This is a genomic window from Escherichia sp. KTE52 (assembly GCF_000408325.1).
Classification (GTDB): domain Bacteria; phylum Pseudomonadota; class Gammaproteobacteria; order Enterobacterales; family Enterobacteriaceae; genus Escherichia; species Escherichia marmotae.
Genome location: NZ_KE138680.1, coordinates 185,190 through 242,860 on the forward strand (window position 1 = coordinate 185,190; position 57,671 = coordinate 242,860).

The window sequence follows — 57,671 nt, forward strand, 5'->3', positions numbered from 1 at the left end:
CTTATCCGACCTACGTCAAGTCGAAGACGTTGATGGCGGATTTAGGGTAAGTGGTTGAAATCGCCAGATGCGATATGCGCAATGCCCGGGGGCATAATAAGACGCGCATGCGTCGCATCAGGCATTCGCGTTTATCCCCGCGAACTAAATAACGCTGCCAGTCCGCTACGCCGCTCGGTACGTGTGGCGATTGCCGCACTTAATATGCGCTCATCGGCATACAACGATAAACGGCGACGCGCACGGGTCACTGCGGTGTAAACCAGCTCTCGCGTCACGACCGGCGTGCGCTGGCTCGGCAAAATCAACGCCGCATGGTCGAACTCAGACCCCTGCGATTTATGTACCGTCATCGCCCACGTGGTTTCGTGTTCCGGTAAACGACTTGGTTGCACTGACTTGATATTACCGTCCGGCATTGCAAACCAGACGCGCGTTCCTTGCCCGCGATCCAGTGCAATACCAATATCACCATTAAACAACCCAAGGGCGCTGTCATTGCGGGCAATCATCACCGGCCTGCCTTCGTACCAGCGCGAGTGTGAATGGCGATGGATTTTGCGCTTCTGTTGCATAAACTGCTCAATTCGCTCATTCAGCCCGGCTACGCCAAACGGCCCTTCCCGCAGGGCGCACAAAAGCTGGTATTCATTGAATGCCTGAATAATTAAATCCGGCTCGGCACGCGCTTGCAGCAGATCCAGATAGCGTCCGTAACCCGCAAGAGCTTCCTCAAGCATCGCAATATAATCTTCGCCACTCTGTAAAATCCGTTTTTCGATATCAGTAAAATCCTGCTGAAAAACGGTTTTTACTGCCGTTTTATCGCCGCGATTGATAGCCGCCGCGAGCTGACCAATGCCAGAATCGCTGCCGAAACGGTAACTTTTTTGCAAAAGGCAGAGACTATCGCGCAAAGATGCCGCCTCTGTGCCACAGCCCGCAGGAACGTAGCTCCCCGTCAGGCGACTTAGCTGCTCCGCTCGTTCTGCGGTAAAGCCCGCATTGGCATAAGCGCAAATATCGCCAAGAACAGCCCCAGCCTCAACAGAGGCCAGTTGATCACGATCGCCAAGAAAGATCACTCTGGCATGATCGGGCAATGCGTCGATCAATCGTGACATCATGGGCAGATCGATCATTGACGCTTCATCGACCACCAACACATCAAGATGCAATGGGTTACCCGCATGATGGCGTAAACGCTGACTGCCCGGCTGCGCGCCCAGCAAGCGGTGCAGAGTGCTGGCATCTTCCGGAATACGTTTCTTTTGTTCATCCGTCAGCGGTAACTGGCGCAAAGCTTTGCCAAGTGATTCGGTTAAGCGCGCGGCGGCTTTCCCCGTCGGCGCAGCCAAACGGATGCGACAACGTTCACCGTCGGCCATCTGAATTAACGCTGCCAGCAACTTCGCCACGGTGGTCGTTTTACCGGTGCCGGGGCCACCGGAAATCACCGAGATCCGCCTCGTCAGCGCCACCGCTGCCGCCACTTTTTGCCAGTTAATGTCATCGCTTACTGGAAAAAGTTGGTCCAGGGTTTGCGCCAGTAGAGCTTCATCAACCTCAATGGCATGATTCACTTCATTGAAAAAGCGCGCCACCGTGCGCTCGTTACACCACATGCGGTTGAGATAGAGACGATCGCCACAAAGGATCATTGGTGTAGGTTCATCTCCCCGGCTGACCGCATGTGAAGCCAGCAGACACTCTTCCCAGTTTTGTAGCTCACCGATTTCACTGACGCAGGTCGCCAGGAGCGGGTGCGAGGCTTCGTTGTTCTCCAGCCGTGAAAGCGGCAAACAGACATGTCCTTCCCCGGCATCATAACTTAACAGTGCCGCCGCAAGGGTGACGGCGGGATGTTCATCACCCGCCACGGTCAGGGCAAACTGCACGTCCAGCGGGCGTAGCTGTTTGTGCTCCACAGCTTCCAGTAATTGCTTTTGCAATTTCATTACGCCTCCTCCAGGGTCATACCAGCAAACATCTCATCCATCAGGGCAATCAACCCGGCATCGGGGCGGGTCGCGTAAATCCCTTGTTGCGGATGCTCTTTATCAACGCCGCGCAGGAACAGATAGATAACGCCGCCAAAGTGGCGCTCATAGTCGTAATCAGCAATGCGATGGCGCAGATAACGATGCAATGCCAGGGTATAAAGCTGATATTGCAGATCATAGCGGTGTGCTTGCATCGCCGCTGCCATAGCCTGTTGGGTGTATGCTGAGCTGTTTTCACCCAGCCAGTTGGATTTATAGTCGAGCAGGTAATAACGCCCTTCGTGGCGAAACACCAGGTCGATAAAGCCTTTTAACATGCCACGCACCTGCATGAACTCCAGCGACGGGCAGCCAGCAGAAAGCGGGTCAAACTGGCGGATTAGCGCATCAAGTTGGCTGGCGACGAGCGGTTCACTAATTGGCAGATAAAATTCCATCTCCACCTGTTTATCACGGGCGGAAAGCTGACTCAGGCTGACTCCCGTTTCATTGAGCGGTGCCTGGAGAACAGCCATGATCCACTCGGTCAACACCGGTTCCCAATGCGCTTCAAAACCGCCAAGTTCCAGTTTTTCCCGCACCCAGTCAGGCTCAACCGGCTGGGTAAAATCCAGATCCTCAAACAAACTGTGCAAGAACGTCCCCGGTGACGCTCCGCGCGGAAACTGATGCGGTGTTAACGTCGGTTCTTCAACGACGCTGACCACACCTGCGGCGTCAACATCCAGCCGTGGCATCAAATCCTGAGCGATACCGTGACCACGCTGCTGCAAACCAGAGTAGCTGGTGACCCGCCAGTTATCGCCAGGTAAACGTTGTAACGTCTTCGCATTCAGTTCTGCTGTAGAAACATCATTAACCTGCCAGGGCTGATTATCACCGGTTTGTGCCGTTTGCCAGGCAATATCCTCATCGCACAATGCTTCAATACAGGCGCGAAGTCCTGCCGCATCCTTTGGTTCCCCTTTTTGCAGCAAGCGTCCGAGCGCACTTTGATGGACGTCGGTGTCACCTTTTTTATCGCCTCGACGGCGCACCAGTGGCGCGACGCCAAGACTGCAATGCCAGACCGAACGCGTCAGCGCCACATAAAGCAAACGCAGATCTTCCGCCAGACGTTCGGCCTCAGCGAGATCGACGCTTTCTGGCGCAGCGTTAAGATCCAGAACAGCCTCAAATGAGTGACGATCGTGATAGAACGCCTGATCCTGGACGCGGAAATTGGTAATAAATGGCAACCAGACTAGCGGATACTCCAGTCCTTTCGACTTGTGGATCGTAACAATCTGCACCAGATGTTTGTCACTTTCGAGGCGCATTTGCTGGCTGGACGCGTTACTGTCTGGCTCGAGGATATGCTGTGATAACCAGCGTACCAGCGCATGTTCACTTTCAAGCTGCGTTCCCGCTTCCTGAAGTAATTCACTGATATGTAAAATATCTGTAAGACGCCGCTCACCACCCGCCGTTGCCAGCAGGTTTTCTGCAATGTTGCGCGCCGACATCAGCGCCCGCAGCATTGGCATAACGCCGCGTTTTCGCCAGATTTGTCGATAACCATCGAACTCTTCAACGACTGCATCCCAGGCATGTTCGTCATTATTCAGCATTTCGATATCCAGCGCGTTCAGCCCCATCATTGACGTTGCCAGCGCGCTACGCAGAGTATTTTCACGTTCAGGCGTCATCACTGCCTGCAACAGCCAAAGCATCTCCTGCGCTTCCAGAGTTTCAAAAACACTGTCGCGGTTCGAAAGGTAAACGGAAGGGATTTCCAGCAGCGTTAAGGCATCACGTATCTGGGCGGCCTCCTGGCGGCTGCGCACCAACACACTGATGTCTGAAGCACGCACCGGACGCGCGTCATCGCCATTCATCAACAACGCGTCTCCGCGCTGCCCGGCCTGCAGCCAGTCGCGGATTTGCGCGGCGCATACCTGCGCCATGGTACTTTGATAATCGCCAACGCCGCAGCTTTCGCCTTCCATCAGCCACATTTTCATCGAAGGCTGCGTTTCACCTTTAAATACGAAACGCAGCGCCTGATTTTTCCCGGCTGATTTCACAGGAATAAACGGTATTTCGCGAAACATAAAAGCGTCATCAGTCTGGCTAAAAAGCGTGTTCACACTGTTCACCATTCCTGGTGCGGAACGCCAGTTGGTATCCAACGTGTAATGAGCGTGAACTTCGCTACGCGCCTTCATGTAGGTGAAGATATCCGCACCACGGAACGCATAAATAGCCTGTTTCGGATCACCAATCAGTAACAATGCGGTTTCCGGCTGATGGTGCCAGATGTGGCGGAAAATCCGGTACTGCTGAGGGTCGGTATCCTGAAACTCGTCGATCATTGCCACCGGGAATCGCGTGCGGATCGCCGTCGCCAGCGCCTCTCCGCTTTCGCTACACAACGCGGAATCCAGCCGACTTAACATGTCGTCAAAACCCAGTTCGCCACGGCGGCGTTTTTCACGCGCTACCGTTTCACGGATCTCAGCTAATGCGCGAGTGATCACCAGATCGCGGATCGATAATGGTTCGGCAAGTAATTGATCGATCGCCTCAAACAGCGGATGGCGCGGTGTCTCGCCCCCTGCTTTTGTGCGATCTTCTAAGAAACGCTGAGAGAATTTTTCCAGCGACTCCGGCAACTGATAACTGTTGGTCTCTTCTTCTGCCCAGGCGCTAATCTTGTCAATCCATTTAGCCTGATTGCTACGGTTAAACTTGCGTCGATCAATACCTGAAGATTCGATTAGCGCATCCAGTTCACCTACCGCATCACGCCACTGCTGTTTTACGGTATCGATACGCGCCACAATTTGCGCGTGGCGGGAAGCCAGCGTTTCATCATCGGGCGGCGGCGCTTTAATAACTGGCGCTTCCCCTTGCAGATATCGATTAATATCGCGCAGCAACGCCTGCGGCCCTTTCCATGTTTCAAAGACCACCTGAGCAATTTCACGCGGCAGAGGATAGCAGTGGCGACGCCAGAAATCGGCGCAGGCCTGGTAGCGCAGTAGCGATTCATCTTCAATCAGTTGCTGCTCAAACAACATACCGGATTCAAAAGCATTCAGGTTGAGCATTCGCTGACAAAAACCGTGAATGGTAAAAACTGCCGCTTCATCCATCTGTCGTTCGGCTAACAGCAGCCACTGCGCGGCCTGCGCTTTATCGTCAATCTCTTCCAGCAGGCGCGCATACAGAGGGTTGTCGGTGGTTTCACGTAGACAGGCGATGCGCAACTCATGAATATTGCTACGGATACGACCGCGCAACTCTGCGGTGGCAGCCTCGGTAAAGGTCACCACCAGCAGTTCTTCAACGGTCAACGGGCGGGGAAAGGCAGCAGAACCACCTAGTCCAAGTAACAGGCGCAAATAGAGCGCTGCTATCGTAAAGGTTTTGCCTGTGCCGGCAGAGGCTTCAATCAGGCGCTCACCCAGTAAGGGCAAGCGCAAAGGATCTAGTGTCTCAGCGACATCACTCATTCTTTTCACTCATCAGGGGCATTGTTTGCTGCAACGCGCTGACGTTCTCCCACACTTTCCAGCCTTCAGGATGCACATATTCAGCTTTCCCATTCTGGCTGCCGGAAATCTGCGACAGGATAGCCATGCCTTGCGGCTCGACCACTGCCTGATGGAAGAAATCGGCAAGTTTTTGCGGCGTCAGCAGTTTTATCTGTGCCACGATTTTATCACGCGAATCAAAGCGCATATTGCCGCGATCGAAATCTTTACTTAACTTCGATGCTTCTTCGCCCAGCGTTTGCGGTGCCTGTAGCATCTGGCTGATAACCGCCTGCTGGATTTGCGCGAACTCTTCTGGCTTCATCGCGCGCAGTTTCGCCTCAGCCGTTGGGAAAAAGGCCTTGTAACGATCCCACAGGTACGAAGGCTGTTTATCATTACTTTGCAGTAAGAAGCCCATGCCCCACTGACGTCCCACGCTCATTGGGAACGCGAACACGGCGTACCCCAACTGCTCTTCAGTACGCAACTGATTGTAGAACCACGGTTGTACAATCTGCGCCAACAGAGAACTGTAGGCTGAACTGGTGTATTCATCATAGCCAGTCGGTACAAATACTGCTGCCAGTGCGGAGTCGGTACTGTTACCGGCTTTTTCAAAAATGACGGACTGTTTTTTATCGACCAGGACATCTTTGTTACGACACCACTCTGAGCCATCAGCCCCTAACTGTTTTTGTACATCGCGCGCCAGCGTTGTTGCCTGGGCTTCGGTCATGTTGCCGATAACCATGAACTCTGGTCGTGCCCCGGATTTTAAGGCGTCGCGATAGGCCATCACCTCTTTCAGGGTGATAGTGGGCAAAATTTTACGTCGCTCATCTCGCGAGAAGTACGGCACCTGCGAGAGCATCTGAGCGGGCATAATCGCCTGCTCAAACGCTTTGCCTTTTTCTGCGGAATCCATCATCTGGTTATACCAGGATTTCGCCTGTTCAAGCTGCTCTGGTGTAGCGGTATAGCTAAAGTAGCCCTCCAGCAGAGCCTGAAAAAGTTGCGGCAGACGCTGAGTGTAACCATTAGCATTAACCATAAGGCCGTTGTTAGCATTGGTGGAAAAACTAATGCCGCCAACCGACGCCTGGTTGCTTAACTGATCAAGCGCCAACCCTGCGAGATAATCATTGAGCGCAAACATCACCTGGTTACGGGCGCTGTCCATCGCTTTCGGGTTACGCAAAATCAGGCTGACATCGGCTTTTGGTTCGCTGACAAAATAGCGACTCGGCGCATACACCACACGCAAATTGGATTCATCAACAATCAGCTCTGGATGGTCGTATTTCTTCTCTGATTTAATCAGCGAGAAATCGTCAGGAATATAGGGATTAAGCTCCGGCAGGGAGAGCGCTATGTCGGCAGCTTTTTTCTGCCAGTCAGCGAAAGTTTGCTCGCTGATTTTATCGACCTGATACGGCGCATCGACAAAGTAAGCCATTTTATTGTGTGGCTCTTTCGGGCTGATATACCAGATACGCGCGTTTTGCGGCGTCATCATCGCCAGACGTTCTTTTACTGCTTTAGCATCATACTGATCGGCTATATTGACCGCGTCCAGCGTATGCTCAACGGGAACGCGAATCATGGTATCTGCCAGCCACTCGACGTAATCCATATCACGAGTGATTGACGGATAACGGAAATCGATATCCAGCACATTCGCCAGTTCATCGAAATACTGTTTATCAATCCCTTTTTCGCGTAACAGATTGAGGTAGCTGAAAATAGCCGCTACAACCTGATCGCGATTAGCCAGACCTTTATCGGTTAAGGACGCAGAGATCGCTAACACGCCACTGTTGCCATTGACGATAGGATCGGAGTTGGCGCTAATGCCCTCAACTAATCCCTGTTTTTGCAACCAGTCAGAAAGCGTTCCTGGGCTGCGATTGCCAATCAGATAGGTAATTAACTCATCAGTTTTACTACGGAACTCCGCCGAATTGTTATCGATGCGAAACTCGACACGCAGCACTTTACGCGGCAACGCCGGGACGTAATGAATGATAATGCCCTTTTGTGCATCGGTGACTACCGGCACGGTGATTTCCGGTTTTTTGCTCTCTTTGTTCGGCACTCGACCGAAGGTGTCCGCCGCCATCTTCGCCAGCTCCTGCAGCGGTTTGTTACTGTAGATAACAGCCTTCATCAGATTGGCGGAGTAATATTTCTCATGGAAATTTTTCAGCGCCTGCTGCACCGGATTACCGGGTTTGTCGCTTAAGGTTTCCAGGTTGCCACCAGAAAACTTTGCACCAGGGTGGGCCGGGTTAATGGTTTCTGCGCTGACCTGCGCCATACGCATCCCGTCACGCGTGCGCGCCATAGTTAATTCGGCGTTCACTGCATTACGCTCACGTTCGGCATATTTCTTGTCGAGTAAAGGTTCCGCAATGGCGTCCGCCAGGCGGTCTACCGCCCCTGGTAAGGCGTCATTTTCCACTTCCAGATAGAAAGCGGTGCGATACGGTGCCGTGCTGGCGTTATGACTGCCACCGTGCATTTTGAGGTATTCGGCCAGACTGTCAGCCTGCGGGTACTTTTTCGACCCCATCAGGCTCATATGTTCAAGATAATGTGCCAGCCCCTGATAAGCCTCGGGATCTTCCAGCGATCCAACGGGCACCACCAGTGCAGAAAGGGATTTTACCGCCTGCGGGTCAGAAACCAACAATACCACCATGCCGTTATCCAGACGCACAGCCTGATACTGACGGTTATCTTTATCACTTTTACGGATGGTTTCCTGAATCGGCTGCCATCCCGTTTCTGCCTGACTTAAGGGTGCCCAAAGGGCAACAAACAACAGTACTGCTTTGAACCAGGTGCTGCGGGGCATTCACGGACCTCATTATCAACTTTATTTTTCAGCCAGATTCAACACGTTAACGTAAATCATCCGGCAGAATTTAATCTCGCGCTGAACAAGTCAGCCTATGTCTATATAACCATCAGTCCGTGACTGGTGCGCATCATAAAGTAAGCAAATGGATTGCGCAATTTTTATACAACACTCATGACTGATTAAAACGAAACAGCGGTAACAGGAAACGTTGCGACTGCTCAACGATGGCTTCCATTGTCTCTGGCGTTAATTGCCGCCAGAGCCTCTGATACCAGATATCGTCACCTTCTCCACGCACCATCATGTTGCCTTCGTAAGCCTGAAGGAATTTCGTACGGGCTTTTTGCACAGTGGACTCGTCATCCAGCATGACATCGTGTTCAGCGTCATAACAGGTTTTTAGCCACGCGCCGCCACTTTCAGGTAACACCAGTAACGGCGCGGACATTCCTTCACGATACCCTTCGATCAGTTGTGAGAGGTAATGTAAAGCCTGTTCGGCTGCAAGCGGCGGAAAACGCCACTCACCGTCTTTACGCAGGAAAAGGCGACTCTCACCGTTACCACCGCTGGCACAGTAGACAAGGTGTTCCAGCCAAAGTTGCATTCCCTGTGCCACACTGAGCAAAGAGGGACGCCAGCGCAACAGACCATCCGGCTGGACCTGCGGCAACCAGCCCGTAATTTGCACGCCATTGCAGGTGAGATCGATTTCTAAACTCTGCCCCGGTTGCCGACAGGCAATGACTCTGTCGGCAAGTTGCTGCATCTCCTGGCACTGCGTTTCCCAGAAAATTTCACCAAATGCGCCATACGGCAAATCACCTGCCGCCCGGAACCGGCGGAACAAACGTTCGGCATCATCCTGCTCGACCAATGCATTTAATAGCTGCTGGTTGATCTGATAACGGCTAAGTCCCTCCAGAATAAATGGCTCGGTGTCGGGGATTTCTCTGTCTTCGGTGCGGAAGTTCACCTGCAAGCGCATCTGGAAAAATGCTCGCACCGGATGTGACCAGAATCGTTGTAGCGTCTCCAGCGGCACAGTTTCCGGCAAGGTAAACGGCAGTGGCTGAACAAATTCAGAGTGCGCCTTGCCTGCCTGGCTGGCTGCCGGTAGCCACTCGCGCGCATAGCTTTGTCGCTCACCGGGTTGGTAGTTTTGCGGATCAAACGGCATCCGGGTATGGAGGCAAGTAAGATGCGCTTTCACCCTCGCCTCACTTTCATCGCAGTTAAGCGCTTCATCGCCCGGCAGATAATGGCTTTGCCCGATGTAGTCGATCAGTTCCTGCACCAAAACCGACGGGAAACGTTCGCTGTTATCCTGAATGGAGCGCCCAATATAGCTGATATAGAGTTTTTGCTGCGCGGAAATTAACGCCTCCAGGAACAGATAGCGGTCGTCATCGCGACGACTGCGGTCGCCACGCTTTGGTTTCTGGCTCATTAAATCAAAACCCAGCGGCGCGAGCTGGCGCGGGTAAACACCATCGTTCATTCCCAGCAGGCAAACTACTTTGAACGGGATGGAACGCATTGGCATCAGGGTACAAATATTGACCGGACCGGCAAGAAAACGCTGACTGATACGTTCTTGATCCAGACGTTGTGCCAGTTCATCACGTAACAGTGACAGCGGCACCACGTCGCCATACTGCGCTCCCAGCCCTTCTGCGATAATAGCCAGCCACTGTTGCTCAATAAGCGTCATCGCCGCTTCGGTTTCCGCATCCGGCAGGAAGAAAGCATTGAGCATGTCGCGGCATACCGGCAGCCACTCTTCCAGCGGTCGCTCCTGTGCCAACCCGCGACGCCAGATGTTGAGCTGCATCAGCAGTGACGCCAGATGCCCCACCAGCTCTGCAATTAAGCCGCTCGACTCATCATAAGGAAGAACAGATTGCCATTCTCCCTGAGCACTCTCCATCGCGTAGCCCAGCAACATACGCGTCAGGCCAAATTGCCAGGTGTGTTGCCCGGTGGCGGGAAGTTCCAGCTCGCGAACGTTGTCGTCATCAATCCCCCAGCGAATGCCGGATTCATTGACCCACTGGCGTAAATAACGCAGCCCTTCTTCGGTGATATCAAACCGCGCCGCCAGCACCGGTACGTCCAGCAGCGCCAAAACGTCCTCCGATACAAAGCGGCTGTCAGGCAACGATAACAGGCTGATAAATGCTTCCAGTACCGGATGCGACTGTCGCGCCCGACGGTCGGAAATGGCGTAAGGCAGATAACGATCCGCCGGAGCACTACCAAACACCGCCTGAATAAACGGACTGTAGCTATCGATGTCAGCCACCATCACGATGATATCGCGCGGAGTGAGTGTCGGATCTTCTTCCAGCATCGCCAGCAATCGATCGTGCAAGACTTCAACTTCGCGCTGCGGGCTATGGCAAACATGGAAGGTGACGCTGTTATCCTGCGGATCGAGCTGCCGTTTGTTATCGCTGCGGGAAAACTCTTCAAGGTTCACGCCTGCGACGGCGCGGTTTTCCAGTTCCAGAATGTCGGACTGAATGTTATGCAGCAGGCTGTCTGGAGTAACATCGACAAAGGCATCCAGTTCCTGACTGCTCTGGAGATCAGCAAGCAGATAGATGTAGTCTCGCCCCAGCTTGCCCCATGAGGCCAGCAGAGGGTTGCCAATATCCTGTTCGCCGTCGCTGTTAAACAACTGCCCGGCATTTTCGCTATCGCGAAATAGCGGCAATTCGCGATCTTCAAAGCTGTGCCGACGCTGGCGGGTTAGCAGTTTCGCCAGATACGCAGGATCTTTAATATCGCCCCAGTAATAACGGCAAGGGTTGGTAAACAGAAGATGGATTTCAATATGTTTACCCAGCGCCTGTAACGCCTGTAGATAAACTGGCGGTAATGCGGAAATACCGCAGATAAATACGCGCGAAGGTAGCCCTGGCGGGCAGGTCGTTGCAGACTCCAGCGTTTCGATAAAGCGTTGATAGAGATTGGCACGGTGCCAACGAGGTTGCCCCAGCTCGTCAGTATATTCTACCAGCGCCTTCCACAATGGAGCTTGCCAGGCCTGCGCTTCTCCCAGCCCTTCAACCAGATGTCCCGCTTCCCACTGAGCCAGCCAGTCCGGGCGATAGACCAGATACTGGTCAAACAGGTCCGCCGCTTTTGAGGAAAGCTGAAACAGTTTCCGCTTGTCACTATCGTCAGTCAGGTAATGGCGCAACAGGGTAAAATCTTCGCAATCCAACAGTTGCGGCAGCAGAGTCATCAGTTTCCAGCTCATGCTCTGCTTGTTAAAGGCACTCTCTTTGGGGATCTCCGGCAATACGCGGACGAACATATCCCAGATAAAACTCGCAGGGAGCGGGAAATCAATGTTTGCCGCAATACCGAACTTCTGCGACAGGGTCATTTGCAGCCACTGTGCCATACCGGTACTTTGCACCAGAATCATCTCTGGCTCGAAAGGATCGTCCAGCCGCTCGCGTTCGACGATAAACTCCATCAACGCTTCCAGCACGTCCAGACGATTGGAATGGTAGACCCTTAACATAGCGGCTCCTGACTACTGACGATTCGGGCAATGCAGGCGGGTCATCTCGCCTTCTCTGCCCCCGGGTGAAACTAACGTAACGCTGATGCTGACACATCCCGCCTGCGATGTCTGCATTCGGTTGACCTGCCAGTTGGCAGGTGGCGAAATCGCGCGCAGTTGCGTTTGCTGCCAGCCATGCCGCCAGAGCTGTTGGTACTGGCCTCTGCTGGTAAGACTGTTCATTAATGTTCGCTGGAAACCGGATAACGCAGTGACAATCATCACCATCAGCACCATCGCCAGCATCACTTCCGGTAGACTAAAGCCTTGTTGATTCTTCAGGGAAGCTGACATAACGCCACCTCTTTCTGCGGACAAAAATCACTCCAGCCGTGTGGCGAAAAAGCAATATTTCCATCGTTCACTTCGCCTGTTCGCCATAATGAAACGCCTTCATAACTGGCAATCAGCAAGATTTCACTATCAGCCAGTAAACGCAGACAAACTCGGGCACCGGTTGCAGCGAACTGTGAGCACTGAACTACGGGTTGCGTCTGCCAGGTGTGCATTTTTCCCCATTCCAGCGCCGACTGTACAATTGCCTGACGACGCAATGACTGGCTTTCCATAGTCACCCGAGAAGCAAAACTGCGCTCCTGTTGGCTCATTCCTTGTAGCAGCAAGCTGCCCAATACCAGCAACATCAGGACCAGTGCCAGCGATGAAACGCCCCGTTCACGGTTCACAGGTTGAATCCTGTTACGCTATAGCTGGCATCCACCACGGTTTGTGGTTCAGCCTTACTGGCACCGCGCATACTAACCGTTAATACCGGCGAGAATCCGCTGACATCCTGACGCAGGACCTGAAAAGTGTCGATAATGACGGCGTCCGGGTTGGTGACTTTATCCCAGCCTTTACCTTCACAGGATGCGGCACCACGTAACGTTTCCAGCACATGCTCTTTCAAACGAAATCCAATCTGGTCGGACTCTTTTACCGGTTCACGATCCCAGATACCGTTACTGTTCGCGTCCCACTGCACAATGATGCAGTCACCCTGCCCGACAATTTCCAGCCCTTCACCAGTGCAGTTACCATGACAATAACCAGCCCTTTGAAGATGCTTCGCAACGGTGTAGACCCGCAGCCAGATCTCATCTTCCAGTGCCAGCTTGCGCGTTGTAATCAAGCTTTCCCGCTGTAATGCTGGCAGAAACCGCGCAGCCCCCAGCAGCAATACGCTACTGATAGCCATAGCAATCAGCACTTCCAGCAGCGAAAATCCTTGTTCTTTTACAGACATCCTTGTGTTTCTCCTTGCTGACAAAGCCGGAGTCTTCCCCACGGTGAAATCACCAGCCACCACTCGCCCGCTGAGTTTTTGAAGTGAATATGCCCGGCCCATGCGGTATTGCGCAGGCCAAAGAACGTAAGCGAAGGGGTCAGGTCACTCATTTCGACTTCGGGCCAGCGTGGCACAAAGACCAACGGTGAATGGCCATGACAGGTATTCGTCCCTGCGGCGGCACTTACAAGACACCATGACGTTCCCTCCCTGATGACGCTGATACTGTGGTCGCGGTTATGCCAGTTGGCATCCTCACGTAAATAGAGCAAATAATCCCGCGCCTGGCTGGCGGTTTGCCATAGCCGTTGCGACTGCTGCCAGTATTGCCAGCCATAGAGTCCAGTTGCGCTTAACATGACTAAAATCAGCATCGCAACCAGTGTTTCAATCAGCGTATAACCACGTTGTGTTTTCATGTCGGCAGTATGCGACGAGGAGAAAAAAAGGCGAGGCCCTGTTTCTATTTTCTCGGCGCGTCTTCCGCACTATTTACGTTGTTGCAGGGCGTTGCAAAATTTCGGGAAGGCGTCTCGAAGAATTTAACAGAGGGTAAAAAAAACCGACGCACACTGGCGTCGGCTCTGGCAGGATGTTTCGTAAATCAGATAGCAACCGGAGCCTTAATGCCCGGATGCGGATCGTAGCCTTCAATCTCAAAATCTTCGAAACGGTAGTCGAAGATGGATTCTGGTTTACGTTTGATAATCAGCTTCGGCAGCGGACGCGGCTCGCGGCTTAATTGTAGATGGGTTTGATCCATATGGTTGCTGTACAGGTGCGTGTCGCCACCGGTCCAGACAAAATCACCCACTTCCAGATCGCACTGCTGCGCCATCATATGCACCAGTAGTGCGTAGCTGGCGATGTTAAACGGCAGGCCGAGGAAGACGTCACAGGAGCGTTGATAAAGCTGGCAAGAAAGCTTGCCGTCTGCCACATAAAACTGGAAGAACGCATGGCACGGAGCCAGCGCCATTTTATCCAGTTCGCCCACGTTCCACGCCGAAACAATAATGCGGCGGGAGTCCGGGTCGTTTTTCAATTGATTCAATACCGTGGTGATTTGATCAATATGACGACCATCTGGCGTTGGCCATGCGCGCCACTGTTTGCCATACACCGGGCCGAGATCGCCATTTTCATCGGCCCATTCGTCCCAGATAGTGACATTGTTTTCATGCAGATAAGCAATGTTGGTATCGCCCTGCAGGAACCATAGCAGCTCATGGATGATGGAACGCAGGTGGCAACGCTTGGTTGTCACCAGTGGGAATCCATCCTGCAGGTTAAAACGCATCTGATGACCAAAAATGGAAAGCGTTCCGGTTCCGGTACGGTCGTTTTTCTGTGTGCCTTCGTCGAGCACTTTTTGCATCAGTTCTAAATACTGTTTCATGGTTCCTCAGGAAACGTGTTGCTGTGGGCTGCGACGATATGCCCAGACCATCATGATCACACCCGCGACAATCATCGGGATGGAAAGAATTTGCCCCATGCTGATGTACTGCACCCAGGCACCGGTAAACTGCGCGTCGGGCTGGCGGAAAAACTCAACAATGATGCGAAACGCGCCATAGCCAATCAGGAACAAGCCTGAGACAGCCCCCATTGGGCGCGGTTTACGAATGTAGAGGTTAAGGATGATAAACAGCACCACACCTTCCAGCAGCAGTTCGTACAACTGTGACGGGTGGCGCGGCAGCACACCGTAAGTGTCGAAAATGGATTGCCACTGTGGGTTGTTTTGCAGCAGCAGAATGTCTTCGGTACGGGAGCCAGGGAACAGCATGGCAAACGGGAAGTTCGGGTCAACGCGGCCCCACAGTTCACCGTTAATAAAGTTGCCCAGACGCCCGGCACCAAGACCAAACGGAATGAGCGGTGCAATAAAATCAGAGACCTGGAAGAAGGAGCGTTTGGTACGGCGGGCGAAGATAATCATCACCACGATAACGCCAATCAGGCCGCCGTGGAAGGACATGCCGCCGTCCCAGACGCGGAACAGATACAGCGGATCGGCCATAAACTGCGGGAAGTTGTAGAACAGAACATAACCAATACGTCCGCCCAGGAAGACACCGAGGAAGCCCGCATAGAGTAAGTTTTCAACTTCATTTTTGGTCCAGCCACTGCCCGGACGATTCGCCCGACGCCCCGCCAGCCACATTGCAAAAATGAACCCCACCAGATACATCAGGCCGTACCAGTGAAGCGCAACGGGTCCTATTGAGAAAATGACCGGATCAAATTCCGGAAAATGCAGATAGCTACTGGTCATCTGTCACCACAAGTTCTTGTTATTTCGCTGAAAGAGAACAGCGATTGAAATGCGCGCCGCAGGTTTCAGGCGCTCCAAAGGTGCGAATAATAGCACAAGGGGACCTGGCTGGTTGCCGGATACCGTTAAAAGATATGTATAGGAACCGCGCTATAATCCTCCGCGAATCAGCCCACCCATGCCGCGACGCTCCATAAATGCCGCAACCTGATGACGAACTTCAGTCGCCAGTTGCGCTTCCAGACTGCGCTGAGCAAGATTTTCTGCTTCGGCAAAATCAATGCGCCGCAGCAAGTATTTTACGCGCGCGACAGAGCGTCCGTTCATAGATAGATGGCGATACCCAAGCCCAATGAGGATCGCCACACACATGGGATCGCCCGCCATTTCACCGCACAAACGTAAGTCGATCCCCTGCGCTTCCGCTTCCCGGGCGATCATCGCCAGGGCTCGAAGCATTGCAGGATGAAGACTGTCATAAATGTTTGCCACCCGCGTGTTGTTGCGATCGACAGCCAGAATGTACTGGGTCAGATCATTGGTGCCTACCGAGATAAAATCGACCCGGTTTGCCAGATGCGGCAACATAAATACCATCGATGGCACTTCCAGCATGATACCGATACGCGGTTTAGGGATTGCGTAACCAATCATTTCTTCGACTTCACGTCCGGCACGCTCGATCAGGCGGCGTGCTTCGTCAACTTCATCGAGACTTGTGACCATCGGCAACAGGATGTTCAGGTTGCCCGTGGCGGCGTTAGCACGCAACATCGCCCGTACCTGAATCAAAAAGATCTCCGGCTGATCGAGCGTAATGCGGATCCCACGCCAACCAAGACATGGATTCTCTTCGCTGATAGGCATGTAAGGCAGTTGCTTATCAGCACCGACATCCAGCGTGCGCAGCGTGACGGGCTTATCATTAAACATTTGCAACATGCCCTGATACTGCGCCACCTGTTCTTCTTCCGACGGGAAGCCGCTTTGCAGCATAAAGGGAATTTCAGTGCGATAGAGTCCGATGCCATCAATGCGGCTGCCTAATTTTTCTTCATGTTCCGGACTTAACCCCGCATTGAGCATAACTTTTATGCGCTCGCCGCTTTTTAGCTGCGCGGGTAAATTGACATCATCTTCTGCCAGACGGCTAAGCTCAATCTCTTCGCTAATCAGCCGCTGATATTCATGTAGCAGCACCGGCTCCGGGTCGACCAGCAATTCCCCACGATAACCGTCAACGATCAACGTCCGACGATGCAGCACCGAAGGCTGAATGTCCGCGCCCATCACGGTGGGGATCCCCAGTGCACGCACCATGATCGCGGCGTGGGAGTTGGCAGCACCATCGCGCACGACAACGCCGACTAAGCGATCCTGAGGCAGTTCCGCAAGGGTAGTCGCTGACAGTTCATCTGCCACCAGAATGAAACGTTCCGGCCAGGCGTTCGCCCCCTGATTGGCATCATCAAGATGAAACAGTAATCGCTGACCCAGCGCGCGTAGATCGCCCGCTCGTTCTTTGAGATAGCTATCGCTTAGTGTGGCGAACTGTTCGGCAAATTTTTCAATGACAGTTTTCACCGCCCACTCTGCGACCGAACCTTTATCCACTTCAGCAAACAGTTCGCGACGCAGACGCGTATCGGAAAGCAAGTGTGAGTAAAGATCGAAAATAGCCGCCGTTTCTTTTTGCGCCCCGGCGGCAAAGCGTTTGCTGTAACGGCGAAACTCATTGGCCGCCTCTTCCAGCGCCCCGGTCAGTCGCTCACGTTCCAGCGACGGATCCAGCGTTGATGCCTGATACACCTGTTCCATTAAGGGTAACGTTGCATCCTGCCAACCTTCGGCAATCGCTACACCGGGCGCGGCCGGTAATGCGCGGATTCTCGTCTGGCGATATTGCCCGAACAACGCAGTCAACTGCGACTGGGATAGAATGGCGGCCATCTGGGTGGCGAGCGTCACCAGGAAGGATTCTTCGCTTTCGTTGTACTGCCGCAGTTCGCGTTGCTGCACCACCAGTACACCAAGCAACTGGCGACGTTGAATAATCGGCACGCCTAAAAACGCACGGAAACGCTCTTCTTTTACGGAGGGGATATATTTGAAGCTGGGGTGTTTTTGCGCATCCGCAAGGTTTATCGGTTCCGCCAGCCTGCCAACCAGACCGACGATCCCTTCATCAAACGCAAGCGTTACAGTGCGACCACGTGGTTTTTTTAATCCCCGGGTCGCCATCAGGTAGTAACAACGTCGGTCGTGATCGGCCAGGTAGACCGAACAGACCTCAGTATCCATCGCAAGACAGATGTCGGTAACCAGAATATTTAACGCCTCGTTCAGGCGTGGTGCGCTGGCTACCTTTTCGACTATTTCGCGCAGGCGAGTGAGCATAATTGGCGTGACTTAACCTCTTTTACGTCGATAAGCTGATGCGTTTTGTGGTTTAGGCGTATTTTCCTGAAGCGCCATCACAACACTCGCGAACTCTTTCATTACCCTACGGTAGACATCACGTTTAAATGACACCACCTGTCTGACCGGATACCAGTAACTTACCCATCGCCAGCCGTCAAACTCTGGTGTACTGCTGGTTTGCATATTGATTTCCGCATCGCCGCTCACCAACTGCAAGAGAAACCATTTTTGTTTTTGGCCGATACAAACCGGCTTCGTGTCCCAACGCACCAAACGTTTCGGTAATTTGTAGCGCAACCAGTTACGTGTTGAAGCAAGGATTCGAACGTCTTTACGGCTTAATCCTACTTCTTCAAACAATTCACGGTACATCGCCTGTTCTGCGGATTCTCCGGGATTAATTCCGCCTTGCGGAAACTGCCAGGAGTGCTGACCAAATCGCCGGGCCCACATTACTTGCCCCTGACGATTACAAATCACGATACCTACGTTTGGGCGGTAGCCATCGTCATCAATCACCGGACTACCTCAAAATAAAGCTTTATATACGAATGATTGTTTCATACTCCAGGAAGACGGTAAACCACTCTCTGCAGGGCATTACACACTAATAACAATTGAATAACTCACAGTTAAGTGCAGAGTTATAAACAGAGGAAGGGGCGGATAACCGTTTTTATTCACCTTTTCTGTGGATAGAGTTGTGAAGAAGTACGGAATTACCACGGGAAAACCCAGAACACTCTGAATCAGCCGGATAAACGCGCTTTAAAATATTTTTTATTAATCAGTATATTATATACATAAAGAGTGATGAAACAGAGATATTTGTGACCATGGTCACACCACTCATTTACGCGTTGGCGAAAGATCAACCAACGTCGTATTTATCCACAGAATGTGCCACTAAGTTAAGCACCGTACCACTAAAAATTAGAGTTTCGTCGCACGTCAAGGCTGTAAATGGAAACAGTAGTGAGGGTTTTTCACAGTTATCCCAGCTTTCTGTGGATAACATGGTGTAAGATCCTGTTTATTTTCAGTGACCAGAATTGGAAAACCCACCTGGACGTTGCGCAACACAGTAGCCTGTAGATTAAAAAACAAGATAAATCATAGAATTGAACAACGCATGTGGAAAAAGTTACACTCTGAGTATTCGGCACAGAATAGCTGCTTGTTTTTTAACCAAGGTGTTAAGCCATGTCCCAACCTCGCCCATTGCTCTCTCCCCCCGAAACTGAAGCGCAGTTACTGGCGCAAGCACAGCAACTTTCTGGTTACACACTAGGTGAACTGGCGGCGCTTGCCGGGTTGGTTACACCGGAGAATTTAAAACGCGATAAGGGTTGGATCGGTGTGTTACTGGAGATCTGGCTCGGAGCCAGCGCTGGCAGTAAACCTGAACAAGATTTTGCTGCTTTAGGCGTGGAACTCAAAACGATTCCTGTGGATAGTCTGGGACGTCCGCTGGAAACGACATTTGTTTGTGTTGCACCGTTAACCGGCAATAGCGGCGTGACCTGGGAAACCAGCCACGTGCGCCACAAACTCAAACGGGTGCTGTGGATACCGGTTGAAGGCGAGCGCAGCATCCCGCTGGCGCTACGTCGCGTAGGGTCACCGTTGTTGTGGAGCCCGAATGAAGAGGAAGACCAGCAGTTGCGCGAGGACTGGGAAGAATTGATGGATATGATTGTCCTCGGTCAGGTTGAGCGAATCACCGCTCGTCATGGGGAATATTTACAAATACGGCCGAAAGCAGCGAATGCGAAAGCTCTGACCGAAGCCATTGGCACCCGGGGCGAACGGATTCTGACGCTGCCACGCGGTTTTTATTTGAAGAAGAATTTCACCAGTGCGCTACTGGCGCGTCATTTTTTGATCCAGTAGCCATCACTTTGACCTGCCGCATTCCGGGCATATAATTACCGCTTCATTTTTTTTGGCAGGGCTTTTTAGATGTTATTTGCATGGATAACCGATCCTAACGCCTGGCTTGCGCTCGGTACGCTGACGCTGCTGGAGATCGTTCTTGGGATCGATAATATTATTTTCCTTTCTCTGGTGGTCGCAAAGTTGCCCACCGCACAGCGTGGTCATGCGCGGCGTCTGGGGCTGGCTGGAGCCATGGTTATGCGTCTGGCGCTGCTGGCATCGATTGCCTGGGTTACTCGCCTGACGAATCCGCTTTTTACAATCTTCAGTCAGGAAATTTCCGCTCGTGATTTGATTCTGCTGCTGGGCGGTCTGTTCCTTATCTGGAAAGCCAGTAAGGAGATCCACGAGTCTATCGAAGGCGAAGAAGAAGGGCTGAAAACACGCGTTTCTTCATTCCTCGGTGCTATCGTGCAGATTATGCTGCTGGATATTATTTTCAGCCTCGACTCGGTCATTACCGCCGTGGGTCTGTCGGATCATCTGTTTATTATGATGGCGGCCGTAGTGATTGCCGTAGGCGTGATGATGTTCGCCGCACGTTCAATTGGTGATTTTGTTGAACGCCATCCATCAGTGAAAATGTTGGCGCTCTCTTTCCTGATTCTGGTGGGCTTTACCCTGATTCTGGAAAGTTTCGATATCCACGTACCGAAAGGTTACATCTACTTCGCAATGTTCTTCTCCATTGCAGTAGAAAGCCTCAACCTGATTCGCAATAAAAAGAATCCACTCTGATGTTCCGTTCGCTCTTCTGCGGGAGAGCGAATGCCTTCCCTTTATCCTCACAGTTTAAGACTTTCCTGCTTTCAAGATGTATAACGTCAGATTATAAACAGACTATTATCATTGATGGGCTTAATGAGGATAACCGGATGAAAAAATGGGCAGTATTAATCTCTGCAGTCGGACTGGCATTTGCTGTTTCCGGTTGTAGCAGTGATTATGTGATGGCAACTAAAGATGGTCGAATGATCCTGACGGATGGAAAACCGGAAATTGACGATGATACCGGGCTTGTGAGTTATCACGATCAGCAAGGTAACGCTATGCAAATTAACCGTGATGATGTTTCGCAAATTATTGAACGTTAAAAAATAAGGTCAGCATCCGGCTGGCCTTAAGATTTTTCGCTTTCCCTTTTCCCTTCCCTCTGCCATTTTTATATTCCTTATGTCGTGATTATAAAAAGGAAACGGCTATGCAATATCACCGTATACCCCACAGCTCGCTGGAAGTCAGCACGCTGGGGCTTGGCACGATGACGTTTGGTGAACAGAACAGCGAAGCCGACGCCCACGCACAACTCGACTATGCCGTCGCTCAGGGCATTAATCTTATTGACGTTGCCGAAATGTACCCCGTACCGCCGCGCCCCGAAACTCAGGGTTTAACCGAAACCTATGTCGGTAACTGGTTGGCAAAACATGGCAACCGCGAAAAGTTAATTATCGCCTCCAAAGTGAGCGGACCGTCGCGCAATAATGACAAGGGCATTCGCCCGGATCAGGCGCTGGACAGAAAAAATATCCGCGAAGCCCTGCATGACAGCCTCAAACGTTTGCAGACGGATTATCTCGATCTTTATCAGGTGCACTGGCCACAGCGCCCGACTAACTGCTTCGGCAAGCTCGGTTATAGCTGGACGGATTCTGCCCCTGCGATTTCTCTGCTCGACACGCTGGATGCACTGGCGGAGTACCAACGCGCGGGAAAAATTCGTTATATCGGCGTGTCGAATGAAACCGCATTTGGCGTAATGCGTTATCTGCATCTGGCAGACAAACACGATCTGCCGCGCATCGTCACTATTCAGAACCCCTATAGTCTGTTAAACCGCAGCTTTGAAGTGGGTCTGGCGGAAGTCAGTCAGTATGAAGGCGTCGAGTTACTGGCCTATTCGTGTCTGGGTTTCGGCACGCTGACCGGGAAATATCTCAATGGTGCAAAACCGGCTGGCGCACGCAATACACTCTTTAGTCGCTTCACCCGCTACAGCAGCGAGCAGACGCAAAAAGCCGTCGCGGCGTATGTTGATATCGCCAGACGTCATGGTCTCGATCCTGCGCAGATGGCGCTGGCCTTTGTACGCCGTCAACCGTTTGTTGCCAGCACTCTGCTGGGCGCAACGACGATGGAACAGTTAAAAACCAACGTCGAAAGTTTGCATCTGGAGTTAAACGAAGACGTATTGGCTGAAATTGAAGCGGTACATCAGGTTTATACTTATCCGGCACCGTGATCCTTTCGCCTGGTGTTATGCGCCAGGCGTCTCTTTTCTCCACTTTTCAGAATATATTCACTACTTTTCGCCGCATCTTTCCTGACAAAGCGCAATAGACTCTTTTGGTCAACGCCAGAGCGCGTTTCAATGTCTGTGCCCATTGTTAAGGATAACCATGTTGATTTTCAAACCTCTTCCCCTCGCCATGTTACTTACCGGGTGTATGTCCTCCGCCTGGGGGGGCAGTTAACCCAGCGCTAACACTTAAAGACGTCACTGTTTATCTGCATGGTGCCAGCCTGCAAGGTGAAGAGACACTCAACTTACCGGCAGGTGAAAGCGAAATCATCTTCACCCATATTGCCAATTCGGTAACTGACGACAGCATCGCCATCTCTATCGATAACGGAGTGACGGTGCTTTCCTCACGTATCGAGCTACAGGAAACACAACCGAATGCGTTGCCGTCAGAGATTCAGCAACAGTTAAAAGCAGCAAAGGTGGAACAGGCAAAACTAACCGCCGAGAAAAACAATATTGCGGCTCAAATTAAGGTATTAGAGGCAAATAGCACATTAACCAATAAAAGTGCCGCCGGAAGATGGCAAGTCGCTGGATATTCAGCTTAACCGCGCTCCTAAGTTGATTATTCAGCGTAAAGCCGCTCTCAAAAAAGAGAATGCGTTATCTATCTTTAACGACAGCGCAATACGTAACTTCAGTTACACCCTTAATGTGAAGAACAGCTACGGCGAAGCGGTGGATATCACTCTGCTCGACCAGATCCCAGTCAGTACTAATAGTGATATTACGGTAGAAAAAATGCAGTACGGGCAGGCGCAGTTTGATGCGAAAACGGGTGAACTGACCTGGACGCTGAAACTGTCGGGCAAAGAGAACGTGAGTCTGCCATTCTCTTACAGCGTGAAGTATCCGAAAGGTATGCCCCCTTCGGGAATGTGACCTTCACCAGATGGCTGAATGTGCAATCTGGCAAAAGATTAATGACGGCGTTGCCAGATCCACAGCGCCGTTATTGCCAGCGCAAACAGCGCACCAAAACCAATGCCAATGGGCACAACCGGAATTCCCACCATTACCGCCAGTGAATAAATCCCCAGCATCAGCAACATAGCACTATTTTCGCCCAGGTTCTGTACCGCAATGGCATTCCCCGCCCCGACGCTTTTTTTGCCTCGCTCCTGTAATAACGCATTGAGCGGTACAACAAAAAAACCACCCAACATGCCAATCAACATCAGCAAGGCATAGGCAGGCAGCAGATCGTGTTGCAGGGAGAAAATCAGCACCACCACGCCAATCAAAATTCCAGCAGGCATACAGCGTGAAACGGTTTCCAGCGTAACCAGCTTCGCTGCCGCGCCTGCGCCAACCACGATACCGATCGCCACCATCGCGTTGAGGTAGGTTGGTGTGGCGTTATCAGTAATGCCCAGCGCCACCGGCACCCACAGCACTAAAAGGAAACGCAGCGTGACGCCGGCTCCCCAGAACAAACTAGTGCCTACCAGCGAGAATCTCGTTTCGCCATTGCACCACAGTGAAGTGCAGGCCAGTAGGAAACTACGGGTCATGTTGATGAGATTCCACGACTGTCCCGGACGCGCCGCCGCCAGCTTCGGAATGTACAGATTTGCCGCGACCGCGCCAGCATAAGCCAAAGCACAAGCAGCCAGAGCAGCAAGAACATGCCAGTCAGCCAGCACACCACCAGCTACGGAACCGAGCAAAATTGCCGCAATGGTGGAAGCTTCCATTAAACCGTTAGCTTTCACTAACTTGCTGCCGGTGGTTAATTCACCAAGAATGCCGTATTTTGCTGGTGAATAGGCTGCCGCACCAACGCCCACCAGCGTATAACCGAGAAAGGGGTTGAGGCCAAAGCAGATACTGGCAGCACCCAGCAGCTTAAGACCGTTGGCAAACATCATCACCCGACCTTTGGCAAAACTATCGGCAACCTGACCGACAAACGGTGCAAAAAGAATGTAAGCACCTACAAACACCATTTGCAGGATGGGCTGGCTCCACTCCGGATAGAACTGCGCTTTCAGTAACGCCAGAGTGGCAAACAGCAGCGCGTTATCGCCAAACGCAGAGAGAAACTGCGCGACGATAACCGCTTTCATCCCTTTCGACCATAGCGAAGTGTTAGTTTGCACTGACTCACTCATCGTGTTTTTCCGCTTCGTCTACCCAGCTTTTCAACGTGACAAAGTCAGGTTTGCCGCTGCCCAGTAATGGCATCTGCTTCAGATAGCGAATGTCGCGCGATACGGCAAGTTCCGGCACACCGTGCTCGCGGGCATATTGTTGCAGCTTATCGCGAGTCAATTCATTGTCTGTGGTAAAGAGCACCAACGCCTCGCCTTTGCTGGCATCACTCTTAATGGCGGTGGCATGCATCTTGTCTGGTGAAACACCAATAGCCAGTTGCTCAACCATTTCCAGCGACACCATCTCCCCGGCAATTTTGGCAAAGCGTTTCGCTCGCCCCTGAATCTGCACAAATCCCTGCTCGTCGAAACGCACAATATCGCCAGTGTCATACCAGCCGCGCTCCATCTCGCCGTGGATATTCTCGGCCGCAGGTACTTCCAGCACGCCCGGCTTCTCCACTCGCAGGTAGCCGTTCATAATGTTCGGCCCCTTCAGTTGCAGGCGACCGCCGTCTTCGATACCCGGAACCGCCAGCAGTCGCGCATCCATACCTGGCAAAATACGCCCTACCGTACCGGGTTTCGCCGCCATCGGTACGTTGATGGACACCACCGGAGCACATTCCGTCACGCCGTAACCTTCAAGAATGCGCAGGCCAAATTTATCCTGCCAAAGCTGTTTGGTGCTTTCTTGCAGTTTTTCTGCGCCTGCCACCACATAGCGTAGACGATAGAAATCATACGGGTTGGCAAAGCGCGCGTAGTGACCGAGGAAGGTCGAGGTGCCGAAAAGCACGGTGCAACTGCGGTCGTACACCAGTTCCGGCACAATTCGATAGTGCAACGGGCTTGGATAAAGGAACACTTCCGCCCCAGTCAGCAGTGGCGTAAACAGGCCAACAGTCAGACCAAAAGAGTGGAACAGTGGCAATGCCGACATAAAGCGATCATTGGTGGTGAAGTCGGCAATAGTTTTAATCTGCTCGACATTCGCCAGAATGCTTTTATGGCTATGAACCACGCCTTTCGGATGGCCTTCTGAACCGGAGGTGAACAGGATCAGCGCCTCTTCTTCCGGCTGCTGTTTTACCTGTGCCAGGCGCGGCATCAGCAAATGCGCGAAGATCCACACTTTGTCGGCGGTAGTGACATCCGCTTTTAAATCTTCCAGATAGACCCAGCGTACCTGGGTAAGCTGTTCCGGCAAATGCCAGAGTTTGCCTTTATCGAGAAACTGACGGGAAGTGAAAATGGTTTTGATTTCAGCCGCGGTAATGGCGCTGGTCAGCCCTTTTACCCCGGCGGTGTAGTTCATCATTGCCGGGATACGGCGACGGGCGATAGCACCGAAAATTACTGCTGCGCTAATACCTGCGTTAGGCAGCATTAAGCCGATTCTTTCCCCTTCAGCAGTGTATTTTTCAAGTATACGCCCAACAAACAGTGTCTTAGTGAGTAATTTGCGATAGGTATCCGGGGTGAAGTTGACGTCTTCAACACACTTTTTTCCGGCCCCGAAACGGTACATCGCGCTCAGCAGCGATTCGTACAGCGTTTCACGTGGACGCACGGCCATACGCGCTTCCATCATAATTTGATGCAGCATTTCGCCTGCAATTTTGCGACGATCACGCGCGCGCGGCGCATCTGGCATCTGCACTTGTGTTGGCGGCAAAATATGCAGATGAATTGTCGGGAACAGGCGGCGTTTAACCAGCCCTTTCAGGCGGCTGAAGTGCGTAAGCTCCGCCCCTTCAATACGCAGCGGAACAACCGTCGCGCCTGACTTCGCCGCGACAAACCCCGCACCATCGTAGATTTTCATCAACGAACCGGTTGTCGTGATTCGCCCTTCAGGGAAAATCACCACCGGGCGGCCCTGTTCCACCAGACGCACCAGATGTTTAATCGCCATGGGTTGCGTCGGATCGAGGGGAACGAAGTCGATAAATGATTTCAGCCAACGCATATACCACTGCTGGCTAATGGAAGTATAAACGGCAAAAACAGGGCGAACGGGTAAAAACAGCGCCAGCAATATGCCATCACTAAATGAGACGTGATTGGGCGTGATAAGAACGCGCTCGCCCTTCAGTGCCTGGGTATCGCCTGTCACGCGAACGCGGTACAGAACACGGCACAAATTACGAAAAAAGCTAAAAAGCATTCCAACTCCCTTTGCTCATTCTTCAGTAATAATGAATGGTGCGAGATTACACCAGAAGGAGAACTCGAGCGACAGTAAAATAGGTATGAAAAAAAACCTGCGCATCCGCGCAGGTTGGTGCAAGAGACAGGGTACGAAGAGCGTACCGAATAATCTCACCAATCAATACCTCTGGGATCTTGATTGTGGTCTGCGCAAAGCATGTTCGCCAGCGAGAAAACGCAAAGGAATGAAGGGAAATGCAACGAGGTGTGTAAATTATCGGTTACTGTTACAGATTGATGTCAGGCGAAAAAAAACCTGCGCATCTGCGCAGGCTGGTGTAATTCATGTGCTCAACCCGAAGTTGACTTCACCTATCAATACCTCTGGGATCACCACTTTAGCAACCTGAAGCCAAACGCCACCAGCGGTCAATCGCAACAGCGTTTCGCAAAGTGTAACCAAAGGTTTGTAATCTCTTTTTTTGTCTTACTTATTCGCGTTTCGCTCACATTCCCCGCGCAGAAAACACCACACCCCTTGAACCAACGGGCGTTTTCCGTAACACTGACAGAATGTAAGCGTTTACCCACAAAGGTATTTTCATGGCGACCATAAAGGATGTAGCCCGACTGGCAGGCGTTTCAGTCGCCACAGTTTCCCGCGTCATTAATAACTCTCCAAAAGCCAGTGAAGCTTCTCGTCTGGCTGTGCATAGCGCGATGGAATCTCTTAGCTATCACCCAAACGCCAACGCCCGGGCGCTGGCACAACAGACAACTGAAACCGTTGGCCTGATCGTTGGCGATGTTTCCGATCCCTTTTTCGGCGCAATGGTGAAAGCGGTCGAACAGGTGGCTTATCACACCGGTAATTTCTTATTGATTGGCAATGGTTACCACAACGAGCAAAAAGAGCGTCAGGCCATTGAGCAGTTGATCCGTCATCGCTGCGCCGCACTGGTTGTCCATGCCAAAATGATCCCGGATGCCGATTTAGCCGCATTGATGAAACAAATGCCAGGCATGGTGCTGATCAACCGGATACTCCCTGGTTTTGAGAACCGTTGTATCGCTCTGGACGATCGTTACGGTGCCTGGCTGGCGACACGTCATTTAATTCAGCAAGGCCATACCCGTATTGGTTACCTTTGCTCTAACCACTCTATTTCTGACGCCGAAGATCGCCTCCAGGGGTATTACGATGCCCTTACTGAAAGCGGTATTCCAGTTAATGACCGGTTAGTAACTTTTGGTGAACCGGATGAAAGTGGCGGCGAACAGGCAATGACTGAACTGCTGGGAAGAGGCCGGAATTTCACCGCGGTGGCCTGTTATAACGACTCAATGGCGGCGGGCGCGATGGGCGTACTCAATGACAATGGGATCGATGTACCGGGCGAGATTTCGTTGATTGGTTTTGATGATGTGCTGGTATCACGCTATGTGCGCCCACGGCTGACCACCGTACGTTACCCCATTGTGACGATGGCAACCCAGGCTGCCGAACTGGCATTAGCGCTGGCGGATAATCGCCCCCTCCCCGAAATCACCAATGTCTTTAGTCCTACGCTGGTACGCCGCCATTCAGTTTCAACGCCGTCGCTGGAGGCAACGCATAACACCGCCAGCGACTAGCGGTGATTAAAGCAACTCTAGCGCCAGTAATTCTTCAATGGTCTGGCGGCGGCGAATCAACCGCGCCTGACCATTATCAAACAGAACTTCTGGCAACAGTGGGCGGCTATTGTAGTTTGATGACATTGACGCGCCATATGCCCCCGTATCATGCAGCACCAGATAATCACCCGCCTTCACTTCCGGCAAAGCGCGGGTTTCGACATTTCCCCCCTCCTGCTGGGTAAAAACATCGCCCGATTCACATAACGGCCCGGCGACAACGGTTTCCACCGTTGGTGCCTGTTCAAGAGAACGACCATCAGCCGCCAGGGCGCTAATATGGTGGTAACTGCCGTACATTGCCGGACGCATCAGGTCGTTAAATCCGGCATCAACCAGCACAAAGCGGCGACTGCCCATTTGTTTGACGCTCCGCACCTGAGTAATCAACACGCCAGACTGCGCCACCAGGAAGCGACCCGGTTCAATTTCCAGTTTCACGTGATGCCCCAAATGGCAAGCGATCTGCTCACGCGCGGCATTCCACAGACCATAATAATGTTCAGTATCAACCGACTCCTCTCCCTGCTGATAAGGAACAGAAAGCCCACCACCTGCAGAAATAGCCAGTAAATCCTGACCAAATTCGATGACCTGACGCACCATCGCCCCACACACCTGCTCCAGATGCGCGTAATCAACACCGGAACCAATGTGCATGTGAATGCCGACCAGTTGCAGATGATGACGTTGTATCACTTCCAGTGCGGCGGGAAGATCGGCATACCAGATGCCGTGCTTACTGTTTTCGCCACCAGTATTGGTTTTTTGGCTATGACCGTGACCAAACCCCGGGTTAACGCGCAGCCATACCCGATGCCCTGGCGAAACCTTCCCCAGTTGGTCGAGCATATCGACAGAGCCAGCATTCACTGGAATTTGCAATTCACTGACGCGCTCAAGCGTTGCCTGATCGATAACATCCGCGGTAAAGACGATGTCATCGGGATGCGTTTGCGGATTGTATCCCGCCGCCAGCGCACGCTCGATTTCACCCAACGAGACGGAATCTACTTTCACGCCCTGCTCACGCATTAAGCGCAAAATATGAATATTGGAACAAGCTTTCTGTGCGAAGCGCACCACATCAAACTGTTTCAACGCCGCAATCTGCCGACGAATAATTTGTGCATCGTAGACCCACACCGGGCAGCCAAATTCTGCGGGCAAGCGCAGCAGATTTTCGGCGCTGAGATCAGTATCAGTGCTGAACAGTGAATGTGGCATAACAAACTCCGAATAAGTGCTTTTTTATGATTACGCCACATCATAAAAAGAATAAAAAATATCGATTTATGCCGAGTCTATGCAAAAATGATATGGATTACCGGATTGCGAGAAAAAGTAGATGGCCGCCGTTAACTTACGTCATATTGAAATTTTTCATGCGGTTATGACCGCCGGAAGCCTGACTGAAGCCGCACAACTGCTGCACACCTCACAGCCAACTGTCAGCCGCGAACTGGCACGTTTTGAAAAGGTGATTGGGCTGAAACTGTTTGAGCGCATACGCGGAAGATTACATCCTACCGTGCAAGGACTGCGGCTATTTGAAGAGGTGCAGCGCTCCTGGTACGGGCTGGATCGCATCGTCAGCGCCGCTGAAAGTCTGCGCGAGTTTCGCCAGGGAGAACTTTCAATTGCCTGCCTGCCGGTCTTTTCGCAGTCTTTTTTGCCCCCGCTGCTACAACCTTTTCTGGCCCGTTATCCTGAAGTCAGTTTAAATATCGTGCCGCAGGAATCGCCGCTACTTGAAGAGTGGCTTTCGGCCCAGCGCCATGATTTAGGACTCACCGAAACGCTGCATACGCCTGCGGGTACGGAACGTACCGAATTACTGTCTTTAGATGAAGTCTGTGTTTTACCGCGGGCACATCCGCTGGCGACAAAAGAGGTATTAACGCCGGAAGATTTTCAGGGTGAGAATTACATCAGCCTTTCCCGTACTGACAGCTATCGCCAGTTGCTGGATCAACTGTTTAATGAACATCAGGTTAAACGCCGCATGATTGTGGAGACCCATAGTGCCGCGTCAGTCTGCGCGATGGTACGGGCGGGAGCGGGCGTTTCGATAGTTAACCCACTCACCGCTCTGGATTATGCAGCAAGCGGATTAGTCGTGCGGCGATTCAGTATTGCTGTTCCCTTCACCGTTAGCCTGATTCGCCCCCTGCACCGCCCGTCTTCAGCATTGGTGCAGGCATTTACAGAGCATTTACAAGTCGGTTTACCGAAACTGGTTGCCTCGCTTGACGCTATTTTGTAGTCAGTTACGACAGCATAAAGGCAACCGCATCCTCGGCATGGATCGCTGCAGTATCAAATACGGGAAGAACGCTGCGTTCTTCAGGCACCAGTAAACCAATTTCTGTGCAGCCGAAAATCACGCCCTGCGCGCCCTGTTCTGCGAGGCGAGCAATCACTTGCGCATAATAAGCGCGCGATGCTTCGGTAAATTGCCCCAGACACAGCTCTTCAAAAATAATCTGATTAATTTTCGCCCGTTCATCTGCTTCAGGCACCAGACAATCGATAGAAAATTGCTCCGCCAACCGCCCACGATAAAAATCCTGCTCCATAGTGTAGCGCGTGCCCAGTAGCGCTACGCGCGTCATTCCGGCGCGGCTGATTGCTCGTCCGGTGGCATCCGCAATATGTAAAAAAGGCAGCGAGCAACGGGATTCGATGACATCTGCCACTTTGTGCATCGTATTGGTACATAACACAATGCCCTCTGCACCCGCCCGCTGTAAGCCAATCGCCGCCTCTGCCAGAATCTCCCCGGTTTTATCCCATTCACCACGACGTTGACACTCTTCTATTTCATGAAAATCGACGCTATGTAGCAGCACTTGCGCAGAGTGAAGTCCACCAAGCCGCTGTTTAATGCCTTCATTTATCAGGCGATAGTAAGGGATGGTGGATTCCCAACTCATTCCCCCCAGCAAACCAATTGTTTTCATTCCTCTCTCCTGTCTTGTGAGTTACCGCAGCGAGGCAGAATAAAGGACGTAACGAACGCCTCAACGGCCAGGTGCCCGATCTCTATTAGCGAAAAAAAGGCCGGATGTACAGCACATCCGGCCAGTGAAATCAGACGCCGATATTTCTCAACTTCTCGCCAGACATCAGTTTACGTTCGATATGTTCCAGCGTGACATTCTTGGTTTCAGGAATGAGCCAGAAAGTGATGCCCACAAACGCAATGTTCAATGCGGTGTAGAGCCAGAACGTACCGGCAGCGCCAATGCTGTCGAGCAACGTCAGGAAGGTCGCGCCGATAATCATGTTCGACACCCAGTTGGTGGTGGTCGAGCAAGTAATACCGAAATCGCGACATTTCAGCGGCTGAATTTCGGAGCACAGGATCCACACCACAGGCGCGGCACTCATCGCATAACCGGCAATACACATCATCGTCATGCCAACAGAGAGCCAGGACAAACCACTGGAAGCCGTTCCGTTATCAAACTGCATCAGGCAATAACCCAACACCAGAGTTCCCAACGCCATCACGCTGAAACCAATTTTCAGCGCCGGTTTACGCCCCGCTTTATCGACCGTAAAGACGGCAATAAAGGTGGCGAACATAAAGGTCAACCCCACCACCAGAGTCGCAATCATCTGCTGTTCGGTAGTCGTAAAGCCCGCCATTTTGAAGATACGCGGCGCGTAGTACATGATGATGTTCATACCAGTAAACTGCTGCATCGCCTGCAACAACATACCGAGGAACACGGCACGACGGACGTTACGGTTGATCTTAAACAGCGCCCAACCGCCCTGTTTTAATTTCAGGCTTTCACGTATTTCGTTGAGTTCTTCTCGCGCTTTTTCCGATGTATCGCGCAGCATACGCAGCACTTCTTCCGCCTCAATATGACGCCCTTTCTCCGCCAGCCAGCGCGGACTATTCGGCAGGAAGACCACCAGAATAATCAACAGGACTGCAGGTAAGGCAAGAACACCTAACATTGCGCGCCAGTTACCGCTATAGCTGAAGGCTGTATCGGATAAAAACGCCAGCACAATGCCGAGTGTGACCATCAACTGGTACATACTGATCATCTTGCCACGAACGTTTTCACTCGCCATTTCTGAGAGATAGAGAGGTGCAGTATAAGAGGCGATTCCGACAGCAATCCCCAGCACCACACGGGCGGCAATCAGCATTTCAACGCTGGTCGCAAAAGCCGACCCTATCGAACCGAGCACAAAGAGGATAGCCCCCGCCATCAGACTGTATTTACGCCCCAGGCGGAACGACAGCCAACCGTTAAACAGCGCACCGATTGCCGCGCCAAGCATCATGCTGCTGACCACCCACTCCTGCAAACGACTGGTCAGCACAAAGTGATCGGTGATGAACGGCAACGCTCCGGCAATAACTCCGATATCAAGACCGAATAACAATCCCGCGACCGCAGCAGCTACCGAAACAAACATATTCATACGCCGCGTATCGCGCAGAGGGCGCGGCGTTAAAGCAGATTCCGTATTGATAGTAACCATTTTTTCCTGCCAGCACAGAGTAAGACATAGTGAAAAAATACGTGAACAATTAACTCAGGTGTCAGGTCGGAAATATCATAAATATGGATTAAACTGCTGCTACATACTGTTATGTGATGGACATTACACTTTTAAAATTAAGTGAAATTAATGACATTATAATTAAGCACATAATTTTAAAGCAGATAAAACTCATAAAGTTTATTAATTGATAATTCATATGGATTATTTCATAACCATGATATGGATTATGCTGATTATCAGAAATAAAAAACCCCGCCGTCATAAACTGCACCTTACTCAGTTGGGTGTCCAACTTTTGGGGGTCAGTTCATCAGGCAGGGTCTTAATAGCAAACTGAATAAATTAACGTGCCAGCCAGCCGCCATCCACAGCAACGGTATAACCATTCACATAGTCTGAAGCACTGGAGGCAAGGAATACCACCGGCCCCATCAGATCGCTCGGTACCCCCCAGCGTCCGGCAGGAATGCGCTCAAGAATTTCCGCACTACGTTGTTCATCAGCCCGCAATTGCTGAGTATTGTTGGTCGCCATGTAACCCGGAGCAATCGCATTAACGTTGATGTTATGTTTTGCCCATTCGTTCGCCATCAGGCGCGTCACGCCCATCACGCCGCTTTTTGATGCGGTATACGAAGGCACACGGATCCCGCCCTGAAATGAAAGCATTGACGCAATATTTATAATCTTGCCGCCGTTGCCCTGAGCGATAAAGTGTTTCGCCGCAGCCTGAGACATGAAGAACACGCTTTTGATATTCAGGTTCATCACATCATCCCAGTCTTTTTCGCTGAACTCGAGGGCATCTTCACGGCGAATCAATCCGGCGTTATTCACCAGGATATCAATATGACCGAACTCTGCTACCGCACGATCCAGCAGTGCTGGGATGCCATCAATCTTACGCAGATCGGCAGTCAGACTTAAAAAGCGACGCCCCAGCGCAGTAACCTGTTCAATAGTCTCTGTTGGCTCAACAATGTTGATGCCGACAATGTCACAACCCGCCTGTGCCAGCCCCAGTGCCATTCCCTGTCCCAGCCCGGTGTCACAACCGGTGACTACCGCAACTTTACCTTCAAGAGAAAATGCATTTAAAATCATAATAATACCTTATTCATTTATACTCGCGACTAGCGCAGATCTTTAACGGCAACGTGGTCCATATCATCAAAGACCTGGTTTTCACCGACCATGCCCCAGATAAAGGTATAAGCTTTGGTTCCTACGCCAGAATGGATAGACCAACTTGGGGAGATCACTGCCTGTTCGTTATGTATCACAATATGACGCGTTTCTTGCGGCTGCCCCATCATGTGGAAAACGCAGGCGTCATCGTCCATGTTGAAATAGAAATAAACTTCCATCCGACGTTCGTGGGTGTGGCACGGCATCGTGTTCCACAGGTTACCCGGTGCCAGCTCCGTCAGCCCCATACTCAACTGGCAGGTTTCCAGCACATCCGGCACAAAATATTTGTTAATCGTGCGGCGGTTGCTGGTGAGGTTATCGCCCAGCGTAACCGGAGACACTTCGGACGGAGTCACTTTTTTGGTGGGATACGTTGTGTGAGCAGGCGCACAGTTGTAGTAAAACTTCGCTGGAGTGGCACTATCGATGCTGGCAAAGACAACCTCTTTTGCACCTTTACCTACATACAAGGCATCGCGGTGACCGATTTCATAGCATTGACCATCGACAGTAATCGTTCCGGCACCGCCAATATTGATAACACCCAGCTCGCGACGCTCAAGGAAGTAGCTCACGCCCAGTTGTTTTCCGACTTCCCCGCCAACGGAAACCGTTTTTGCTACCGGCATAATACCGCCAACAATAATACGGTCAATGTGGCTGTAAACCATGGTGTACTCATCCGCGACGAATACCTTTTCAACCAAAAATTCATTGCGCAGCCCCTGGGTATCCAGCGTTTTCGCGTGCGCACTGTGGATGCTCTGTCTTACGTCCACATCAACCTCCGATAATCAGTGAAGCATGAAATTACAAACGATAGTGAAACATCGTTTCGTTTTCTCTTTAAAGGGATGATATGCCCATGGGATATGGTTTTCAATTAAAAATAAAACATTGTTTCATTTTCCGGAAAAGGATTGAAAAAAGTGTAGTACCGATCACGAATCAGCCAGGTAGAAGGAGAAAAGTCAGGTTTTATATGAAATGTGCATAGCGGTGCCAGCCATCATCATAAAGCAGATTGATGGCGGCAGATGTTTAACGGATAAGGAAGAAATACAGATCTAATCGTCACGCTCAATAGTTAATGCCACCCCCTGACCACCACCAATGCAGAGTGTAGCCAATCCTTTACGAGCGTTGCGTTTCACCATTTCATGAACCAAAGAAACTAAAATGCGGCACCCGGAGGCACCAATCGGGTGGCCCAACGCAATCGCGCCCCCATTGACATTGACCCGGCGTTCATCCCACTCGAGCATCTTGCCAACAGAAAGCGCCTGCGCGGCAAATGCTTCATTAGCCTCAATAAGATCGATATCGGCCAGTTGCCAGCCAACACGCTCCAGGCAACGGCGGGTTGCATACACCGGGGCAATGCCCATCAGTGCAGGATCGACACCAACGCTGGCAAAGGCGCGAATACGTGCGAGCACGGGTAAATTCAACGCTCGCGCTTTGGCTTCGCTCATCATCATTACCGCAGCAGCACCATCATTGATGGATGAGGCATTTCCCGCAGTAACAGAGCCGTGGCTATCAAATGACGGATTTAAACTGGCTAGCCCTTCTGCACTGGCATCAGTACGCGGCTGTTCATCGGTATCAACGATCAATAACTGCCCGTTGCTTTGCGTTCTGACCGGGACGATCTCATCTTTGAATCGTCCGGCGTCAATGGCCGCCCGCGCTTTTTGCTGCGAACTAAGTGCGTAGGCATCTTGTAACTGGCGGCTGATACCATATTCGCGCGCCAGATTTTCGGCGGTGACACCAATATGGTAATCATTGAATGCATCCCACAAGCCGTCATGCACCAGGCTATCAACCAATTGGCTATCGCCAAGCTGTGCTCCGGTGCGGCTATCAGTCAAAACATGCGGCGCGCGACTCATATTTTCCTGGCCACCGGCAATAACAATATCAGCCTCACCACACTGGATCGCCTGAGTGGCGAGATGCAAAGCTTTTAGTCCGGAACCACAAACATCATTAATGGTAATTGCCGAAACGCTGTTGGGAAGACCACCTTTAATCGCTGATTGCCGTGCTGGATTCTGCCCTGCCCCGGCGGTCAGAACCTGTCCCAGAATCACCTCATCTACCGCATGTGCTGCAACACCAGTGCGATCTAATAATGCTTTCACGACCAGGCTGCCTAATTCCACGGCGGAATGGCCTGCCAATGCTCCACGAAAGCAACCGATAGGTGTTCGTAACGCCCCGACAATCACAACGTCTTTCATCACAACCTCGCACCAATTAACCGCGTAATAGTAAATGATTGTTAACAACAATTATCTTAAATGTTTAAAAATAGTGATTTTTATCACAAAGGAAATTCGTCGGAATGAGGGATGGAGATACCAGGCTGGCACGCAAGGTTTGCATCTACTAACACACCAATCCACGGTTGATATAGCGTTAATCTCCCATGTCTGGCCTGGTTTATGGTAAATTGCCCTCCATTTTGTTTAATTTGTAGATGATACGTTCAAATAATGTCTAAGATTTGGTCAAAAGAAGAAACTCTCTGGAGCTTCGCACTCTACGGCACTGCCGTTGGCGCAGGCACACTCTTCCTTCCTATTCAGTTAGGTTCAGCGGGAGCGGTGGTCCTGTTTATTACTGCACTGGTCGCCTGGCCTTTAACATATTGGCCACATAAGGCCTTGTGCCAGTTCATCCTTTCTTCAAAAACATCAGCAGGCGAAGGGATCACTGGCGCGGTAACTCACTACTATGGCAAGAAGATTGGTAATCTGATTACCACTCTGTACTTCATTGCTTTTTTTGTCGTCGTGTTGATATATGCAGTGGCAATCACCAACTCACTCACTGAACAACTGGCGAAGCATATGGCCATTGATCTACGCATCCGTATGCTGGTGAGTCTTGGTGTTGTGTTGATCCTGAATCTCATTTTTCTGATGGGACGCCATGCCACAATTCGGGTAATGGGATTTTTGGTTTTCCCGCTGATTGCCTACTTTTTATTTCTTTCCATCTACCTGGTCGGTAGCTGGCAGCCTTCTTTATTAACAACCCAGGTAGAGTTCAATCAGAATACCCTTCACCAGATATGGATATCGATTCCCGTGATGGTTTTCGCCTTTAGCCATACACCGATTATTTCTACGTTTGCCATCGACAGACGTGAAAAATACGGCGAACACGCTATGGATAAATGCAAAAAAATTATGAAGGTCGCTTATCTCATCATCTGCGTGAGCGTGCTATTCTTTGTCTTTAGCTGCCTGTTATCAATTCCACCTTCATATATTGAAACGGCAAAAGAGGAAGGCGTCACCATTTTATCGGCACTGTCTATGTTGCCAAATGCCCCTGCATGGTTGTCAATTTCTGGGATTATTGTCGCGGTAGTTGCAATGTCTAAATCATTTTTAGGCACCTACTTTGGCGTTATTGAAGGTGCGACGGAATTAGTCAAAACAACGTTACAGCAGGTAGGGGTTAAAAAAAGCCGTGCATTTAACCGCGCACTGTCAATTATGTTGGTATCACTGATTACTTTCATCGTCTGCTGTATCAACCCTAACGCAATTTCGATGATCTACGCAATCAGCGGTCCGCTCATTGCCATGATTCTTTTTATCATGCCTACACTGTCTACGTACCTCATCCCTGCGCTTAAACCCTGGCGTTCCATCGGAAATCTAATTACGTTGATCGTGGGTATTTTGTGCGTTTCGGTAATGTTCTTTAGTTAATCTCTGAGGTGAATGGTTCAAAATAGTCATAATTTTGAACCATTCCAATTCTTACAATGCCTGCCCACCATTAATCCTCCCTCTGACTATTCATAGCATAAACAAGCATTATCAAGCTGTTATCATCAGTAAAAATCTGAACATCTTAAATAAGACTATTTAAGATGCTTCACTTAGATTTACAAGATATCTTCTGGTTATTCGAAAACAATTTGCAGTATAGATATTCCTAATGCATTAGGTAGTTATCTGATTTGCAATAAAATCAATATGGTTAACCAAGTGAAATCAAACCATATTTAAAACTTAACGACGTATTCTTAAATAGTTTATTGAGAATAATATCAAATACAGATTAAACGCAAATTTCTATTAAAAGCTTATTAAATCAGAGTGTATTGACATCATCAATAACCAATGAAATTATGCGATTATCTATGAATAGGGAGGTTATTAACATGAGACTTTGTAGTAGATATAAAAGTCTTACATGCAATAGTTGCTCAATGCATTGTCAAATAATGCCAGAAAAGTCACCACGTTTGCAGTATTGTGCAAACGCATGCTTTTGTATGTGGCCCGAAGATAGTTCGTATTTTAATCGTGGTGTGGTTGAAGGCATATTAAGTAAAAACCATAACGCACGATTAAGCGGATACATTTTTGTAGATTTTTCAGTAAGTTTTTTACGTCTTTTTTTAGATAAAGACTGGATTGACTATCTTACGAGTACTGATATGGGAATTGTATTGGTAAGCGACAGGAATATGCAATCTCTTGCTAATTACTGGAGAAAACATAACCCAGCAATATCAGCCATTATATATAATGATGATGGACTGGATGTTGCTAACGAAAAGATCAGACAGTTGTTTATCGGTCGTTATCTGTCGTTTACCAGAGGCAATACGTTAACTCAAATGGAGTTCACCATAATGGGGCATATGGTCTCTGGCTATAATCCATATCAGATTGCAGAAACACTCAACATGGATATCCGTAGCATCTACGCCTACAAGCAAAGAATTGAAAAAAGGATGGGTGGTAAAATTAACGAATTGTTTATACGCTCAAACTCAGTTCAGCATTGAAACGTAACTATCAATAATCATAATTATTGTATATACGGGCATTTATAAAGATGCCCGTATTTTATATCACGCACTTTTAACGCCATTTGTTAAATATTTAGTTTAATCATGTAAGTTTTGTGTGTTATCTCAAAAGATGAAGAGACATCATGAGAGAAAAATCATAAAAACGTCGTTACAACTGTTAAATTTGTTAATATATATAGAATTTTAAGTTACATTAACATATTGCAATCATGATTATCGGAATGAATATAAAATTAATATATATTTATTAGATAAATACTAATATACTTATCAAACTATTTAATTTCAATTTTCTTGATGCCGTATTTTATTGACGTATGTACTGGATTATTAACAATAATATTGAGTTCTGGCCGGAACACAGGAAATTAATTTCGGTACATGACGCCGAGCTGAACGTCGTTCTGACAACGCCAGCAAGCAGGTGTTTATCGTTGTTATTTGAAGCTTTTCCAGATGTGGTCGCCCAACAAGATTTTTTCTCCAGAGTCTGGGAAGAAGAAGGTATGCGTGTACCGGTCAACACGTTATACCAAAACATATCGATTATCAGACGCGGATTTCGTGCGGTTGGTGAGACTACGCATTCGCTTATTGCAACCGTGCCGAGAAAAGGGTTCAAGATCAATAATGATATAAACATAGGAAGTCATACCCTCCCCCCTTCAGTAGATGTTCAAAAGAACAATTCTCCTCACAGCCTGAACGTTACAGATGAGCTTAGAGACATAAATGTTGCTCCAGATAATCATGTCAGGAACATACTCTGGCGCTCTAAATTTTATTTACCAATGTTAAGTGCGTTTGGTGTAGGTTTGCTTACCGCATTTTTACTATGGAATAATAGTCAACCCAGATCATTTTTCAAAGATTACAGAACTGTTGCACAAATAAATGGTTGTCATTTTAATGTTGCAGAAGATAGCATCGATGGTTTGAAAGATTTCGATAAATATAAGAACCGTATATTAGGGTCAGGAATTGACTGTAAAAAATATCCGTGGCTATATTTTTCACTCTCCAGGTCGTCTCCGGGTTTGATTGTTATGGCATGCAAAAAAAACTACAGTAATAACGAAGTTGCCGGCTGTTTAACTCTGTCTTATCGTGAGGTTAATCGTGACTCGCTGTAAAAAAGTCCTGCTTATTGTTTTATGCTTTATCAGTGGGTTTATTTTATTCATTGCCTATCATTATTCTAAAGAACAAATCTCATATAATGAAAAATGTACGGCTAATTGGGTGATTTTTAATGACCAGGGGCAAGCCAATCTTACTCTTGATTTTATGTATAATAAAAACCAAAAGACTGGAACAGTTGCACTGAGTGGCACATGGAAACAAAACACAAAGGTTTATAAAGCAATTCGACGAGATATTGAATATACATGGAGTGAAAATTATAATACTTTGCATCTCATCTCCAACAAAATAAACAAATTTGATATTATTGATCAAGTTGAGGATGATAAACTTGCACTACTCCTTCCTGATTTTTATGTCTTTTCAGGAAAAATAATAAGCTATAATATACAAAAACAACGTAATCATGGATTTCTTTTTAATATTAGTAATAGAGCAATTATGTACTGTGCAAGATAATATAATATCACTATAGAAACAAAAATGTTAAAAATAACCATTTGAATATTATTGGTACTGAAACACGCCATAATTTTTCGAACTTTATAATTCTGTACATCTAAACTCTTATACATAACTCCCTCGCGCTATAAAAACACCAATAGTACATCCCTCCCCCGCATGACAATTACTTTACATAATATTTTTGTCAGAAAACATCAAAAACACTCTTTGGCGAAGATGCTACATTATAAAAACAGATGATTTAACGGTGCAAAAAGCAAGCGCATATGATTATCTTAAACTATTATATCAAAAACAATAGTTAGCTAATGAATAGAAGTGTTACTCATATTGTTTCTACAAACAGATTGTATCTCGACATATAGATTACCTTTTAGTATTTTATCTTTCTTAAATGAAATTAATGCTCAGTTAAGAAATGAAACACCCACTTTTTATCTATGTATTTCAATTAGTTATACACATACATGATTAACATGCATTACTTAAGAATATTTCAGATTACATTCAAAGCAATTCTGGATAAATTAATGCCAACAGTCATGGGAATTTTGTATATACAAAGTCATATACAGTTTAATGAAATATATATGAGTATCAGTCATATCTATTACTCATGCAGGACGCAAATAGCCATAAAATTCACAGAGGTTAGCTAATGGATTTAGAAATTAAATTTTCATATCATTTCCCTGATGGGATAATACTGACAGAAGATGGTATTCTTACTAAAGGGAATGAGCAATCTTACATTCCCCCCAAAGAGCTAGGTGTATTATTTGTATTGCTTGAATCTGCTGGCAATGTTGTATCAAAAGATATGATCATCGAATCCGTGTGGAAAAATGTAATTATAAGTGATGAGTCCCTTACACGTTGTATATATTCATTAAGATGTATTTTTGAACAAGTTGGTTATACCCGTTGTATAGAAACCATATATAGAAAAGGTTACCGATTCAGTGGACAAGTATTCAAAATAAAAGGAAATCAATATAATGAAGCAGGAAGCACTATTGCTTTATTCCCATTTACAACGTCTCACAGCCACCAGGATCCATTAACACTTAATCAAGAGCTTATACAGTTCATTTCAAATAAAAAAAACGATAACCTATATATATACCCAATGGCTGCAACCCAGTATTGTATAGATAATAAATCCCAAACAGCTTTTCTGGCCAGATTCAAACCAGATTATTTTATAACAGGAAGGATTAACCAACATGACACATCAAACAGCTTATATGTTGAGGTGATCGATGCAAAAAGTTTTTATCTTGTTGCCAGCACTCATCTTCAGGCTGATGATATACAAAAAATATCACAATTTATAATAAGTAACTTGTATATGGTCACGAAGGATCCTGAAACTGCACCAGGATTGATTAGCCAAAACGAATCATCTAATGAGCATGTTTTATCCAAAGAAATGTCTGCTGGGAAAAATGCACTAAATGAGTTCACACCAGAAAGCATTGTCAAAGCAATAACTATATTTGAAAACCTGATAAAAAAATACAATACTCAGTTACTAATAAATGAATGCTATTGTCTGTTAGCTGAATGCCATATGTCTCTGGCTCTTCATGGTATATATGAACATAAACATGCTACTCAAAAGGCATTAGAATTTATAGATAAGGTATCAGATAAAGCTATTTTTGATGGTAAGATATTAGGAATTATGGGGTTGATAACTGGTCTTTCTGGACAAGCAACAACATCACGTATTTTTTTTGATCATGCACAAATAAAAATATTAGATGTCGCTTCCCTATACTACTATAAGTCACTGGTAAACATATATAATGAAAGAATTGAGGATGCAATCTCTTGTATAGAACAATCACTGTTACTTGAACCAAAAACACATAAAACTGCGATAATAAAAAAATCCATTGATGCATATGTCTCTACAATGCAGAATAAAAAAAGCGTACTCTCTTATCACGGCACTGAGAAAGAACACCATTTAGCTATTATTAACAACATCCAAAAACTAAGGCAATTGACAAATTATAACAATACTATCGATTTTAATAATCAATATGCGGTAGCTTGATGTGTTATAAAGAAATAATATATGAGGGCGTAAAAAAACTGGAGCGGGCGAAGGGAATCGAACCCTCGTATAGAGCTTGGGAAGCTCTCGTTCTACCATTGAACTACGCCCGCTTTGAGATGCGTAAGGCATTATAAACCTTACGCTCTTCTTAGCAAGTGTCTTGCTACTGACTGCTGATTAATTCACCATCAACACTTTGGTTTGCTGCCCTGTGGCGGCAAGTAGCGCAAAGGATCAATTGCTGTAGCACGGTAACGAATCTGGAAATGTAACCGCACGGATTCTGCATCAGTACTACCCATCGTCGCTATCTTTTGCCCAGCCTTAACGCTTTGCCCATTGTTTACCAGCATCGTGTCGTTATGAGCGTAGGCTGTGATGTAATCTTCACTGTGTTTAATCATGATGAGATTACCGTAGCCGCGTAATTGGTTACCGACATACACCACCTTACCGGCACCGGCTGCGTATATTGGCGTCCCGCGCGCTGCAGCAATATCAATCCCTTTATTGCCGCCATCTGCCATTGAGTAAGGCATGATAACTTTTCCACTCGTTGGCCATAACCAGCAACGTTGTCCAACAGGTGGCCATGAAGATTTCGGAACCACTGGCGGCGGCGTTACTGACGCTGTTTTCGTCGTTGATTTGGCGGTATATTTCCGCGAACTGCGGTTGCTTTTTGCCCCACCAAGTTTCAACTTTTGGCCTACTTCGATGGTATAGGGGGGAGAAATGCCGTTGAGCCGGGCAAGTTCTTTTACGCTTGTTCCCGTGGTGCGTGAAATACGATAAAGCGTATCCCCCCGTTTCACGGTGTAAACGGAGCCGGAATACGTTCCTGTGTCTGATGATTTGCTACCCGAACAGCCAGCCAGAAGCAGTCCAGCCGATAACAGCATCACGATACCCAGCATTTTTTTATTCGGGCGTCCTGCGCTCAAAATCTTTCCTCGCTCAAAAAACAAGACGCTATATCATAGCAGTCACCTGTCAGATACCCAATCCATTGCTCGGAAAATGGATGTACAAATCAAGAATTGTTAATGAATCTATTAGGATAGGATAACCACCATTAGTACATCATAACGAAAAAGAAAGCATCCTGACTGCCTCCTAATATTCATTTATCACAATGATTTTTATCACACTCATATTGATACACAGCCCTCTCTTGCTTTGCTGATAAAAACCACATCATCCCTGGCGTTTTATTAACAACATCACACTTCCCTCCTCCCCTCATGCTTATAGTCGTTTCTGGCGTAATTCTTGCCTTCAAAGACTAAATCATTGCCATAAGAACCAAATGTTCAAATCAAGGGGATTTCTATGGAAGCGCGGGAAGCAACCGCTACAGGTGAATCATGTATGCGCGTAGATGCCATTGCTAAGGTTACCGGGCGGGCACGATATACTGACGATTATGTTATGGCGGGCATGTGTTACGCGAAATATGTACGTAGTCCTATCGCACATGGTTATGCCGTAAGTATTAATGATGAACAAGCCAGAAGTCTGCCTGGCGTACTGGCTATTTTTACCTGGGAAGATGTACCGGATATCCCATTCGCCACGGCAGGGCATGCCTGGACACTTGACGAAAATAAACGCGATACCGCCGATCGCGCACTGTTAACTCGCCATGTTCGCCATCATGGTGATGCCGTTGCCATCGTCGTGGCCCGAGATGAACTCACAGCAGAAAAAGCAGCGCAATTAGTCAGTATTGAGTGGCAAGAATTACCCGTTATCACCACACCAGAAGCGGCACTTGCAGAAGACGCCGCTAAAATTCACAGCCGCGGTAATTTGCTTAAGCAAAGCACGATGTCTACGGGCAATGTCCAGCAAACAATCGATGCCGCCGATTACCAGGTGCAGGGACACTATCAGACTCCCGTCATTCAACATTGCCACATGGAAAGTGTGACATCGCTGGCGTGGATGGAGGATGACGCGCGAATTACCATCGTCTCCAGTACGCAGATCCCGCACATTGTTCGCCGCGTTGTCGGTCAGGCGTTGGATATTCCCTGGTCATGCGTGCGGGTAATCAAACCGTTTGTCGGTGGAGGTTTTGGTAATAAACAAGATGTGCTGGAGGAGCCAATGGCGGCATTCCTGACCAGCAAGCTCGGCGGTATTCCGGTGAAAGTTTCCCTTAGTCGTGAAGAGTGTTTCCTGGCGACCCGTACCCGCCACGCTTTTACCATTGACGGGAAAATGGGGGTTAACCACGATGGTACGCTGAAAGGCTATAGTCTGGATGTTCTGTCCAACACGGGTGCTTATGCCTCTCACGGCCATTCCATTGCTTCCGCAGGTGGTAACAAAGTCGCGTATCTTTATCCTCGTTGCGCCTACGCTTACAGCTCAAAGACCTGCTATACCAATCTACCCTCGGCTGGCGCAATGCGTGGTTATGGCGCACCGCAAGTCGTTTTTGCCGTCGAATCAATGCTGGATGACGCCGCTACCGCGTTAGATCTTGACCCGGTAGAAATTCGTTTACGTAATGCCGCCCGTGAAGGCGATGCAAATCCACTCACTGGAAAACGCATTTACAGTGCCGGATTACCTGAGTGTCTGGAAAAAGGGCGGGAAATCTTTGAATGGGAAAAACGACGTGCAGAGTGCCAGAACCTGCAAGGCAATTTGCGCCGCGGCGTTGGCGTTGCCTGTTTTAGCTACACCTCTAACACCTGGCCTGTTGGTGTAGAAATCGCGGGCGCACGCTTGTTGATGAATCAGGATGGAACTATCAACGTGCAAAGCGGCGCTACGGAAATCGGTCAGGGTGCCGACACTGTGTTCTCGCAAATGGTGGCTGAAACCGTGGGTGTTCCGGTCAGCGATGTCCGCGTGATTTCGACACAAGATACCGATATTACGCCATTCGATCCAGGTGCGTTTGCTTCACGCCAGAGCTATGTTGCCGCGCCTGCGTTACGCAGTGCTGCATTGCTATTGAAAGAGAAAATCATCGCTCATGCCGCTGTAATGCTACATCAGTCAGCGATGAATCTGACACTGATAAAAGGCCATATCGCGCTGGTTAAAAGGCCGGAAGAGCCATTGCTGTCGTTAAAAGATCTGGCGATGGATGCTTTTTATCATCCTGAGCGCGGCGGGCAACTTTCTGCTGAAAGCTCGATCAAAACCACCACTAACCCACCGGCATTTGGCTGTACTTTTGTTGATCTGACGGTTGATATTGCGCTGTGTAAAGTGACCATCAATCGCATCCTCAACGTCCATGATTCGGGCCATATTCTTAACCCGCTGCTGGCTGAAGGTCAGGTACACGGCGGAATGGGAATGGGCATTGGCTGGGCGTTATTTGAAGAGATGATTATCGATGCGAAAAGTGGTGTGGTACGTAACCCCAATCTGCTGGATTACAAAATGCCGACCATGCCGGATCTGCCACAACTGGAAAGCGCGTTTGTCGAAATCAATGAACCACAATCCGCATACGGACATAAGTCACTGGGTGAGCCGCCAATAATTCCTGTCGCCGCTGCGATTCGTAACGCGGTGAAAATGGCTACCGGTGTTGCAATCAATACCCTGCCGCTGACGCCAAAACGGTTATACGAAGAGTTCCATCTGGCAGGATTGATTTGAGGATAACATCATGTTTGATTTTGCATCTTACCATCGCGCAACCACCCTTGCCGATGCCATCAACCTGCTGACTCACAATCCGCAGGCCAAACTGCTCGCCGGTGGCACTGACGTGCTGATTCAGCTCCACCATCACAATGACCGTTACCGTCATATTGTTGATATCCACAATCTGGCAGAGCTTCGGGGGATTACGCTGGCGGAAGATGGCGCGCTACGAATCGGTTCCGCGACGACCTTTACCCAGTTAATTGAAAATCTATTAACCCAGCGTCATCTCCCGGCGTTATGTGCTGCGGCTTCGTCAATTGCCGGGCCGCAGATCCGTAACGTCGCGACCTACGGTGGAAATATTTGCAACGGTGCCACCAGCGCAGACTCAGCCACGCCAACACTGATATATGACGCGAAGTTGGAGATCCACTCCCCGCGCGGTGTTCGCTTCGTCCCGATTAACGGCTTTCATACCGGGCCGGGCAAGGTTTCCCTTGAGCATGATGAAATCCTTGTCGCATTTCATTTCCCACCGCAACCGAAAGAACATGCAGGTAGCGCGCATTTTAAATATGCCATGCGCGACGCGATGGATATTTCAACCATCGGTTGCGCTGCTCATTGCCGCCTGGACAACGGCAATTTCAGTGAATTACGCCTGGCATTTGGTGTTGCCGCACCAACGCCGATTCGCTGCCAACATGCTGAACAGGCTGCACAAAACGCGCCATTAACTCAGCAAACGCTGGAAGCTATTAGCGAATCAGTCCTACAGGATGTCGCCCCGCGTTCTTCCTGGCGTGCAAGTAAAGAGTTTCGTCTGCATCTCATCCAGACGATGACCAAAAAAGTCATTAGCGAAGCCGTCGCCGCGGCGGGGGGAACATTGCAATGAATCACAGCAAAAGTATTACCATTGAATGTGTCATTAACGGTATGCCTTTTCAGCTTCACGCCGCACCAGGAATGCCACTTTCGGAGATGCTCCGCGAACAAGGACTGCTTAGTGTCAAGCAAGGTTGCTGCGTTGGCGAATGCGGTGCCTGTACAGTACTGGTTGACGGAACGGCAATCGACAGTTGTTTATACCTGGCCGCATGGGCTGAAGGAAAAGAGATCCGCACGCTGGAAGGCGAAGCAAAAGGTGGCAAACTTTCTCATGTTCAACAGGCTTATGCGAAATCCGGCGCAGTGCAGTGTGGCTTTTGTACGCCAGGGTTGATTATGGCCACCACGGCAATGCTGGCGAAACCACGAGAGAAACCATTAACCATTACGGAGATTCGTCGTGGCCTGGCGGGAAATCTCTGTCGCTGCACCGGTTATCAGATGATTGTGAATACAGTACTGGACTGCGAAGAAACGAAGTAAAACGAAATCCGGCCTGAATTCAGGCCGGATTTACCGTGGTTACACGCTTAACAACTCATATTTTTTAATCTTACGATAGAGGGTAGCAATGCCGATACCCAGTTCATCAGCGACTTGCTTCTTGCTGTTATGACGTGAAAGCGCCTCGCGTATCATCTGTTTTTCCATCTCCTCCAGCGCCGTGCCGCCAGTATCATCAAGTGCCAAATGTGCCTCGCAAGCTTCTGGCATCTCACTTTGCTCCATCGCACCGTTATTTACCAGATTGGGTGGCAAAAGCGTGCTGTCAATGACTTCACCAGAAGGAACAACGTTGACCAGATATTCCATCAGATTGCTTAACTCTCGCAGGTTCCCTGGCCAATAATGCTTACGCAGTAACTCCACAACATCTGGAGCAATACCTGGGTAAACCGATCCCAAACGACGGGTATGTAGATGTAAAAAGTAATGCACCAGCAGTTCAATATCTTCCTGACGTTCACGCAGCGGTGGCAAAGTTAAAGGAATGACATTGAGTCGGTAGAAGAGATCTTCGCGAAATTTACCTTCGGCAATGAACTGGGCTAAATTCTGGTTGGTTGCAGAAATGATGCGGATGTCGACCTGTATTGGACTACTGGCACCAATCGGCAGGATTTCACGCGCCTCAATAGCTCGCAGTAATTTAGCCTGCAACATCAATGGCATATCGCCAATTTCATCAAGAAACAACGTGCCTGTATTCGCCGCCTGAATCAACCCTATTTTGCCGTTGGCTGAAGCGCCAGTAAATGCGCCTTTAACATAACCGAACAGCTCACTCTCCAGAAGCTGCTCCGGAATCGCCGCACAGTTGATAGCAATAAATGGTTTGTTCCGCCGTCCACTCAGCTTATGGATTGCGCGAGCCACCACTTCTTTCCCGGTGCCACTTTCACCAACGACCATAACACTGGATGGGCTAGGCGCAATGCGGCTAATGAGTCGTTTTAATTGCCGCATAACCCGGCATTCGCCAACTAATTGTTCAATATGCGGTTCATCAGAGGCATTCGCCACGGAAAAACTGGTATGAGATTGGTGAAATGCCATTAAAAATAACTGTCGGCCCTGTATGTTATGCAACTGACCAATTATCAATTCACTTTTATCATCCCACGAAACGATATGCTGCATATGGCCATGAGTAAAATTACTCTCAAATGTTAATGGCCTGAAACGAACAGGTTTCCCAACCATATTATTTTGAGCAACACCGAGAGTTTTTAATGCAGTCTGGTTAACAAACTGAACACGATTGTCTTCATCAATAACTAATACTCCCTGATCCATATTATCAATCATGGTAGCGAATATTTTACTTATATTATCTCCTGGCCCCTGATCTTCCAGAAGCTTTGAAACAAAAATAGTCGATATATGGCGAACGTAATCTGAAAATTCGCGTAAATTATCACTGATATGTTCTTGTTGCTCATGAGTAACAGCAATCAAACTTATTACCCCGACACAGCGTTCCTGTAGAATAACAGGCGTGCCCAGAAATGCCTTTTCACGACAACTCTCTTTACTGTCGCAACCTTCACAAAGGGGATCGAAGCGAGATTGTGTCACAACCTTTTCGGTTTTGGTTTCGAGGACATAGCGGAGCAAGCGCGAGTTGCCACTCAACTGGCGACCAAGAAATTTCCCATATGCGCCAGTTCCAGCGACGCGGCACAAGTTTTCATCAACGATCTCAACCTCAAGCTGCAAAACGCTGGCTAGCATTCTGGCAAAACGCTGAATTGTTGGTTGAATTTGCATCAATACTGACTGCGTAGAAACAAGCTCCATAGCTTTACCTTCCAGAATCACTTAAAAGTCGATCATTGAAGACGTTGATGGTTCACAGGTCATGACGATATTAACTCAGACAAATATAGCTTTGCTAAAAACATAGGATTTTTATCATTTTCTAATGAAATTATGGAAGTGATATCACATTTCTATATCAATATGAGAATTACGGGAGTGCATTTATCAAACTGACGACGATTTACCTGCCTCTTTATCTTATTTCTGATGCTTAGCAGCAAATAAATAACTGCATAAAAAAAGCCAATCGTTTCCGTATATTTTGATGTTCCATAGCACATCAATAATTTGTGATCAAACCCACACATTATTCGTTAAATTAGCATTTCATAACCATGCAGATAATTCTGGCATGTTTATTGTTAGTTCCTGGTATAGCTGTGAAAACACCAATCACATTGGCATGTCACAGTGAAATAAACCACTTTGCCTGTCATTCCACTATCGGGACTTTATGATGAAAACTGTTAATGAGCTGATTAAGGATATCAATTCGCTGACCTCTCACCTTCACGAGAAAGATTTTTTGTTAACGTGGGAACAGACGCCAGATGAACTGAAACAAGTACTGGACGTTGCCGCAGCGTTAAAAGCACTGCGTGCTGAAAACATCTCGACCAAAGTCTTTAATAGTGGATTAGGTATTTCCGTATTCCGCGACAACTCTACCCGCACCCGTTTTTCTTATGCTTCCGCGCTTAATCTGCTCGGCCTGGCGCAGCAAGATCTTGATGAAGGTAAATCACAAATTGCGCACGGCGAAACCGTTCGTGAAACGGCCAATATGATCTCCTTCTGTGCCGATGCTATCGGTATTCGTGACGATATGTATCTGGGGGCAGGCAACGCCTATATGCGTGAAGTGGGAGCCGCGCTTGACGACGGCTACAAACAGGGCGTACTGCCGCAGCGTCCGGCTTTAGTTAACCTGCAATGCGATATCGACCACCCGACTCAGTCTATGGCCGACCTGGCATGGTTACGTGAACACTTTGGTTCACTGGAAAACCTGAAAGGTAAAAAAATCGCCATGACCTGGGCGTATTCCCCAAGCTACGGTAAACCGCTCTCTGTACCGCAAGGCATTATCGGCCTGATGACTCGCTTCGGTATGGATGTCACCCTGGCTCATCCGGAAGGCTATGACCTGATTCCGGATGTCGTTGAAGTGGCTAAAAACAACGCTAAAGCATCCGGCGGTAGCTTCCGTCAGGTCACCAGCATGGAAGAAGCATTCAAAGACGCAGACATCGTTTATCCGAAGTCATGGGCACCTTATAAAGTAATGGAAGAGCGAACTGAACTGCTGCGCGCGAACGATCACGAAGGCTTAAAAGCACTGGAAAAACAGTGCCTGGCACAGAACGCGCAACATAAAGACTGGCATTGCACTGAAGAGATGATGGAACTCACCCGCGACGGTGAAGCCCTGTATATGCACTGTCTGCCAGCCGATATTAGCGGCGTATCCTGCAAAGAAGGTGAAGTCACGGAAGGCGTATTCGAAAAATACCGTATCGCTACCTACAAAGAAGCCAGTTGGAAACCCTATATCATCGCCGCGATGATCCTTTCCCGTAAATATTCCAAACCTGGTGCACTGCTCGAACAACTGCTGAAAGAAGCGCAAGAACGCGTGAAATAACCCCTCGAGCCGATCGGCAGGTCGGCTCTCTATTTCCAGAGGCCAAAAGGATAGGATATGTCCGTTTTCTCATTGAAGGTTGATATCGTCGATAACAAATTTTTCAACGGCGAAACATCACCGCTCTTTTCGCAAAACCAGGCAAAACTGGCGCGCCAGTTTCACCAGAAAATTGCTGGCTATCGCCCAACACCGCTTTGTGCGCTGGACGATCTCGCAACTCTTTTTGGTGTAAAGAAAATTCTCGTTAAGGACGAATCAAAACGCTTCGGTCTGAACGCCTTCAAAATGCTCGGCGGTGCGTACGCTATCGCTCAGTTACTGTGCGAAAAATATCATCTGGATATCGAAACACTGTCATTTGAGCATCTGAAAAATGCCATTGGCGAAAAGATGACCTTCGCCACCACCACCGACGGCAACCACGGGCGCGGTGTTGCCTGGGCTGCTCAACAACTCGGTCAAAACGCGGTGATTTACATGCCGAAAGGTTCTGCTCAGGAGCGTGTAGACGCCATTCTGAACCTCGGCGCCGAGTGCATCGTCACCGACATGAATTATGACGATACCGTCCGCCTGACTATGCAACACGCTCAGCAACACGGCTGGGAAGTCGTACAAGATACCGCCTGGGAAGGCTATACCAAAATCCCAACCTGGATCATGCAGGGCTACGCCACATTAGCGGATGAGGCTGTTGAGCAAATGCGTGAAATGGGCGTTACGCCAACTCACGTCCTGCTGCAGGCTGGCGTCGGCGCAATGGCCGGCGGCGTGCTGGGATATCTGGTGGATGTCTATAGTCCTCAAAATCTGCACAGCATCATTGTTGAACCTGACAAAGCTGACTGTATTTATCGCTCTGGCGTCAAAGGCGACATCGTTAACGTTGGCGGCGATATGGCCACCATCATGGCGGGCCTGGCCTGCGGCGAACCGAATCCGCTGGGTTGGGAAATCTTACGTAACTGTGCCACCCAATTCATCTCCTGCCAGGACAGCGTTGCCGCATTAGGTATGCGCGTGCTGGGTAATCCCTACGGCAACGATCCGCGCATCATCTCCGGTGAATCTGGCGCTGTCGGTTTAGGCGTTCTTGCGGCTGTTCATTATCACCCGCAACGTCAAAGTCTGATGGAAAAACTGGCGCTGAACAAAGATGCCGTGGTGCTGGTTATCAGCACTGAAGGCGACACTGACGTGAAGCACTACCGCGAAGTTGTCTGGGAAGGCAAACACTCTGTAGCACCATAATCCCCCTATTGGAAATAGCTCCCCGCCAAACGGGGAGTCAAAAATCTGGAGAAAAATAATGGCTAAGAATATTCCATTCAAACTGATTCTTGAAAAAGCAAAAGATTACCAGGCAGACATGACCCGCTTCCTGCGCGATATGGTTGCGATTCCCAGCGAAAGTTGCGATGAAAAACGCGTAGTGCATCGTATTAAAGAAGAGATGGAAAAAGTAGGTTTCGATAAAGTTGAAATCGACCCGATGGGCAACGTTCTCGGTTATATCGGCCACGGCCCGCGTCTGGTTGCAATGGATGCTCACATCGACACCGTCGGTATTGGCAACATCAAAAACTGGGAATTCGACCCGTACGAAGGTATGGAAACTGATGAACTGATCGGCGGTCGCGGTACTTCTGACCAGGAAGGCGGCATGGCGTCTATGGTTTATGCCGGTAAAATCATCAAAGATCTGGGGCTGGAAGATGAATACACCCTGCTGGTAACGGGGACAGTGCAGGAAGAAGACTGCGACGGTCTGTGCTGGCAGTACATTATTGAACAATCCGGTATTCGTCCGGAATTTGTGGTCAGTACTGAACCGACCGACTGCCAGGTCTACCGTGGTCAGCGCGGTCGTATGGAAATCCGTGTTGATGTTCAGGGTGTTAGCTGCCACGGTTCTGCACCAGAACGCGGAGATAACGCCATTTTCAAAATGGGCCCAATTCTTGGCGAATTACAAGAACTGTCCCAACGTCTGGGCTATGACGAATTTCTCGGTAAAGGTACGCTGACCGTTTCCGAAATCTTCTTTACCTCCCCAAGTCGTTGCGCTGTCGCAGACAGTTGCGCAGTTTCTATTGACCGTCGTCTGACCTGGGGCGAAACATGGGAAGGTGCACTGGATGAAATCCGCGCGCTGCCTGCGGTACAGAAAGCCAACGCAGTCGTTTCTATGTACAACTACGACCGTCCGTCCTGGACTGGTCTGGTTTACCCAACCGAATGCTACTTCCCGACCTGGAAAGTAGAAGAAGATCACTTCACCGTTAAAGCGCTGGTGAATGCCTACGAAGGGCTGTTCGGCAAAGCACCGGTCGTTGATAAGTGGACATTCTCAACTAACGGCGTCTCCATCATGGGCCGTCACGGTATTCCGGTTATCGGCTTTGGCCCCGGTAAAGAACCTGAAGCGCACGCGCCAAACGAAAAAACCTGGAAATCTCACCTGGTAACCTGTGCCGCTATGTATGCGGCAATCCCATTAAGCTGGCTGGCAACCGAATAATTATTCATCACTTATTCCCCTCCGGTTCGCCGGAGGGTTTCTGGAGTTTGCTATGCGTGTATTGATCAAAAACGGCACTGTTGTTAACGCTGATGGGCAAGCAAAGCAGGATTTGCTGATTGAAAGCGGGATTGTTCGCCAGTTAGGTAACGATATTTCGCCGCAGCTCCCTTATGAAGAAATTGATGCCACTGGCTGTTACGTTTTCCCAGGCGGCGTGGATGTCCATACGCATTTTAATATTGATGTCGGCATTGCGCGCAGTTGTGATGATTTTTTTACCGGCACCCGCGCGGCTGCGTGTGGCGGTACAACAACCATTATTGACCATATGGGATTTGGCCCAAACGGCTGCCGGTTACGCCATCAACTGGAAGTTTATCGTGGTTATGCCGCCCATAAAGCGGTCATCGACTACAGCTTTCACGGTGTTATCCAGCATATCAATCACGCTATCCTCGATGAAATTCCGATGATGGTCGAAGAAGGGCTGACTAGTTTTAAACTCTATTTAACCTATCAATACAAACTCAACGATGACGAAGTGTTACAGGCGTTACGCCGTTTGCATGAGTCCGGCGCGCTAACCACCGTACACCCGGAAAATGATGCTGCTATCGCCAGTAAGCGGGCGGAGTTTATCGCTGCCGGGCTAACCGCGCCGCGCTATCACGCATTGAGTCGACCGCTGGAGTGCGAAGCGGAAGCCATCGCCCGAATGATCAACCTGGCAAAACTTGCCGGTAACGTACCGCTCTATATCGTCCACCTGTCTAACGGCTTAGGCCTGGATTATCTGCGCCTTGCCCGCGCGAACCGCCAGCCTGTCTGGGTTGAAACTTGTCCGCAATATCTTCTGCTCGACGAACGTAGTTATGACGCAGAAGACGGCATGAAATTTATTCTTAGCCCACCGCTGCGCAACGTTCGCGAGCAGGACAAGCTGTGGTGCGGCATCAGCGATGGTGCGATTGACGTGGTGGCGACCGATCACTGCACCTTCTCAATGGCCCAGCGCCAGCAGATTTCCAAAGGTGATTTCAGCCGTTGCCCAAATGGCCTTCCCGGTGTGGAGAATCGTATGCAGTTGCTGTTCTCCAGCGGCGTAATGACCGGACGTATCACACCGGAGCGTTTTGTTGAATTAACCAGTGCAATGCCCGCCAGACTGTTTGGCCTGTGGCCACAAAAAGGAACATTAGCGCCCGGTTCAGATGGTGACGTAGTGATTATAGATCCACATCAGAGCCAGCAAATTCAGCATTGCCATCTCCACGACAATGCTGACTACTCGCCCTGGGAGGGCTTTACCTGCCAGGGTGCAATTGTCAGAACCCTATCCCGTGGTGAAACGATTTTCTGTGACGGCACCTTTACAGGCAAAGCCGGACGGGGACGTTTCCTGCGACGCAAACCGTTTGTCCCTCCCGTGTTCTAACCACTGCCAGGGATCTATACACAATCAAGAATGATGAGTGAGGAAAAATGAGTAAGAAAATTGTTCTCGCCCTGGGCGGGAATGCGCTGGGCGATGATCTGGCCGGACAAATGAAAGCGGTAAAAATTACGTCTCAGGCAATTGTTGATTTAATTGCCCAGGGGCATGAAGTTATCGTCACTCATGGTAATGGGCCACAGGTGGGCATGATTAACCAGGCATTCGAAGCTGCCGCAAAAACGGAAGCGCATTCGCCTATGCTGCCGATGTCTGTCTGTGTCGCCTTAAGCCAGGGATATATTGGTTACGATCTGCAAAACGCCTTACGGGAAGAACTGCTTTCTCGTGGCATTAATAAACCCGTTGCAACGCTGGTTACCCAAGTTGAAGTCGACGCTAACGATCCGGCATTCCTCAATCCGACCAAACCGATCGGCTCATTCTTTACCGAGCAGGAAGCAGAACAACTGACAAAACAGGGTTACACCCTGAAAGAAGATGCGGGTCGTGGCTATCGTCGTGTCGTCGCTTCGCCAAAACCAGTTGATATTATTGAAAAAGAGACGGTAAAAGCTCTGGTAGATGCCGGCCAGGTCGTAATCACCGTTGGCGGTGGCGGTATTCCGGTGATTCGTGAAGGTAACCATCTGCGCGGTGCCAGCGCGGTTATCGATAAAGACTGGGCCAGCGCCCGTTTAGCAGAAATGATCGATGCCGATATGCTGATCATTCTTACTGCGGTAGAGAAAGTAGCAATTAATTTTGGTAAAGAGAATGAACAGTGGCTCGACCGCCTGTCATTGGCCGATGCAGAACGCTTTATTGATGAGGGGCATTTTGCTAAAGGTTCGATGCTGCCGAAAGTGGAAGCCGCCGCGTCATTTGCTCGCTCTCGCGCAGGCCGCGAAGCGCTGATTACCGTGTTAAGCAAAGCGAAAGAAGGGATTGAAGGTAAAACCGGAACGGTGATTTGCCAGTAAGTTAAAGGCCGGGTGGTGATGCCATCCGGCCGTTTTCATTTAAGCCACTTCCAGTACTTCTTTCGTCGCTTTAACGCCCTGGTGCATCAACATCATTAACGCCTCAAGTACACCACCACCAATCGCCCGGGCTTTATCAGAAACGCTGGTGAAATCAGCCGTTTCGCCACGAGGGTCGATATCACCGATTTTAAAACCGCCGACGACAGCCAGCCCATCGTTCAGCAAGCCTCTCACCATACCAGCCAACGGCGCTTTAATTTCATGATCGCCAACACAGGCAATAACATCACCCTCTTCTACCAGATCGCCTAATTTCACATTCGAGCGCATGATACCCGCCGCCGGAGCGCGAATAACCCGCCGGGTGGTATGCCCCATAATATTACCTGGAACACCGGTATTCTCCTGCGCACAACCGGAGTAGATCACCTGTCCCAGCCAGTGCCCACGGTTTGTTTCAATAACCGCATGGCAATCTTTTCCTGCGGTAAAACCAGGCCCGAGCGCAATTGTTACCGGTGCCATGTCCACACGCGTACCCAAATTCTGTTTCGCCAGAATGGCATCTACCACGCACAGCGGTTTCAGTTCATCAAGCAGCGAACAGGAAGGGTCCACCATTACCGGGATATATCCTCGCTCAGTCAGTTTCATCGCCTCCGCAGGGGTCGAAGCCAAATGAGCAGTAACACCTTCAACTGTCATTTCACCGTCGAACACGGCCTGGGCAAACGCTACGGTACAACGAATCACCGTCGGCTTTTCAACTTCCAGCATGATCACTTTAAAACCCGCATGATACAGACGTAACGCCACTCCACTGGCAATGTCTCCCGCGCCACGAATCACCACCAGTTGATGCCCGGAAGGATGCGAAGGTTTCATCATCAACCCGCCCGGCGCGTTATTTTTCACCTGTAATATTTCTGCCAACACGCTGATGGCGATCTCCTGCGGCGTTTCCGCACCAATGTTATAACCAACTGGTGCATGTAAACGGGCAATATGTTCTTCAGCCACGCCTTTCTCACGCAATTGACGCAGGAAAAGCTGAACCTTGCGGCGACTTGCCAGTAACCCCAACCATGCAATGGGCTGTTCAATGAGTTTATCGAGAGCTTCACGATCCTGATTATTCGTGGCAATGAGAACAAAATTATCAGGTCGAATTTCCAGCGCCTCTACCGCTGCACCAAACGAATCGGCATGTAGAAGCGTGGTTGCTGGCGGGAAAAGTTCAGGATTGAGGCTTTCGCGATAAATATCGGCAACAGCAATATCAAACCCTAATAGCGCAGCACTCTGGGCAATCGCCCGGTTAACATGCCCCGCGCCGATCAACACCAGACGTGGCCGCATACCATGCACGCTGATAAACACTGACATTGCGCCTCCACAGTCTGACCCGACGGCATCCGCGCCGTTACGGGCCATTCGTCCATGAAATAATCGCGGCTTACGTTCCTGCAATGCCTGTAGCGACTCTTCAATCACCTTACGCTCAACCATTCCTCCACCAATCGTACCAACGATGGAACCATCGGCACGCACTAACATTTGTGCAGAATGGCGGGGAGTAGAGCCTCGGCTATCCACAATTTGCGCCATAGCAAACGGACAATTTTGATCTTCGAGTTTTGCAGCCTCTGTGAAAATATTCATACCAACCTCAATCGATATCCTTTCAGTAACCCGGAATACCCAGGTCGCTAATTCACAAATCTGCGCGCGATTGCAGGATACTCTTGTATATCGCCCAGCCAGATTGCCTCTACGTCGTGGTGTTGCAGTGGTTTGAGTAGTTCGCTTTGCGCAATCGCATTCTCACATTGAGAAAAACGGTTAATAAACCAGACCCGCCGACA

At 49.4% G+C, this 57,671-nt stretch carries 46 protein-coding genes and 1 tRNA gene (1 of these 47 only partly in view); 21 read left to right on the forward strand and 26 right to left on the reverse strand.

Features of this window, described 5'->3' with window-relative positions:
* Positions 1-131: 131 nt before the first annotated feature.
* From recD to A1SC_RS26040, 13 genes are all read right to left on the reverse strand, one after another.
* The gene (recD, locus tag A1SC_RS10630) at positions 132-1,958 is read right to left on the reverse strand and encodes an exodeoxyribonuclease V subunit alpha (RefSeq protein ID WP_016262487.1); all 1,827 of its coding nucleotides are present in this window, start codon (positions 1,956-1,958) and stop codon (positions 132-134) included.
* On the reverse strand, positions 1,958-5,500 hold the full coding sequence (gene recB, locus A1SC_RS10625) for an exodeoxyribonuclease V subunit beta (RefSeq protein WP_001516984.1): 3,543 nt from the start codon (positions 5,498-5,500) through the stop codon (positions 1,958-1,960). Before recB ends, recD begins: the two co-directional genes overlap by 1 nt.
* On the reverse strand, positions 5,493-8,381 hold the full coding sequence (gene ptrA, locus A1SC_RS10620; RefSeq protein WP_016249145.1) for a pitrilysin: 2,889 nt from the start codon (positions 8,379-8,381) through the stop codon (positions 5,493-5,495). The genes recB and ptrA overlap by 8 nt, the downstream gene beginning before the upstream one ends.
* A 175-nt stretch (positions 8,382-8,556) precedes the next feature.
* Positions 8,557-11,925 (reverse strand): exodeoxyribonuclease V subunit gamma, encoded by a 3,369-nt coding sequence (recC, locus tag A1SC_RS10615; protein ID WP_016262488.1) that lies wholly within the window; start codon positions 11,923-11,925, stop codon positions 8,557-8,559.
* 12 nt (positions 11,926-11,937) lie between these two features.
* Entirely contained in the window at positions 11,938-12,261 is a 324-nt protein-coding gene (locus A1SC_RS10610) for a prepilin-type N-terminal cleavage/methylation domain-containing protein (RefSeq protein WP_001276464.1), read from the reverse strand.
* Positions 12,246-12,653, reverse strand: coding sequence for a DUF2509 family protein (locus A1SC_RS10605; RefSeq protein ID WP_016249147.1), 408 nt, complete (start codon positions 12,651-12,653; stop codon positions 12,246-12,248). Before A1SC_RS10605 ends, A1SC_RS10610 begins: the two co-directional genes overlap by 16 nt.
* Positions 12,650-13,213 (reverse strand): prepilin peptidase-dependent protein, encoded by a 564-nt coding sequence (locus A1SC_RS10600; RefSeq protein ID WP_000111600.1) that lies wholly within the window; start codon positions 13,211-13,213, stop codon positions 12,650-12,652. Before A1SC_RS10600 ends, A1SC_RS10605 begins: the two co-directional genes overlap by 4 nt.
* Positions 13,204-13,674, reverse strand: coding sequence for a prepilin peptidase-dependent protein (locus A1SC_RS10595; protein ID WP_000857060.1), 471 nt, complete (start codon positions 13,672-13,674; stop codon positions 13,204-13,206). The genes A1SC_RS10600 and A1SC_RS10595 overlap by 10 nt, the downstream gene beginning before the upstream one ends.
* Before the next feature lie 185 nt (positions 13,675-13,859).
* Complete coding sequence (gene thyA, locus A1SC_RS10590; RefSeq protein ID WP_000816232.1) at positions 13,860-14,654, reverse strand: thymidylate synthase; 795 nt, start codon at positions 14,652-14,654, stop codon at positions 13,860-13,862.
* 6 nt (positions 14,655-14,660) lie between these two features.
* Complete coding sequence (lgt, locus tag A1SC_RS10585) at positions 14,661-15,536, reverse strand: prolipoprotein diacylglyceryl transferase (protein ID WP_000204650.1); 876 nt, start codon at positions 15,534-15,536, stop codon at positions 14,661-14,663.
* Positions 15,537-15,686: 150 nt separating this feature from the next.
* On the reverse strand, positions 15,687-17,933 hold the full coding sequence (ptsP, locus tag A1SC_RS10580; protein WP_016262489.1) for a phosphoenolpyruvate--protein phosphotransferase: 2,247 nt from the start codon (positions 17,931-17,933) through the stop codon (positions 15,687-15,689).
* Between the two features lie 12 nt (positions 17,934-17,945).
* The gene (rppH, locus tag A1SC_RS10575) at positions 17,946-18,476 is read right to left on the reverse strand and encodes an RNA pyrophosphohydrolase (RefSeq protein ID WP_000564487.1); all 531 of its coding nucleotides are present in this window, start codon (positions 18,474-18,476) and stop codon (positions 17,946-17,948) included.
* A 352-nt stretch (positions 18,477-18,828) separates the two neighbouring features.
* Positions 18,829-18,975, reverse strand: coding sequence for a hypothetical protein (locus A1SC_RS26040; protein ID WP_001516990.1), 147 nt, complete (start codon positions 18,973-18,975; stop codon positions 18,829-18,831).
* A 185-nt stretch (positions 18,976-19,160) separates the two neighbouring features.
* Between A1SC_RS26040 and mutH the strand changes: the two genes are divergently transcribed.
* From mutH to A1SC_RS25910, 6 genes are all read left to right on the forward strand, one after another.
* On the forward strand, positions 19,161-19,850 hold the full coding sequence (gene mutH / locus A1SC_RS10570; RefSeq protein ID WP_000082178.1) for a DNA mismatch repair endonuclease MutH: 690 nt from the start codon (positions 19,161-19,163) through the stop codon (positions 19,848-19,850).
* 69 nt (positions 19,851-19,919) lie between these two features.
* Positions 19,920-20,633, forward strand: a complete 714-nt coding sequence (locus tag A1SC_RS10565; RefSeq protein WP_000895631.1) for a TerC family protein — start codon at positions 19,920-19,922, stop codon at positions 20,631-20,633.
* A gap of 137 nt (positions 20,634-20,770) precedes the next feature.
* On the forward strand, positions 20,771-20,989 hold the full coding sequence (gene ygdR, locus A1SC_RS10560; protein ID WP_000758660.1) for a lipoprotein YgdR: 219 nt from the start codon (positions 20,771-20,773) through the stop codon (positions 20,987-20,989).
* Positions 20,990-21,096: 107 nt separating this feature from the next.
* Complete coding sequence (locus A1SC_RS10555) at positions 21,097-22,137, forward strand: NADP(H)-dependent aldo-keto reductase (RefSeq protein WP_016262490.1); 1,041 nt, start codon at positions 21,097-21,099, stop codon at positions 22,135-22,137.
* 281 nt (positions 22,138-22,418) lie between these two features.
* Complete coding sequence (locus tag A1SC_RS25905) at positions 22,419-22,748, forward strand: DUF4140 domain-containing protein (protein ID WP_232019559.1); 330 nt, start codon at positions 22,419-22,421, stop codon at positions 22,746-22,748.
* Positions 22,708-23,082: a DUF4139 domain-containing protein gene (locus A1SC_RS25910; protein ID WP_016262492.1), complete on the forward strand. Its 375-nt coding sequence runs from the start codon at positions 22,708-22,710 to the stop codon at positions 23,080-23,082. The genes A1SC_RS25905 and A1SC_RS25910 overlap by 41 nt, the downstream gene beginning before the upstream one ends.
* Before the next feature lie 38 nt (positions 23,083-23,120).
* Here A1SC_RS25910 and lplT read toward each other — a convergent pair whose 3' ends face one another.
* Together lplT and aas are read right to left on the reverse strand one after the other, a co-directional pair.
* Positions 23,121-24,314 carry a lysophospholipid transporter LplT gene (lplT, locus tag A1SC_RS10545; protein ID WP_000004668.1) on the reverse strand — a complete coding sequence of 398 codons (1,194 nt, stop codon included), beginning with the start codon at positions 24,312-24,314 and terminating at the stop codon, positions 23,121-23,123.
* Positions 24,307-26,466: a bifunctional acyl-ACP--phospholipid O-acyltransferase/long-chain-fatty-acid--ACP ligase gene (gene aas, locus A1SC_RS10540; protein ID WP_016262493.1), complete on the reverse strand. Its 2,160-nt coding sequence runs from the start codon at positions 26,464-26,466 to the stop codon at positions 24,307-24,309. Before aas ends, lplT begins: the two co-directional genes overlap by 8 nt.
* A 587-nt stretch (positions 26,467-27,053) precedes the next feature.
* Between aas and galR the strand changes: the two genes are divergently transcribed.
* Positions 27,054-28,085 (forward strand): HTH-type transcriptional regulator GalR, encoded by a 1,032-nt coding sequence (gene galR / locus A1SC_RS10535; protein ID WP_016249151.1) that lies wholly within the window; start codon positions 27,054-27,056, stop codon positions 28,083-28,085.
* Positions 28,086-28,091: 6 nt separating this feature from the next.
* Here the strand turns inward: galR and lysA are convergent, their stop codons facing one another.
* On the reverse strand, positions 28,092-29,354 hold the full coding sequence (lysA, locus tag A1SC_RS10530; protein WP_016262494.1) for a diaminopimelate decarboxylase: 1,263 nt from the start codon (positions 29,352-29,354) through the stop codon (positions 28,092-28,094).
* A 121-nt stretch (positions 29,355-29,475) separates the two neighbouring features.
* On the opposite strand from lysA, the gene lysR reads away from it, so the two are divergent.
* Positions 29,476-30,393, forward strand: coding sequence for a DNA-binding transcriptional regulator LysR (lysR, locus tag A1SC_RS10525; protein WP_001516998.1), 918 nt, complete (start codon positions 29,476-29,478; stop codon positions 30,391-30,393).
* A gap of 4 nt (positions 30,394-30,397) precedes the next feature.
* Here lysR and ygeA read toward each other — a convergent pair whose 3' ends face one another.
* The 5 genes from ygeA to A1SC_RS10500 all read right to left on the reverse strand — a co-directional run bounded on the left by ygeA (position 30,398) and on the right by A1SC_RS10500 (position 36,103).
* Positions 30,398-31,090, reverse strand: a complete 693-nt coding sequence (ygeA, locus tag A1SC_RS10520; RefSeq protein WP_001516999.1) for an amino acid racemase — start codon at positions 31,088-31,090, stop codon at positions 30,398-30,400.
* A gap of 130 nt (positions 31,091-31,220) precedes the next feature.
* Positions 31,221-32,639, reverse strand: a complete 1,419-nt coding sequence (gene araE, locus A1SC_RS10515) for an arabinose-proton symporter AraE (protein ID WP_000256427.1) — start codon at positions 32,637-32,639, stop codon at positions 31,221-31,223.
* A gap of 366 nt (positions 32,640-33,005) precedes the next feature.
* Entirely contained in the window at positions 33,006-33,767 is a 762-nt protein-coding gene (gene kduD, locus A1SC_RS10510) for a 2-dehydro-3-deoxy-D-gluconate 5-dehydrogenase KduD (RefSeq protein WP_016262495.1), read from the reverse strand.
* A gap of 29 nt (positions 33,768-33,796) precedes the next feature.
* On the reverse strand, positions 33,797-34,633 hold the full coding sequence (kduI, locus tag A1SC_RS10505; protein ID WP_000383241.1) for a 5-dehydro-4-deoxy-D-glucuronate isomerase: 837 nt from the start codon (positions 34,631-34,633) through the stop codon (positions 33,797-33,799).
* A 288-nt stretch (positions 34,634-34,921) separates the two neighbouring features.
* On the reverse strand, positions 34,922-36,103 hold the full coding sequence (locus A1SC_RS10500) for an acetyl-CoA C-acetyltransferase (protein ID WP_000656046.1): 1,182 nt from the start codon (positions 36,101-36,103) through the stop codon (positions 34,922-34,924).
* A 255-nt stretch (positions 36,104-36,358) separates the two neighbouring features.
* Here A1SC_RS10500 and A1SC_RS10495 point away from each other — a divergent pair, with 255 nt between their 5' ends.
* The 5 genes from A1SC_RS10495 (at position 36,359) to A1SC_RS10480 (ending at position 42,379) form a co-directional block, all read left to right on the forward strand.
* Complete coding sequence (locus A1SC_RS10495) at positions 36,359-37,588, forward strand: amino acid permease (protein ID WP_000036848.1); 1,230 nt, start codon at positions 36,359-36,361, stop codon at positions 37,586-37,588.
* Positions 37,589-38,046: 458 nt separating this feature from the next.
* Positions 38,047-38,679 carry a helix-turn-helix transcriptional regulator gene (locus tag A1SC_RS10490; RefSeq protein WP_001517001.1) on the forward strand — a complete coding sequence of 211 codons (633 nt, stop codon included), beginning with the start codon at positions 38,047-38,049 and terminating at the stop codon, positions 38,677-38,679.
* A 344-nt stretch (positions 38,680-39,023) separates the two neighbouring features.
* The gene (locus A1SC_RS0122010; RefSeq protein ID WP_024214627.1) at positions 39,024-39,839 is read left to right on the forward strand and encodes a winged helix-turn-helix domain-containing protein; all 816 of its coding nucleotides are present in this window, start codon (positions 39,024-39,026) and stop codon (positions 39,837-39,839) included.
* On the forward strand, positions 39,826-40,308 hold the full coding sequence (locus A1SC_RS10485; protein ID WP_016262497.1) for a hypothetical protein: 483 nt from the start codon (positions 39,826-39,828) through the stop codon (positions 40,306-40,308). Before A1SC_RS0122010 ends, A1SC_RS10485 begins: the two co-directional genes overlap by 14 nt.
* Positions 40,309-40,972: 664 nt before the next feature.
* A complete protein-coding gene (locus A1SC_RS10480) occupies positions 40,973-42,379 on the forward strand; it encodes a winged helix-turn-helix domain-containing protein (RefSeq protein WP_016262499.1) in 1,407 nt (468 codons plus the stop codon).
* A gap of 39 nt (positions 42,380-42,418) precedes the next feature.
* Here the strand turns inward: A1SC_RS10480 and A1SC_RS10475 are convergent.
* Positions 42,419-42,492 (reverse strand) — tRNA-Gly (locus tag A1SC_RS10475).
* Between the two features lie 78 nt (positions 42,493-42,570).
* Positions 42,571-43,326, reverse strand: coding sequence for an amidase activator ActS (actS, locus tag A1SC_RS10470; protein ID WP_001517011.1), 756 nt, complete (start codon positions 43,324-43,326; stop codon positions 42,571-42,573).
* A gap of 388 nt (positions 43,327-43,714) precedes the next feature.
* On the opposite strand from actS, the gene xdhA reads away from it, so the two are divergent.
* The 3 genes from xdhA to xdhC are packed head-to-tail and all read left to right on the forward strand — an operon-like array spanning position 43,715 to position 47,377.
* Positions 43,715-46,012, forward strand: a complete 2,298-nt coding sequence (gene xdhA, locus A1SC_RS10465; protein WP_000388122.1) for a xanthine dehydrogenase molybdenum-binding subunit XdhA — start codon at positions 43,715-43,717, stop codon at positions 46,010-46,012.
* 10 nt (positions 46,013-46,022) lie between these two features.
* Positions 46,023-46,901 carry a xanthine dehydrogenase FAD-binding subunit XdhB gene (xdhB, locus tag A1SC_RS10460; protein WP_001517012.1) on the forward strand — a complete coding sequence of 293 codons (879 nt, stop codon included), beginning with the start codon at positions 46,023-46,025 and terminating at the stop codon, positions 46,899-46,901.
* Entirely contained in the window at positions 46,898-47,377 is a 480-nt protein-coding gene (xdhC, locus tag A1SC_RS10455; protein WP_001016641.1) for a xanthine dehydrogenase iron sulfur-binding subunit XdhC, read from the forward strand. Before xdhB ends, xdhC begins: the two co-directional genes overlap by 4 nt.
* 39 nt (positions 47,378-47,416) lie before the next feature.
* On the opposite strand, the gene A1SC_RS10450 is transcribed toward xdhC, so the two are convergent.
* The gene (locus A1SC_RS10450; protein WP_001517013.1) at positions 47,417-49,195 is read right to left on the reverse strand and encodes a sigma-54 interaction domain-containing protein; all 1,779 of its coding nucleotides are present in this window, start codon (positions 49,193-49,195) and stop codon (positions 47,417-47,419) included.
* 478 nt (positions 49,196-49,673) lie between these two features.
* Between A1SC_RS10450 and ygeW the strand changes: the two genes are divergently transcribed.
* From ygeW to arcC, 5 genes are read left to right on the forward strand one after another with little or no spacing between them, the layout of a single operon-like run.
* Positions 49,674-50,861, forward strand: a complete 1,188-nt coding sequence (ygeW, locus tag A1SC_RS10445) for a knotted carbamoyltransferase YgeW (RefSeq protein ID WP_001360948.1) — start codon at positions 49,674-49,676, stop codon at positions 50,859-50,861.
* 57 nt (positions 50,862-50,918) lie between these two features.
* Positions 50,919-52,115: a diaminopropionate ammonia-lyase gene (dpaL, locus tag A1SC_RS10440; RefSeq protein WP_000110506.1), complete on the forward strand. Its 1,197-nt coding sequence runs from the start codon at positions 50,919-50,921 to the stop codon at positions 52,113-52,115.
* A gap of 58 nt (positions 52,116-52,173) precedes the next feature.
* Positions 52,174-53,385, forward strand: coding sequence for a YgeY family selenium metabolism-linked hydrolase (locus tag A1SC_RS10435; protein ID WP_001107131.1), 1,212 nt, complete (start codon positions 52,174-52,176; stop codon positions 53,383-53,385).
* Between the two features lie 52 nt (positions 53,386-53,437).
* Positions 53,438-54,823, forward strand: a complete 1,386-nt coding sequence (hyuA, locus tag A1SC_RS10430; protein WP_016262500.1) for a D-phenylhydantoinase — start codon at positions 53,438-53,440, stop codon at positions 54,821-54,823.
* 47 nt (positions 54,824-54,870) lie between these two features.
* On the forward strand, positions 54,871-55,803 hold the full coding sequence (arcC, locus tag A1SC_RS10425) for a carbamate kinase (RefSeq protein ID WP_000037989.1): 933 nt from the start codon (positions 54,871-54,873) through the stop codon (positions 55,801-55,803).
* A 39-nt stretch (positions 55,804-55,842) separates the two neighbouring features.
* Here arcC and yqeB read toward each other — a convergent pair whose 3' ends face one another.
* On the reverse strand, positions 55,843-57,468 hold the full coding sequence (gene yqeB, locus A1SC_RS10420) for a selenium-dependent molybdenum cofactor biosynthesis protein YqeB (RefSeq protein ID WP_001020352.1): 1,626 nt from the start codon (positions 57,466-57,468) through the stop codon (positions 55,843-55,845).
* Positions 57,469-57,515: 47 nt separating this feature from the next.
* Positions 57,516-57,671: the end of a selenium cofactor biosynthesis protein YqeC gene (yqeC, locus tag A1SC_RS10415; protein WP_010378585.1), read on the reverse strand. It continues 615 nt past the right edge of the window; only the last 156 of its 771 coding nucleotides appear in the window; the start codon falls outside the window, past its right edge — the gene reads right to left on this strand; the stop codon is at positions 57,516-57,518.

Excerpts from the sequence above, each read along its gene's own strand:
- A1SC_RS10500 (WP_000656046.1), bottom strand. The coding sequence starts at position 36,103 with ATGAAAGACGTTGTGATTGTCGGGGCGTTACGAACACCTATCGGTTGC.
- A1SC_RS10490 (WP_001517001.1), top strand. The coding sequence starts at position 38,047 with ATGAGACTTTGTAGTAGATATAAAAGTCTTACATGCAATAGTTGCTCA.
- recD (WP_016262487.1), bottom strand. The coding sequence starts at position 1,958 with ATGAAATTGCAAAAGCAATTACTGGAAGCTGTGGAGCACAAACAGCTA.
- recB (WP_001516984.1), bottom strand. The coding sequence starts at position 5,500 with ATGAGTGATGTCGCTGAGACACTAGATCCTTTGCGCTTGCCCTTACTG.
- lgt (WP_000204650.1), bottom strand. The coding sequence starts at position 15,536 with ATGACCAGTAGCTATCTGCATTTTCCGGAATTTGATCCGGTCATTTTC.
- mutH (WP_000082178.1), top strand. The coding sequence starts at position 19,161 with ATGTCCCAACCTCGCCCATTGCTCTCTCCCCCCGAAACTGAAGCGCAG.
- arcC (WP_000037989.1), top strand. The coding sequence starts at position 54,871 with ATGAGTAAGAAAATTGTTCTCGCCCTGGGCGGGAATGCGCTGGGCGAT.
- dpaL (WP_000110506.1), top strand. The coding sequence starts at position 50,919 with ATGTCCGTTTTCTCATTGAAGGTTGATATCGTCGATAACAAATTTTTC.
- A1SC_RS10595 (WP_000857060.1), bottom strand. The coding sequence starts at position 13,674 with ATGAAAACACAACGTGGTTATACGCTGATTGAAACACTGGTTGCGATG.
- ygeW (WP_001360948.1), top strand. The coding sequence starts at position 49,674 with ATGAAAACTGTTAATGAGCTGATTAAGGATATCAATTCGCTGACCTCT.
- xdhB (WP_001517012.1), top strand. The coding sequence starts at position 46,023 with ATGTTTGATTTTGCATCTTACCATCGCGCAACCACCCTTGCCGATGCC.
- lplT (WP_000004668.1), bottom strand. The coding sequence starts at position 24,314 with ATGAGTGAGTCAGTGCAAACTAACACTTCGCTATGGTCGAAAGGGATG.
- xdhC (WP_001016641.1), top strand. The coding sequence starts at position 46,898 with ATGAATCACAGCAAAAGTATTACCATTGAATGTGTCATTAACGGTATG.
- ptrA (WP_016249145.1), bottom strand. The coding sequence starts at position 8,381 with ATGCCCCGCAGCACCTGGTTCAAAGCAGTACTGTTGTTTGTTGCCCTT.
- A1SC_RS10555 (WP_016262490.1), top strand. The coding sequence starts at position 21,097 with ATGCAATATCACCGTATACCCCACAGCTCGCTGGAAGTCAGCACGCTG.
- yqeB (WP_001020352.1), bottom strand. The coding sequence starts at position 57,468 with ATGAATATTTTCACAGAGGCTGCAAAACTCGAAGATCAAAATTGTCCG.
- lysA (WP_016262494.1), bottom strand. The coding sequence starts at position 29,354 with ATGCCACATTCACTGTTCAGCACTGATACTGATCTCAGCGCCGAAAAT.
- aas (WP_016262493.1), bottom strand. The coding sequence starts at position 26,466 with ATGCTTTTTAGCTTTTTTCGTAATTTGTGCCGTGTTCTGTACCGCGTT.
- recC (WP_016262488.1), bottom strand. The coding sequence starts at position 11,925 with ATGTTAAGGGTCTACCATTCCAATCGTCTGGACGTGCTGGAAGCGTTG.
- A1SC_RS10495 (WP_000036848.1), top strand. The coding sequence starts at position 36,359 with ATGTCTAAGATTTGGTCAAAAGAAGAAACTCTCTGGAGCTTCGCACTC.
- kduD (WP_016262495.1), bottom strand. The coding sequence starts at position 33,767 with ATGATTTTAAATGCATTTTCTCTTGAAGGTAAAGTTGCGGTAGTCACC.
- hyuA (WP_016262500.1), top strand. The coding sequence starts at position 53,438 with ATGCGTGTATTGATCAAAAACGGCACTGTTGTTAACGCTGATGGGCAA.
- A1SC_RS26040 (WP_001516990.1), bottom strand. The coding sequence starts at position 18,975 with ATGTTATCCACAGAAAGCTGGGATAACTGTGAAAAACCCTCACTACTG.
- A1SC_RS10600 (WP_000111600.1), bottom strand. The coding sequence starts at position 13,213 with ATGTCTGTAAAAGAACAAGGATTTTCGCTGCTGGAAGTGCTGATTGCT.
- A1SC_RS10450 (WP_001517013.1), bottom strand. The coding sequence starts at position 49,195 with ATGGAGCTTGTTTCTACGCAGTCAGTATTGATGCAAATTCAACCAACA.
- ygeA (WP_001516999.1), bottom strand. The coding sequence starts at position 31,090 with ATGAAAACAATTGGTTTGCTGGGGGGAATGAGTTGGGAATCCACCATC.
- ptsP (WP_016262489.1), bottom strand. The coding sequence starts at position 17,933 with ATGCTCACTCGCCTGCGCGAAATAGTCGAAAAGGTAGCCAGCGCACCA.
- A1SC_RS10610 (WP_001276464.1), bottom strand. The coding sequence starts at position 12,261 with ATGTCAGCTTCCCTGAAGAATCAACAAGGCTTTAGTCTACCGGAAGTG.
- A1SC_RS10480 (WP_016262499.1), top strand. The coding sequence starts at position 40,973 with ATGGATTTAGAAATTAAATTTTCATATCATTTCCCTGATGGGATAATA.
- lysR (WP_001516998.1), top strand. The coding sequence starts at position 29,476 with ATGGCCGCCGTTAACTTACGTCATATTGAAATTTTTCATGCGGTTATG.
- galR (WP_016249151.1), top strand. The coding sequence starts at position 27,054 with ATGGCGACCATAAAGGATGTAGCCCGACTGGCAGGCGTTTCAGTCGCC.
- thyA (WP_000816232.1), bottom strand. The coding sequence starts at position 14,654 with ATGAAACAGTATTTAGAACTGATGCAAAAAGTGCTCGACGAAGGCACA.
- A1SC_RS0122010 (WP_024214627.1), top strand. The coding sequence starts at position 39,024 with ATGTACTGGATTATTAACAATAATATTGAGTTCTGGCCGGAACACAGG.
- xdhA (WP_000388122.1), top strand. The coding sequence starts at position 43,715 with ATGGAAGCGCGGGAAGCAACCGCTACAGGTGAATCATGTATGCGCGTA.
- ygdR (WP_000758660.1), top strand. The coding sequence starts at position 20,771 with ATGAAAAAATGGGCAGTATTAATCTCTGCAGTCGGACTGGCATTTGCT.
- araE (WP_000256427.1), bottom strand. The coding sequence starts at position 32,639 with ATGGTTACTATCAATACGGAATCTGCTTTAACGCCGCGCCCTCTGCGC.
- A1SC_RS10565 (WP_000895631.1), top strand. The coding sequence starts at position 19,920 with ATGTTATTTGCATGGATAACCGATCCTAACGCCTGGCTTGCGCTCGGT.
- A1SC_RS10435 (WP_001107131.1), top strand. The coding sequence starts at position 52,174 with ATGGCTAAGAATATTCCATTCAAACTGATTCTTGAAAAAGCAAAAGAT.